Below are 56,091 nucleotides of genomic sequence, written 5' to 3'. Positions count from 1 at the left end.
CGCGGTTCCATGCTGAGCGCCTTGCGCATGGGCTTCGGGGCCTCGCGCTTGCCGATGATCCTGCAGACCGAGGCGGCGGAGTGCGGTCTCGCTTGCCTCGCGATGGTGGCCTCGCACCACGGCCACCGCAGCGACCTGCCGACCTTGCGCCAGCGCTTCTCGCTGTCGCTGAAAGGCGTGACGCTGGCCGATCTGGTGGCCATGGCGGGGCAGTTGCGGCTCAACGCGCGGCCTCTGCGCGCAGAACTCGAGCACCTGTCCCAGTTGCAGCTGCCCTGCATCCTGCACTGGGATCTGAATCACTTCGTGGTCCTGGCGAAAGTGAGGCGCGGGGTCGCGGTCATCCACGACCCCGCGCACGGCGTGCGGCGCCTGTCGCTGGCCGAAGTGTCGCGCCACTTCACGGGCGTGGTGCTCGAACTGATGCCCGGCACCGGCTTCGAGCCCCGGACCGAACGCCAGCACGTGAGCCTGCGCCAGTTGCTGGGACCCGTCAGGGGCCTGAAGCGCTCGCTGGCGCAGATCTTCGCGCTCGCGCTCGCGCTCGAAGTCTTCATGCTGCTGGCGCCGTTCTTCCTGCAGTGGGTGGTGGATGGTGCGCTGCTCAGCTCGGACCGCGATCTGCTGCTCACGCTGGTGATCGGCTTCGGCCTGCTGGTTCTCCTGCAGGTCGCCACCGGCGCCCTGCGCTCCTGGGCCGTGCTCTACCTGTCGAGCACGCTCAACCTGCAGTGGCTGGGCAATGTGTTCGCACACCTGATGCGCCTGCCGGTCGAGTGGTTCGAGAAGCGTCACGCGGGCGACGTCATGTCACGCTTCGGGGCGATCCAGAAAATCCAGCAGACGCTGACCACCAGCTTCATCGAGGCCGTGCTCGACGGGCTGCTGGTGGTCGCGACGCTGGCGATGATGTGGATCTACAGCGGCACGCTCACGGCGATCGCTCTCGGCGCGGTGACCCTCTATGCGCTGCTGCGCTGGGCGTTCTTCACGCCACTGCGCGACGCGACCGAAGAGGCGATCGTGCACGACGCGAAGCGCTCCACGCACTTCCTCGAATCGCTGCGAGGCGTGCAGGCCATCAAGCTGTTCAACCGTCAGGACGAGCGCCGCGCGCGCTTCATGAATCTGGTGGTCGATGCGATGAACGCCGACATCGCGATCAAGAAGCTCGAGCTCGCCTTCGGTGTGCTCAACAAGCTGGTGTTCGGACTGGAACGCATTGCGGTCGTCGGTGTCGGGGCCTTGCTGGTGATGGACCAGCACTTCACGGTCGGCATGCTGTTCGCGTTCCTGGCGTTCAAGGAGCAGTTCGCCCAACGCGTCAGTGCACTGATCGACAAGGCGATCGAGTTGAAGATGCTGCGGCTGCAGGGCGAGCGGCTGGCCGACATCGTGCTTGCCACGCCGGAGGCCCAGGGCGAAGGGCTGCACATGGCGCGCGACATCGCGCCGCGGATCGAACTGCGCGACGTGAGCTTTCGCTATGCCGACACCGAGCCGGAGGTGCTCAAGGCGTGCAGCCTGAGCGTCGAGCCGGGCGAGTCGGTCGCGATCGTCGGGCCTTCGGGCTGCGGCAAGACCACCTTGCTCAAGCTCATGCTCGGCATCCACGCGCCCGAGACCGGCGAGATCAGTGTCGGTGGTCTGCCGCTGGTGCAACTGGGGCTGACGCGCTGGCGCAGCATGATCGGTACCGTGATGCAGGACGACCAACTGTTCGCTGGCTCGATTGCCGACAACATCGCCTTCTTCGACGCGCAGGCCGATGCCTCCTGGGTCGAGGAGTGTGCTCGGCTGGCCTGCGTGAACGACGAGATCGAGGCGCTGCCGATGGGCTATCACACGCTGATCGGCGACATGGGCGCGAGCCTGTCGGGCGGGCAACGGCAGCGCGTCCTGCTGGCGCGCGCGCTGTACAAGCGACCGCGCATCCTGTTCCTCGACGAGGCGACCAGCGCGCTCGACGTCGAGCGTGAGCGCCAAGTCAACCAGGCCATCCGTGGCCTGAACATCACGCGCGTGATCGTCGCGCACCGGCCCGAGACGATTGCCGCCGCTGCCCGCGTGATCGTGCTGCAGCAGGGCCGCGTCGCGCAGGACTTGCGCAGCGTGGCGAACACGGCGCAATCCGAGCCGGGAATCTGAGCGTACGCCGCAGGCCAGGCGCTCGCTGCCCCGCATGAATCGAAACCCGCAGCGGGGCGCTGCGGCTCTCGGGCACCTTGTGCGCCGGCCCTCGACGACTTTGTTAAGGTACCGGCTGTGATGGAAGACAGCCTGCGTCCCCCTGAGCTCGATCGGCGGTCGGCCCTGTTCCTTGATTTCGACGGTACGCTGGTGCCCATTGCACCCCGCCCCGATCGCATCGAAGTTGGAGCCTGGCTGGTGCCCACCCTGCAGCGCCTGCAAGACGCGCTCGATGGCGCGCTTGCACTCGTGAGCGGTCGTCCGCTGTCCGAACTCGATGCCTGGCTCGCGCCGCTGCGCTTGCCGGCAGCCGGCGTGCACGGCGTCGAGCGGCGCGATGCCGCCGGCCACACGCGCGTGCTCGCGGGCGCACTGCCGGCCGAGCTGGTTCACCGGGTCGAACGACTGGTCGCGCGTTCGCCCGATTTGCGGCTCGAGCACAAGCCGGCGGCGCTGGCATTGCACTACCGCGATGCGCCCCACCTGGGCGACATGTGCGCACGCATGATGCTGGCCGCGGCGCGTCCGCATGCCGACTGGACCGTGCTGATCGGCAAATGCGTCGTGGAGGTCAAGCCACGTGGCGCGACCAAGGCGGACGCGGTGCACGAGTTCCTGACGCATCCGGCTTTTGCGGGGCGCCGGCCGGTGTTCGTCGGTGATGATGCGACCGACGAAGACGGCTTCGCGGCGGTGCAGGCGGTCGGGGGTCTCGGCATCAAGATAGGCGCTGGGCCGAGCGGTGCGCAGTGCCGGCTGAGTGGTCCGGAGGCGGTGCGGGTCTGGCTGCAAGCCGCGCTGCAGCAGTGGTCGTGCCCGCTCCCTCCAACGGGGTGAAATCCCTTGAGCGGCGCGGCATCACTCGAACTGGGTCTGGTCGGCAACTGCGCGATCAGCGCCCTGATCGACCGCGAGGCGCGCATCGTCTGGTGCTGCCTGCCGCGCTTCGACGGCGACCCTGCATTCCACGCGCTGATCGACACACCGGGAGCCTGGCCGGCCGATGGCAGCTGGTGCATCGAGGTCGAGCACTTCGTGCGCAGTGAGCAAGCCTACGACGAGGGCACGGCGATCCTGCGCACACGCCTGTTCGGCGCTGATGGCGACGCGATCGAGATCACCGATTTCGCGCCGCGCTTCCTGAGCCGCGACCGCACATTCCGTCCCGCCATGCTGGTGCGCCGCGTGAGCCCCCTGCACGGTCATCCGCGGGTGCGCATCAGCCTGCGGCCGCGCGCCGACTGGGGACGGATCGCACCCCAGGTCGCGCGCGGCAGCCATCATCTGCGCTATGCCAGTCCGAGCGGTACGCTGAGGCTGACGACCGACGCGCCGATCACTTACATCGAGGACGAGACCTGGTTTTCGCTGGCGGCGCCCCTGAACCTGCTGCTGGGTCCGGACGAAACCCTGGAGCGCGGTGCCGCCGAAGTGGCGCGCGACTTCGAAGAGCAGACCTCGCTCTACTGGCGCACCTGGACCCGCCGGCTGGCCTTGCCGCTGGAGTGGCAGGCGGCCGTCATCCGTGCCGCGATCACGCTGAAACTGTGCCTGTTCGACGAGACCGGCGCGATCGTCGCGGCGATGACCACCAGCATTCCCGAGGCACCGGACAGCGGACGCAACTGGGACTACCGCTATTGCTGGCTGCGCGACGCCTTCTTCGTGGTGCGTGCGCTCAACAGCCTGTCCGAGCTGGAGACGATGGAGGACTATCTGCGCTGGCTGCACAACGTGGTGCGTGACGCACGCGGCGGCTTCATCCAGCCACTGTACGGCCTGGGCCTCGAGAAGGACTTGCCCGAGGAAGAGCTCCATCATCTGCGCGGCTACCGCGGCATGGGCCCGGTGCGCCGCGGCAACCAGGCGCACACGCATGCGCAGCACGATGTGTATGGCAATGTCCTGCTCGGCGCTTCGCAGTCCTTCCACGATTTGCGCCTGTTCCGGCGCGCCGATGCCGACGACTTCGCGCGGCTCGAGGCTGTTGGCGAGCAGGCTTGGCTCGTGCATGACCAGCCCGATGCGGGCATGTGGGAATTGCGCACGCGTGCGCGGGTGCACACTTCGTCGGCGCTGATGTGCTGGGCCGCCTGCGACCGGCTCGGCAAGATCGCCGTCAGTCTGGGTCTGCCCGAGCGCGAGACGCATTGGCGTGGTCGCGCCGAGGTGATCCGCGAGCGCGTGCTGCGTGAGGCGTGGAGCGAGAAGCGTCAGGCCTTCGCCGAAAGCCTGGGCGGCGAAGACCTCGACGCCAGCGTGCTGCTGATGGCCGAGGTGGGCTTCATCGATCCGCGCGATCCGCGTTTCGTCGCGACCGTCGATGCGCTCGAAGCGCACTTGTGCGACGGCCCCTACATGCGCCGCTACGAGGCGGCCGACGACTTCGGCAAACCAGAGACGGCCTTCAACATCTGCGCCTTCTGGCGCATCGATGCGCTGGTGCGCATCGGCCGGCGTGCCCAGGCGCGCGAGATCTTCGAGGCCATGCTGGCGTCGCGCAATGCGCTCGGGCTGCTGTCCGAAGATACCGACGTGAAAACGGGCGAACTGTGGGGCAACTTTCCGCAGACCTATTCGATGGTCGGCGTGATCAACGCCGCGATGCGGCTGTCGGTGCCCTGGGACACGGTGATCTGAGCGCGACCCGGGCACAGGCCATGACGTCGCGGCTGGTGGTGGTGTCCAACCGGATCGGTGATCCGCGCAAAGCCGCTGCCGGGGGTCTGGCGGTCGCGCTCGGCGACTCGCTCGCCGAGACCGGTGGCCTGTGGTTCGGCTGGAGCGGCAAGGTCGTCGAGGGCGGTGCGCGCGGGGAGGGCGAGCTGCACGTGCAGCAAGCAGGCAAGGTGACGCTCGCGACGCTGGACCTTTGCAGTGACGACCACGCGGCCTACTACGCCGGCTATTCGAACCGTGTGCTGTGGCCGGTGTTCCATTACCGGCTCGATCTGGCGCAGTTCGACGATGGCTACTTCGAGGGATACCAGCGCGTCAACCGCCTGTTCGCACACAAGCTGAGCAGCTTGCTGCGCCCGGACGACGTGATCTGGGTGCACGACTACCACCTGATCCCGCTGGCGGCGGAGTTGCGAGCGCTGGGCTGTGGTCAGCGCATCGGTTTCTTCCTGCACATCCCGATGCCGCCGCCGCTGGTGATGGCCGCGATCCCGGCGCACGACTCGCTGATACGCTCGCTGTTCGCGTACGACCTGATCGGGCTGCAGAGCGAGGCCGACGTGGCCCACTTCTCGCGCTATGTCGCCATCGAGGCCGGCGCCGAGCCGCTGGGCAAGGACCACTACCGTGCTTTCGGAAGGCAGGTCTGCGCGCGGGCCTTCCCGATCGGCATCGACGTCGATGAGTTCCTGGCGCTGGCTCAGACGCCGGAATCGATCGAGACGCGCGAGACGCTGCGCAGCCAATACCCTTTGCGACAGCTGTTGATCGGCGTGGACCGGTTGGACTACTCGAAAGGCCTGCCGCAGCGGCTGCGGGCTTTCCATCGATTGCTCGCCGACTACCCCGAGAACCGCAACAGCGCGACCCTGATCCAGGTGGCGACGCCGACGCGCGAAGGCGTGGAGAGCTATGCCGACATTCGCAGCGAACTCGAAGGCCTGTCGGGTCTGATCAATGGCGAGTACGGCGAGCTGGACTGGATGCCGGTGCGCTACATCCATCGCACGTTGGCGCGGCGGCGCCTGCCCGGCCTGTACCGGGCCGGGCGCGTCGCGCTGGTGACGCCCCTGCGTGACGGCATGAACCTGGTCGCCAAGGAGTTCGTCGCGGCGCAGGATCCGCAGGATCCCGGTGTGCTGGTGCTGTCGCGCTTTGCCGGCGCGGCCGAGCAGATGCACGAGGCGCTGCTGGTCAATCCGTACGACATCGGCGCCACGGCCGCGGCGGTGCAACGGGCGCTGCGCATGCCGCTGGCCGAGCGCATCGATCGCCATCAGGTCTTGCTGGCCGGCGTGCGGGAGTACGACGTGCACCGCTGGCGCCGCAACTTCCTGCAAGCGCTGGAGCAGGCCGAGCGCGCACCCGAGTGAGCGCTTGCGGCCGGTGACGCCGGCTGTCTTCGTGATCGATGCGGACGATGGAAGTAGGACCGCCTTCGGCGCACCCTTCCGCGATCGAGATGGCGCGAGTCCTCACCGGCAGACGGCCGGATGCGGGCTGCTTAAAATTGAGGCTTTGGTGGCCGGCTGCGGCCCAGAAAGCCTCCGATGCTTTATCCCCAAGAATTCGACGTGATCGTCGTCGGTGGCGGCCACGCCGGCACCGAGGCGGCGCTCGCCGCTGCGCGGATGGGGTGTGCGACGCTGCTGCTGACGCACAACATCGAGACCCTGGGGCAGATGAGCTGCAACCCATCGATCGGCGGCATCGGCAAAGGCCACCTGGTCAAGGAGATCGATGCGCTCGGCGGCGCCATGGCGCTCGCGACGGACGAGGCGGGCATCCAGTTCCGCATCTTGAACGGCTCCAAGGGCCCGGCCGTGCGTGCCACCCGCGCCCAGGCCGACCGGATCCTCTACAAGGCAGCGATCCGCCGGCGCCTGGAGAACCAGGAGAATCTCTGGTTGTTCCAGCAGGCCGTCGACGACTTGATGGTGGAGGGAGACCGTGTTGTCGGGGCTATAACGCAAGTGGGCGTTCGCTTTCGTAGCAAGACGGTGGTGCTCACGGCAGGAACCTTCCTCGATGGCAAGATCCACGTGGGCCTGCAGAACTACAGCGCCGGGCGCGCCGGCGATCCGCCGGCGCTGAGCCTGTCGGCGCGACTGAAGGAGCTGAAGTTGCCGCAGGGACGGCTGAAGACCGGGACGCCGCCGCGCATCGATGGGCGCACGATCGACTTCGGCCGGCTCGCAGAACAGCCGGGCGATCTGGATCCGGTGCCGGTGTTCAGTTTCATGGGTGATGCAGTGGGGCATCCGCGGCAGCTGCCGTGCTGGATCACGCACACGACCGAGCGCACGCACGAGATCATCCGCAGCGGCTTCGACCGCAGCCCGATGTTCACCGGCGTGATCGAAGGCGTGGGCCCGCGCTATTGCCCCAGCATCGAAGACAAGGTCAATCGTTTCGCCGACAAGGATTCGCACCAGATCTTTCTGGAGCCGGAAGGCCTGACGACCCACGAGTTCTACCCGAACGGCATTTCGACTTCCTTGCCGTTCGACATCCAGCTGGCCGCTTTGCACTCGATGCCGGGGCTGGAGCGCGCCCACATCCTGCGTCCCGGCTACGCGATCGAGTACGACTATTTCGATCCCCGCGGCTTGAGGTCGAGTTTCGAAACCCGGGAGATCGGCGGTCTGTTCTTCGCCGGACAGATCAACGGCACGACCGGCTACGAGGAGGCCGCCGCGCAGGGCCTGTTCGCCGGCGTGAACGCGGCGCGGCAGGTGCAGGGGCGAGACGCCTGGATGCCGAGGCGTGACCAAGCCTATCTGGGCGTGCTGGTCGATGACCTGATCACGAAAGGCGTGACCGAGCCCTACCGCATGTTCACCAGTCGCGCCGAGTTCCGCCTGCAGCTGCGCGAGGACAACGCCGACCTGCGGCTCACCGATACGGGGCGCGAGATGGGTCTGGTCGACGACGCGCGCTGGGATGCATTCAACCGCAAGCGTGATGCTGTTTCACGTGAAACAGGACGGCTCAGGTCGACCTGGGTGAATCCGTCCATCCTGCCGGCCCCGGATGCCGAGCGCCTGGTTGGCAAGGCGCTGGAGCATGAGTACGCGCTGGTCGATTTGCTGCGCCGGCCCGGTGTTGACTTCGATGCCGTGACAGAAGTGGCTCGGATCGCCGCCGATGTGCAGCGCAGCCTCGCGGTGGAGGACGACGCAGGGCCGGCAACGGTGGCCTGGTCGCGAGAGACCTTGCGGTGCGAGCTGGGTGTGGCATTGGCGGATGCCGTGATCCAGCAGCTGGAAATCGCAACGAAGTACGCGGGCTATATCGACAAGCAGAACGAGCAGGTCGAACGTGCGGCGCAGTACGAGGATCTGAGATTGCCCGAGTCCTTGGACTACCGGCAAGTTCCGGCTCTGAGTCACGAGGTGCGTCAGAAGCTGCAAGCGCAGCGTCCAGAGACGCTGGGCCAGGCCGCTCGGATATCGGGTGTGACGCCCGCTGCCATTTCCTTGTTGCTGATTCATCTGAAAAAGGGACGTCATAAAGGCTTCGGCACCGACGGGGCAGAACGAAGCAGTGCCGCGGCATGACGTCCGCACCGGCTGACGACGAGCGGCTGGCGGTCGGGCTGCGGGAAGGGGTTGACGTACTGGGCCTGGCACTGAGCAAGGATCAACAGCGCCAGCTGCTTCAGCACCTGGCGCTCATCGCCCGGTGGAACCGGGTCTACAACCTGACGGCAGTGCGGGATCCGGCTCAGATGTTGACCCAGCATCTGCTCGACAGTCTGGCGGTCGTCCAACCGTTGCGCCGCCACACCGGCGGCGGCGCCATCTCGCTCCTGGACGTGGGCAGTGGGGCCGGGCTGCCGGGAGTGGCAATTGCGGTTGCCTGCCCCGAGGTGGCGGTGAGCTGTGTCGATGCGGTGGCGAAGAAAGCCAGTTTCGTTCGACAGGTGGCGGCCGAGCTGGGGCTGCGAAGATTCTCGGCGCTGCATGCCCGGGTCGAATCGCTGACGGCGAAGAGCTATCAAGTTGTCACGTCGCGCGCTTTTGCGTCGCTCGCAGACTTCGTCGTGCTGACGGAATCCGTGCTGGCGCCCGGTGGGGTGTGGATGGCCATGAAGGGGCAGGTGCCGGACGACGAGATTGCCGCACTCCCGCCGGCGGTCGAGATGTTTCACGTGGAACCACTGCGCGTGCCCGGGCTAGACGCCGAGCGCTGCATCGTGTGGATGTGTCGAAAGGATGATTGATGTGCATGCTCTCCTCGGCCCGTCGGTCTGCTGATTCTCGGTCTTGCGATCACGGCTGCAGTTGGTGCCGTGGAGCGCGCTGCCAGAAAGCGCCGGCGAGCAGGATGTTGCGGTCGGTGGGACGATTTGCTGCCCAGTGACTCGGAATGAACTGCTTCCCGTCGGACAGTGGGTCGGCGACGCCAAGGCGCGTACTGCCCCTCCGAGGACGGTCGCATCGAGGTTCTGAGCTGGTGTCGATTGGGGGAAGCTGGAGGAGCTCCATGGTAGCGCGCATGCTGCATCCGGCTTGGCGATGACAAGCGCCAGCCGCGATCTCCAGTCACAAGCGGTCGTGCTCCCCGCCCGTGATCCGCGGCTTCTGGTTCGCTGGGTGACCGACGCAGACGAGGCGAGAGCCGCGCCGTGTTGGACGTTTCCGTTGTATTGCCGAAACCGTTACGCCGCCTGTGAGAGCCCTGTTCGAGGCAACGGCAGCCGAGAGTTCGCTGACCTTGACCTGAACGCTCACGCCACGGAAAATTCAACCAGTTGAAGAACTGGTTGAAATGGGTGCGAAATGTTGTCCACTGTTGTCGGAGCTTTCGAGGCAAAGACTCATTTGTCCGCTTTGCTCGAGCGCGTGGAGCGCGGTGAAGAAATCGTGATCACCCGTCACGGTCGGCCGGTTGCGCGTCTGATGCCGGTGGCACGGGTGTCCGATGCTCAGGCCGCCGTCGAGCGGTTGCTGCAGATCGGGCGGGACCAGGTGCTCGGGCTCGACTGGAAGGCCTTGCGTGACGAGGGGCGGCGTTGATTCCGGCCATCGTGCTCGACGCGTCGGCGACGCTGTCCTGGTTGTTTTCCGACGAACAGACCCAGGCCTCATGTGAACTGGCGCGTGACGTGGCGCGGCACGGTGCGGTGGTGCCGTCGATCTGGCATGCCGAGATCGCGCAACTGTTGCTGCTCGCAGAGCGACGTGGATGCACCACAATGGAGCGCGTGACGGAAATCGTGGCCTTGCTCGATGAACTGCCGATCGAGACCGAAGCCGACGTGCCGCCACGTGTGCGGCATGAGGTGCTCGAACTGGCGCGCGACCGCAGCCTCAGCACCTGCGACGCGCTCTACCTCGACCTCGCCCGGCGTCGCAGCCTGCCGCTCGCGACGCTGGATCCCGCCCTGAGCCGTGCCGCGCGCGCAATGGGTGTCCGCGTCGCCCTGGGCGACTGAGCCATGGCCAAGATCTTCTGCATCGCGAACCAAAAAGGGGGTGTCGGCAAGACCACCACCACCGTCAACCTGGCGGCCGGCCTGGCGCAGATCGGCCAGCGCACGCTCGTCGTCGATCTCGATCCCCAGGGCAACGCGACCATGGGCTCGGGCATCGACAAGCGCACGCTCGAGCTGTCGATCTACGATGTGTTGCTCGAATCGGCCTCGGTCGCCGAGGCGCGCCGGCGCTCGGAGAAAGGCGGCTACGACGTGCTCGGATCGAACCGCGAACTGGCCGGCGCCGAGGTCGAACTGGTCGCGCTCGAACGACGCGACCAGCGGCTCAAGACGGCATTGGCCGGTATCGACGGCGAATACGACTTCGTGCTGATCGACTGCCCGCCGTCCTTGAGCCTGCTCACGCTCAATGGCCTGTGCTCGGCGCACGGCGTGGTGGTGCCGATGCAGTGCGAGTACTTCGCGCTCGAGGGCCTGTCCGACCTGGTCAACACCATCAAGCAGGTGCACGCGAACCTCAACCCGGAGCTGCAGATCATCGGCCTGCTGCGCGTGATGTTCGATCCACGCATCACCTTGCAGCAGCAGGTCAGCGAGCAGCTCAAGGCGCACTTCGGCAACAAGGTGTTCGACACCGTGATCCCGCGCAACGTGCGCCTCGCCGAGGCACCGAGTTACGGACTGCCGGGCGTTGTGTTCGACCCGCAGTCGAAGGGCGCGCAGGCTTTCGTCCAGTTCGCGGGCGAGATGGTGGCGCGCATCGCGACCCTGCGCTGAGAGGTGCGGTGGGCGACCCCCTCACCACCCCGCCGCTCGCGCCGCAGGATGGTGGCGAGACTCCTGGCTTGTGCTCCCAGTTGCTGGCGCGCATCGAGGACGCCGGGCTCAACGCCTCTGCCCCGCCGCAGCAGCGGCTGCTGGGCGGGTGGGTGCTGAGGTTGTCGCCGGGCAAGGCCAAGCGTGCGCGCTGTGTCAATGCGCTGGGCGTCGGCCAGCTGCCGCTGGACGAACTGCTGCAGCGGGCTCAGGCCGCCTTCGAGGCCAGGGGCTTGCCCTTCATCGTGCGTATCACCCCATTCACCCAGCCGTCGACGCTCGACGGCGAACTCGAAGCGCGTGGCTTCGTGCGCTTCGATGACACCCAGGTGATGATACGAACGGCCTTGTCCGTGCCGCTGCTGCCTCCGCTGCCTGCCGGATGCAGGCTGGAGTTGCCCGGCCCTGCGGCTTTTGCCGACGCGGTGGGAGGACTGCGCGGCTCGCCGCTGGCGCAGCGACAAGCGCACGCGGACCGCCTGCACAGCGCGCCGGTGTCCTGCGTGGGCATGCTGCTGCGGCGCGATGGGGAGCTGCTGGCCTGTGGCCAGATCGCTCTCGAGGACGATCTGGTGGGGCTCTACGACGTGTTCACCGCGCCAGCCGGCCGACGGCAGGGGTTGGCGGGTCTGCTCTGCCGTCATCTGCTGGCGACGGCTTGCCGGCGTGGCGCGCGGACCGCCTACCTGCAGGTCGAGGCCGACAATGGACCGGCGCGTCGCGTGTACCGGCGACTCGGCTTCGTCGATGGCTACGCCTATCACTACCGCAGCCCGGGCCCGATCGTTGCGTGAGGGTGCTGCGCGGCGGCCGTTCGCGCAAGCCTCAGCTGCCACAGACCGCACTCCGTACAGCATGAATGACGCGCCGTCCCCCGTCCTGCTACTGCCAGGTTGGCAGAACTCCGGTGCATCGCATTGGCAGACGTTGTGGGAACAGCGCTATGGCTACATGCGGGTTGAACAGGACGACTGGCAGCGGCCACGGCGCGGTGACTGGATGGCGCGCCTGGAGGAGGTGCTGCTCGCTGCCGATCGGCCGTGTTGGCTGGTGGCGCACAGCCTGGGCTGCCAGCTCGTGGCCGCCTGGGCGGCGCACACCCGGCATGGCAGTCGCGTGCGCGGCGCGCTGATGGTGGCACCGCCCGACACGGAGCGCGAGGACATGCCACCGCAGCTGCACTCCTGGCGGCCCGTGCCTCGCCAGCACCTGCCGTTCCGTGCCACGATGGTGATCAGCGCCGACGACCCCTACTGCACGCTGCGGCGCGCCGGCACGATGGCGCAGGACTGGGGGGCGACCCTGGTGGTGGCCGGCGCGCTGGGGCACCTCAATGGCGAGTCGGGGCTGGGCAGCTGGGACGAGGGTCATCTGCTGCTGACGGCGCTGCGCTCGACCTGAGCGTACCGAAAGCCGCGCGCAGGCCATGATGTGCGGCGTCGGGTCGGGGAGAATGGGGCGCATGGTCACCAAAAAACCCAAAGGCCTCGGCCTCGGCCTTGAAGCGCTGCTCGGGCCCAAGGCGCAAGACGCACCGGTGCCGGGTAGCGGCGACGGCTTGCCCACGACCCTGAAGCTCACCCAGCTGCAGTCCGGCAAGTACCAGCCACGCACGCGCATGGACGAGGGTTCGCTGTACGAGCTGGCCGAAAGCATCAAGAGCCAGGGCGTGATGCAGCCGATCCTGGTGCGCCCCGTCGGTGACGCGAAACAGGGGCGCTACGAGATCATCGCTGGCGAGCGCCGCAGCCGTGCCGCCAAGCTGGCCGGCCTGAGCGAGGTGCCGGTGTTGGTGAAGAACGTGTCCGACGAGTCGGCCGCGGTCATGGCGCTGATCGAGAACATGCAGCGTGAAGACCTGAATCCGCTCGAGGAAGCGCAGGGCCTCAAGCGGCTGACGGACGAGTTCGGTCTGACGCACGAGCAGGCGGCGCAGGCGGTCGGACGCTCGCGCAGCGCCGCCAGCAACCTGCTGCGGCTGCTGAACCTGGCCGAGCCGGTGCAGCAGATGCTGATGGCCGGCGACCTCGACATGGGGCATGCGCGTGCCTTGCTGGTGCTCGAGCGGGCCCAGCAGATCACCGCGGCGCACGAGATCGCCGCGAAGAAGCTGACGGTGCGCGACGCCGAGAAGCTGGTGGCCCGCGCCACCGCTGGCGGGCGCCAGACCCAGCTACTGCGCGGCAAGCAGGCCAAGTCGCGCGATATCGTGCGCCTGGAGGAAGAGCTGGCCGATCGGCTGACGGCTGCGGTCGAGATCCGCGTCAAGAAGCGCAGCAAGCGCGGCGAGCAGGGCGAGGTCGCGATCGCTTTTGGCTCGCTCGACGAACTGTCGGGCTTGCTCGACAAGCTGCGTGGCTCAGCGGCCGGCTGACGCCGTCGCCGCTGCGCGCTACTGATGCCGCCACGCGCCGGACGGTGAACCGGCGCCGGGCTCGTGCGTTGAACGGTCATGCGCAATTGCTGGTCGAACGGGGAACCACATCCGGCTTGCAGGGCTCCCACGCGACGACTGGCGGATTGCGCCGGAAAGGGGCATGCTATTTGCAGAGCCGGTTGCAGGATGACATTCTTGCAATTGACCGGGAAAGCGCCCTGTATTGCTGGCGCCACGAACCGCGAGGATGCATGATCGTCGAGACCGCTTGATCGATAAACCGCAGGCAGCGCTGCACTGCACAGTGGCCAGACCTCGAACCCCGATGGCAGGCCGACCACGTGGCGACGCCGCCTCCTGAACATGGAACGGAGGATGTGATGGATGTGATCAGCAGCTTTGCGGCGCGCTACGAGCGCAGTCGCGAGGAAGAATTCACGCTCGAGGAGTACCTCGACATCTGCCGGCGCGAGCCGGTGGCTTACGCCACGGCGGCCGAGCGCATGCTCAAGGCCATTGGCGAACCCGAGCTGTTGGACACCCGCAACGACCCGCGCATGTCGCGGCTGTTCGCGAACAAGGTGATCAAGCGCTACCCGGCCTTCGCCGAGTTCTACGGCATGGAAGACGCGATCGAGCAGGTCGTGTCCTACTTCCGGCACGCCGCGCAGGGCCTAGAGGAGCGCAAGCAGATCCTCTACCTGCTCGGCCCGGTCGGCGGCGGCAAGAGCTCGATCGCCGAGCGGCTCAAGCAGCTGATGCAGGACGTGCCGTTCTACGCGATCAAGGGCTCCCCGGTGAACGAATCGCCGCTCGGCCTGTTCGATGCGGTGGAAGACGGCCCGATCCTCGAGAAGGAGTACGGGATCCCGGCGCGCTACCTGAACCGCATCCTCAGCCCCTGGGCGGTGAAGCGGCTCGACGAGTACGGTGGCGACATCCGCCAGTTCAAGGTCGTCAAGCGCCATCCGTCGATCCTGAAGCAGGTCGGCGTCAGCAAGACCGAGCCAGGCGACGAGAACAACCAGGACATCAGCTCGTTGGTCGGCAAGGTCGACATCCGCAAGCTCGAGACCTATGCCCAGGACGATCCTGACGCCTACAGCTACTCGGGCGGGCTGTGCCTGGCCAACCAAGGGCTGCTCGAATTCGTCGAGATGTTCAAGGCGCCGATCAAGGTGCTGCACCCGCTACTGACCGCGACCCAGGAAGGCAACTACAAGGGCACCGAAGGCTTCGGCGCGATCCCCTTCGACGGCATCATCCTCGCGCACAGCAACGAGAGCGAGTGGAAGACCTTCCGCAACAACAAGAACAACGAGGCCTTCCTCGACCGCATCTACATCGTCAAGGTGCCGTACTGCCTGCGCATCAGCGAAGAGGTGAAGATCTACGACAAGCTGATCCGCGGCTCGTCGCTGAGCGAAGCGAAGTGCGCGCCGGGGACGCTGAAGATGATGGCCCAGTTCGCGGTGCTGTCGCGGCTGAAGGAGCCCGAGAACTCGTCGCTGTTCAGCAAGGCCCTGGTCTACGACGGCGAGAGCCTGAAGGACACCGACCCCAAGGCCAAGAGCTATCAGGAGTACCGCGACTACGCCGGCGTCGACGAAGGCATGAGCGGCGTCTCGACACGCTTCGCGTTCAAGATCCTGTCGAAGGTCTTCAACTTCGACTCGAGCGAGATCGCCGCGAATCCGGTGCACCTGATGTACGTGCTCGAGCAGCAGATCGAGCGCGAGCAGTTCCCCACCGAGACCGAGCAGAAATACCTCGGTTTCATCAAGGAGTTCCTGGCGGCGCGCTACGCCGAATTCATCGGCAAGGAGATCCAGACGGCCTACCTGGAGAGCTATTCCGAGTACGGTCAGAACATCTTCGACCGCTACGTCACCTACGCCGACTACTGGATCCAGGACCAGGAGTACCGCGACACCGACACGGGCGAGGTGTTCGACCGTGGCTCGCTGAACGGCGAACTCGAGAAGATCGAGAAACCGGCCGGCATCTCGAACCCGAAGGACTTCCGCAACGAGATCGTCAATTTCGTGTTGCGCGCGCGTGCCAACAACGCAGGCAACAACCCGCTGTGGACGAGCTACGAGAAGCTGCGCACGGTGATCGAGAAGAAGATGTTCTCGAACACCGAGGAGTTGCTTCCGGTGATCAGCTTCAACGCCAAGGCCAGCGCCGACGAGGCGAAGAAGCACGAGGATTTCGTCAACCGCATGGTGCAGAAGGGCTACACGCCCAAGCAGGTGCGCCTGCTGTGCGAGTGGTACCTGCGCGTGAGAAAGAGTTCCTGATGATGGTCCCGAGACGCGTGCGGCGGCGCCCCGAGCGCTGACCGCGACCTTCACATCGAGCAACACGCATGGCGCTTCAGCAGATCATCGATCGCAGGCTCGCAGGCAAGAACAAGTCCATTGGCAACCGCGAGCGCTTCCTGCGCCGCCACAAGACGCAGATCCGCGAAGCCGTGCGCAAGGCGGTCAGCGGCCGGGGTGTCCGGGACATCGAGCAGGGCGAGGACATCACCCTGCCCAAGCGCGACGTCTCCGAGCCGCTGTTCGGGCACGGGTCCGGCGGCAAGCGCGAGATGGTGCACCCGGGCAACAAGGAGTACGTGCGCGGCGACCGCGTCAAGCGACCGGAAGGCGGTGGCGGGCAGGGCGGCGGCTCGCAGGCAAGCGATTCGGGTGAGGGGGACGACGATTTCGTCTTCCACCTCACCAAGGAAGAGTTCATGCAGGTCTTCTTCGACGACCTGGCGCTGCCCAACCTGGTGAAGACCCAGCTCGCCGAGACGCCCGAGTACAAGAGCCAGCGTGCCGGCTTCACCAGCGATGGCACGCAAAGCAACCTGCACGTGGTGCGCTCGATGCGCGGCGCGATCGGGCGGCGCATCGCGCTCGGTGCCGAGGCGCGGCGCGAGTTGCGCCACCTCGAGGCGCAACTCGCGAGTCTGAAGAAGCATGCCCGGCTCGACAGCGGCTGGGTCGACCTCGATCCCGGGTATGGGCTGCGCCAGCGAGAGATCAAGGACCTCGAGGCCCGCATCGAGTTGCTGCGCCAGAAGGTCGCGCGCATCCCCTATCTCGATCCGATCGACCTGCGCTACCGCAGCCGCATCAAGGTGCCGGTTCCGACCACCAAAGCCGTGATGTTCTGCTTGATGGACGTGTCGGGATCGATGGACGAAGCGCGCAAGGACCTCTCCAAGCGCTTCTTCATCCTGCTCTACCTGTTCCTGACGCGCCACTACGAGCGCATCGATCTGGTCTTCATCCGCCACCACACGCAGGCGCAGGAAGTCGACGAGGAGGGCTTCTTCCACTCCACCGAGACCGGCGGCACGGTGGTGTCGAGCGCGCTGGTGCTGATGGAGGAGATCATCCGGGCGCGCTACCCGACCAGCGAATGGAACATCTACGGTGCCCAGGCCAGCGACGGCGACAACTGGCATCACGACAGTGGGCGCTGCCGCGAGATCGTGTCCACGCAGCTCATGCCGCTGTGCCGCTACTTCGCCTATGTGCAGGTGGCCGAGCCGGAGCAGAACCTGTGGGAGGAGTACGCTCAGGTTGCCGAGGCGCACCCCCATTTTGCGATGCGCAAGGTGCTCGAACCGTCGCAGATTTATCCCGTCTTCCGTGAACTGTTCAAGAAGGAAGGCGCAACATGACTGGTCGGGAGCGCCGCGAACGGGCGCTGCGGCGGCGCAAGGAGTCGTCATGACACGCAAGCAAGAAGCCGCGTCGGCCGCGACGCCCGACCTTTTCACCGAAGCGGATGTCCCGGTGGTTCCCCGCGTGCGCGCCGCGAGCGATATGGTTGCGCGACCGCGTGCCACTGCGCGGCTGCCGAGTTCCAGCGACTGGACTTTCGAGCTGATCGACCAATACCACGACGTGATCCGCGAGACGGCCAGGAGCTACGGCCTGGACACCTATCCGAACCAGTTGGAGATCATCACCGCCGAGCAGATGATGGATGCCTACGCGTCGGTCGGCATGCCCGTGAACTACCGCCACTGGAGCTACGGCAAGGAGTTCATCGCCACCGAGAAGAACTACCGCCGCGGCCACATGGGCCTGGCCTATGAGATCGTCATCAACTCCAACCCCTGCATCAGCTACCTGATGGAGGAGAACTCGCTGGCGATGCAGGCGCTGGTGATCGCTCACGCGGCGTACGGGCACAACAGCTTCTTCAAGGGCAACTACCTGTTTCGCATGTGGACCGATGCGTCGTCGATCATCGACTACCTCGTCTATGCGAAGAACTACATCGCCGAATGCGAGGAGCGTCGCGGCCTCGACGCGGTGGAAGACCTGCTCGACAGCTGCCATGCGCTGATGAACCACGGCGTCGACCGCTACCGCCGCCCGACCAAGCTGTCGCTGGCCCAGGAGCAGACACGACGCACCGAACGGGAGGCCTACGCGCAACAGCAGGTCAACGACATGTGGCGCACGCTGCCGCGGCGTGCGGAGCCCGCCACCGAGGAATCCAATGCTCAGCGCTACCCGGCCGAGCCGCAGGAGAACCTGCTGTACTTCATCGAGAAGAACGCGCCGCTGCTCGAGCCCTGGCAGCGTGAGGTCGTGCGCATCGTGCGCAAGGTCGCGCAGTATTTCTATCCGCAGCGCCAGACCCAGGTCATGAACGAAGGGTGGGCCACCTTCTGGCACCACCGCCTGCTCAACACGATGTACGACAACGGTCACCTGGCCGACGGCATGATGGTCGAGTGGCTGAAGTCGCACACCAACGTGATCTACCAGCCGCCGGTCGGTCATCCGGCCTACAGCGGCATCAACCCCTATGCGCTGGGCTTCGCGATGTACACCGACATCAAGCGCATCTGCGAACAGCCGACCGAGGAAGACCGTCACTGGTTCCCGGAGATCGCGGGCGCCGACTGGCTCGTCACGCTCGATCACGCGATGCGCAATTTCAAGGACGAGAGCTTCGTCGGCCAGTACCTGTCGCCGCGTCTGATGCGCGAGCTGCGTTTGTTCGCGGTGGTCGACGATGAGCAGGAGTCCGAACTCGAGATCTCGGCGATCCACGACGAGTCCGGCTACCAGCGCTTGCGCGAGGCGCTGTCGCACCAGTACGACCTCGGGCAGCGCGAACCCAACATCCAGGTCTGGAACGTCAACCTTCGCGGTGACCGCTCCCTGGTGCTGCGACACACCCAGCACAACGACCGCCCCCTGAACGACCAGACGACCGAGGTGCTCAAGCACGTGGCCCGACTGTGGGGTTTCGACGTGCACCTCGAGAGTGCCGACAGCGCGGGCGAGGTCACCAGGAAGTGGACGGTGCCGGCGCCGCCGAACTGAGCGGCGCGACACACATTCACGCGGCGGGTCGTATCGAGTGATTCCGGGGTGACGCCGCGCGCAGTGCCGGCGTCGCGTGAAGGCAAGCTTGCCGACGTGGCAGCGCAAGCGCTTGGAGGAGACTGCTCATGACCGAGGTCCTCACTGAAACGGCTGCCGGGTCGCGGTGGTGCGCCACCATGCCGCTGGCCGAGGCGGAGTCGCAGCGTCTCGCCGCGCTGTACCGCTATGGTGTTCTGGAGACGGGCGCGGAGCCGGCCTTCGACGCGATCACCGAACTGGCCGCTTGCATCTGCGGTACCCAGGCGTCGCTGATCTCGCTGGTCGATCGCGATCGCCTGTGGTTCAAGGCGCGAACCGGCTTCGATGGTGATTGCGACTGCGACAGTGCGCCGCGCACCCATGCCCCCTGTGCGCAGGTGATCGAACTGGCGGGCGATCGCCCGCTGCAGGCCGACCCGGCCGGCGATCCGCGCTTCGCCGCGCACCCGGCGCTGGGCGCCGCCGGCGGCTGGCGCCTGTATGCCGGTGCGCCGCTGGTCACGCCGCAGGGCTGGGCCGTCGGCAGCCTGTGTGTGCTGGATCGCGCCTCGCGCAGCCTGTCGTCACGCCAGCAACAGGCGCTGCGCCTGTTGGCTGCTCAGGCGGTCGCCCAACTCGAACTGCGGCGTGCCAATGCCTTGCTGGACCTGCAGGGCAACACCGACGAGGTCACCGGACTGTGGAACCGCTCGGCTTTCGAGCGTCGGCTTGCTCAGGAATGGGCGCGCTGGAGCCGACATGGCGGCAGCCTGGCCTTGCTGGCCATCGATCTCGATCACTTCAAGCACTTCAACGATGTGCACGGCCACTCGCTTGGCGACGAGGCACTGCAGCAGGCGGCCCGTGGCCTCGAGGGGGAATTGCGCGGCCACGATGTGCTGGCGCATTGCGGTGCGGGCGAGTTCAGCGTGCTGATGCCGTCCACCGACCCGGGTGGCGCGCTGGCGGTGGCTGAGCGCATGCGCAGTGCGTTGGCTGCGCTGCCGTGGGCGGTCGAACCGCTGACCGCCAGCATCGGCGTCGCCGTGGCAGCGCATGGCGCCGATGTCGAGCCGAGTGCTCTCAGCCGGCGCGCCCACCGCGGCCTCACGCACGCCAAGGCCCAGGGCCGCAACTGCGTGGAGTTGTGTCTGGAGTGAGCCAGGAGAGCGGCTGGACGAGTGCAGCGTCAGAGCCGGTCCATCCGAGCACGCTCAGACCGGTGCGAGGGGTGGCTGCCGCAGCCGGGGTTACCTAGTCTGCCGCGCTGCGCAGCACCCAGACACCGGCCGGCGGCAGGTTGCGCCATACCACTTCGCGCAGCGACCAGCGCAGCGGGCAGTGCGCTGGCAACTCGAAGGGCGCGCGCGGCTGGTAGGTGTACTGCACCAGGCGGCGCTTCGGGTGCGTTTCGATGAAGTGAAGCAGCGCCCTCAATGTCGTGCTGCGCAGGGGTTCGGGCAGACTGCGAAACGGCAGTGAAGAGACCAGCACCGTGTCGGCGGGCGCCTGCGGGTGCTGGGCCAGCACCTCGTGGGCGGCTGCGCAGGCCACCTCGACGTCGGGAAAGCGCTGCTGAAGGCCCGCCGCGAGATTGGCTTGCAGTTCGACGGCGAGCAGTGGCGTCGTGGGAGCAGCGTGCCGCAGCGCCGAGGTCACGGCGCCGGTGCCGGCGCCGAGCTCGATCAGCGCATCGGCTTCGCCGACCTGCGCCGCCATGGCGCGCGCCAGGCGGCGAGACGACGGCGCTACGGCGCCGACGAGTCCGGGACGAGCCAGTGCCAGCGCGACGAAGGCCGTGGTGTTCATGAGTCGGTGTACCTCAGCCGTTGGCGCGCAGGCGTGTGCCTTCGCAAGCAGGTGTCGTGGCCGGGCGCTTCACCATGTGAAGATCTTGCCCGGGTTCATGATGTTGTGCGGATCGAGAGCGTGCTTGATCTGGCGCATCAGTGCCACGCCGTTCGCGCCGGCCTCGTCGAGCAGGAAGCCCATCTTGTGCAGGCCGATGCCGTGCTCGCCGGTGCAGGTGCCCTCGAGCCGCAGCGCGCGGGCGACCAGTTGCCGGTTCAGGCGCTCGGCAGTGCCCCGTTCGTCCGGTGCGGTCGGATCGATCAGGTAGCCGACATGGAAGTTGCCGTCGCCGACGTGGCCGACGATGAAATAGGGAATCCCGCTCGCGTCGACCTCGGCCACGGTGTCGTTGATGCACTCCGCCAGGCGCGAGATCGGTACGCAGGTGTCGGTGGTCACGGCGCGGCAGCCGGGACGCGTTTGCAGGGCCGAGAAGTACGCGTGGTGGCGTGCCGTCCACAGCCGCGTGCGCTCCTCCGGGGTGGTGGCCCACTGGAAGCCTTCACCGCCCAGGTCGCTGGCGATCTGCTGCACCGTCTCGGCCTGTTCTTGCACACCGCTCGGACTGCCATGGAACTCCATCAGCAGCATCGGCGCTTCGCGCAGGCCGAGATGGTCGTGCGCGTTGACGGCCCGCACGGCATGGATGTCGAGCAGCTCGCAGCGCGCAATCGGCACGCCCATCTGGATGATCTGGATGGTGCTGCGCACCGCGGCATCGATGCTCGGGAAATGGCAGACCGCGGCGCTGACGGCTTCCGGCAACGGGTAGAGCCTGAGGGTGATCTCGGTCAGGATGCCGAGCGTCCCTTCGCTGCCGACGAACAGGCGCGTCAGGTCGTAGCCGGCCGAGGATTTGCGCGCCCGCGTGCCGGTGTGAACCAGCTCGCCGCTCGCGGTGACCACGGCCAGGCCGAGCACGTTCTCTCGCATCGTGCCGTAGCGCACCGCGTTCGTGCCGCTCGCGCGGGTGGCACTCATGCCGCCGAGCGTGGCGTCGGCACCGGGGTCGATCGGAAAGAACAGGCCCTCGTGGCGCAGCGCGTCGTTGAGCTGCCTGCGCGTCACGCCGGCCTGCACCGTGACGGTCAGGTCCTCGGGATGGAGGTGAAGAACCCGGTTCATGCGCGACAGGTCGATGCTCACACCGCCTTGCACGGCCAGCAGATGACCTTCGAGCGAGGAGCCGACGCCGAACGGGATCACGGGCACGCCGTGCGCCTGCGCCAGTGCAACGACGGCGACCACGTCCTCGTTGCTCGTCGCGTAGACGACGGCATCTGGCGCCGGCACGTCGAACGGCGATTCGTCGCGACCGTGCTGTTCGCGCACCGCGCGCGCCGTGGAGCAGCGCGTGCCGAAGTGCGCCTTCAGCGCTTCGAGCATGGCCGCTGGCAGCGGCCGTGGCGCAATCCGGGGCAGCAGTTCGACAGGGGCGTTCATCGCGTCTCCTCGCGGCGGCTCGAGCACCACGGCCCATTCTAGGAACAAGGCGGGCGTACCGGACCGGCTCCAGCCGCGGGGCCGGCGGGACTCCGCTAGCATCGCCACATGGGAAACCGACTGACACAGATTGCGACCCGCACCGGCGATGACGGCACGACGGGCCTGGGCGACGGCACCCGCGTGGCCAAGGACCATCTGCGCGTGCAGGCGATGGGCGACGTCGACGAACTCAACTCGCTGCTCGGCGTGCTGCTCTGCGAGCCGCTGCCCGAGGCGCTGCGTGCGCTGTTGGTGGCCGTCCAGCACGAGCTCTTCAACCTCGGGGGCGAGCTGTCCATTCCCGGCTACACCTTGCTCAAGGACGAGGCCGTGGCCGCACTTGACGATGCCCTGGCCGAGCACAACGCCGCGCTGCCGCGGCTGAAGGAATTCATCCTGCCGGCCGGCACGCGCAGTGCCGCGCTGGCCCACCTGGGCCGCACGGTGGCACGGCGGGCCGAGCGGGCGGTGGTCGCGCTGGCGAACGCCGAAGCGGGTGCGGTGCGCGCCGCGCCGCGCCAGTACCTGAATCGACTGAGCGACCTGCTGTTCGTGCTGGCACGCGTGCTCAACCGTGCCAACCTCGACGGCCTGGGCGGCGACGACGTCTATTGGCGCAGCCCGAAGCTCGCGGCTTCGGACTGACGCTGACCGTCAGGCGGCCCCGGCGGTCATTGCTCGGCCTTGGCGCTGGCCATGAACTCCTCTGCGCTGAGGAATCCGTCCTTGTCGGTATCGAGCGTCTTGAAACGCTGGGCGATGGCTGGCAGCTTCGCGGCTTCGGCCGGGCTCAGCTTGTTGTCGGCGTCGACATCGGCGCGCTTGAAGGCCGCCTGGGCGGTGGCATCGGCCGGCTTTGCCGTGGGTGTGGTCTGGGCCTGAGCCACGTTGACGACACCCACCGTGCCGGCAAGGGCCAGACTGGCCACGGTGATCTCGATGATCTGGCGGGCCTGGGCCTGCATGGAGCGGGTGGTGCGAGAGCGGTTCATCGATGTTCTCCTTCACAGGAAGTTCAAGGAATCTCCATTCAAGCGCGGCTCGTCAGGCAGGGCCAGCGTTCTTGCCAAGGCTTGCTCGCGTTACCCGAGGGCCGCAGCGCTTACTTGTGTTTGCATGCGCTCACTTTGTTTCTGTTCCCTGAAGAGAAAGGTCTGGCGCTCGGCTCCGTTCAATTGCGCCGTGCTTTCACCGCCGTGCTGAGCACTTCCAGCACATCCAGCGAGTCGTCCCAGCCGATGCAGGCGTCGGTGATGCTCTGGCCATAAGCGAGTTGCGCCGGATCGTCCCGGCCAGCGCTGAATTTCTGCGCGCCGGCATTCAGATGGCTTTCGACCATCACGCCGAAGATCTGGCGGCTGCCGCCGGCCAGCTGGTCGGCGATGTTGCGCGCCACGTCGAGTTGCTTCTGGTGTTGCTTGCTGCTGTTGGCGTGCGAACAGTCGACCATCAGCGAAGCCGGCAATCCGGCTTTGGCCAGCTCCGCGCAGGCCGCGCCGACGCTGGTGGCGTCGTAGTTCGGCGCCTTGCCGCCGCGCAGGATCACATGGCAGTCGGTGTTGCCGCGCGTCTCGACGATGGCAACCTGGCCGTTCTTGTGCACCGACAGGAAGTGGTGCGGCCGGCTGGCGGACTGGATGGCATCGGTGGCGATGCGGATGTTGCCGTCGGTGCCGTTCTTGAAGCCGATCGGCGCGCTGATGCCCGAGGCCAGCTCGCGATGCACCTGGCTTTCGGTGGTGCGTGCGCCGATCGCACCCCAGGAGATCAGGTCGCCGATGTACTGAGGCGAGATCACATCGAGGAACTCGCTGCCGGCCGGCAGCCCCAGGCGGCCGATCTCCAGCAGCAGCTGGCGCGCGATGCGCAGGCCTTCGTCGATGCGGAAGCTCTCGTCGAGGTAGGGATCGTTGATCAGGCCCTTCCAGCCGACCGTGGTGCGCGGCTTCTCGAAGTACACGCGCATCACGATCTCCAGCGTGTCGGCGTACTTGTCGCGCTGGGCCTTCAGCTTGCGCGCATAGTCGACCGCTGCCACCGGATCGTGGATCGAGCACGGCCCCATGATGACCAGCAGCCGATCATCGGTCCCGCGCATGATGTCGCGGATGCGGCGCCGGGTGCCGGCCACCAAGTCCTCGACGGCGGTGCCGCGTACCGGGAAGAAGCGGATCAGGTGTTCGGGCGGTGGCAGCGGCATCACGTCCTCGATCCGTTCATCGTCGGTCTGGCTGGTCTTGTCGGCGGGCGCAGCCCAACCTTCGGGAACGTTGGCGGACAGGGCATTCATCGATGTTTCTCCTGAGGCGGTCTGAACTGGTGTGTGCGGTGCGCGGTCAAAAAAAAACCGCCGGGTTGGGCCCGGCGGTTTGAGATTCGGCTTGCGCTACTTACATAGGTGCGCTGGCCTCTCCTCCGCCCAGGCGGTGCGAGAACCAAAAGTACGCAAAAAAGTAGGCGTTGAGGCGCATAGGGGCGAAATGTAGCACGGCTTGGCGGGAAGCGGCCTGCGGCCCGGCGAGTTCAGTAGGCCGTGGCCTCGAAGCCTTGCGCGAGCAGCGCGGCGATCACGGCGTCGATGTGTGCGTGGTTGCGCGTCTGCAGCACGAGCTCCACCTCGGCGTTCTGGGCCGACAAGGTGGTGAAGGCGCGCTGATGGTGCACCTCCTCGATGTTCGCGCCGGCCTCGGCCACCGTGGCGGTGATGCGCGCCAGCGCGCCGGGCGCATCGCGGGCGTCGACGCGCACGCGCGCCAGCCGGCCCGCGCGCACCATGCCGCGCTCGATGATTGCCGCCAGCAGCAGTGGATCGATGTTGCCGCCGCACAGCACCAGACCGACCCGCCGGCCGGCATAGCGCTCGGGCTCCTTCAGCAGCGCCGCGAGGCCGACGGCGCCGGCGCCCTCGACCAGCGTCTTCTCGATCTCCAGCAGCATCACCAGCGCGTGCTCGATATCGCCCTCGTCGACCAGCACCAGATCGTCGACCAGACGGCGCACCAGCTCGCGCGTGATCTGCCCCGGCTCGCCGACCGCGATGCCCTCGGCGATCGTGCTCGTGCCCTGCGCGTGGGCGGTGCCCTTGACGGCGTTGACCATGGCCGGGAAACGCACCGTCTGCACGCCGATGAGCTGCAGGTCGGGCTTCAGCGCGCGAGCCGCCGTCGCGATGCCGGAGATCAGTCCGCCGCCGCCGACCGCGACGACCAGCGTGTCGAGCGTGGGCTGGGCGCGCAGCATCTCCAGACCGATCGTGCCCTGGCCGGCGATCACGAGCGGGTCGTCGAAGGGGTGCACGAAGCTCAGGCCCTGCTCTGCGGCGACGCGCAAGGCGTGGACTCGCGCTTCGTCAAAGGTCTCGCCGTGCAGCAGCACTTCGGCGCCGAAGCCGCGGGTGCGCTCGACCTTGACAGTCGGCGTGTGCCGCGGCATCACGATCACGGCGCGCAAGCCGAGGCGCTGTGCATGGTGGGCCACGCCCTGGGCGTGATTGCCGGCCGATGCGGTGATCACGCCCTTCAGCGGCGCGGCGCCGGCATCGCGGGCCGCGACCAGCGCGAGCAATTTGTTCAACGCGCCGCGCTCCTTGAAGGAGGCGGTGAACTGCAGGTTCTCGAACTTCAGGAAGACCTGGGCACCGGTGATCTCGGACAGCGTCTTCGACTCGACGCAGGGCGTGTCGAGCACATGGCCGGCGAGCCGCTGCGCGGCGGCCTCGACATCGGCCAGGGTCACCGGGGCCGGTGACGCCGCTGCTGTCAAGCGGTGCCTCCGACGGTCAGCCCGTCGATCCGCAAGGTCGGCTGGCCGACACCGACCGGCACGCTCTGGCCTTCCTTGCCGCAGGTGCCGACACCGGTATCGAGCTGCAGGTCGTTGCCGATCATCTTCACGCGCGTCAGTGCGTCGGGGCCATTGCCGATGATGGTCGCGCCCTTGACCGGATACTGGACGCGGCCGTTCTCGACCCAGAAGGCTTCGCTGGCGGAAAACACGAACTTGCCGCTGGTGATGTCGACCTGGCCGCCGCCGAAGTTGGTGGCGTACAGGCCCTTCTTGATGCTCGCGACGATCTCGTCCTTGCTCTTGTCGCCGCCCAGCATGTAGGTGTTGGTCATGCGCGGCATCGGCACGTGGGCGTAGCTTTCGCGCCGGCCGTTGCCGGTCGGCTTGACCTTCATCAGCCGCGCGTTCATCGAATCCTGGATGTAGCCCTTCAGGATGCCGTCCTCGATCAGCACGTTGCGCTGGCTCGCGTTGCCCTCGTCGTCGACGTTCAGCGAGCCGCGCCGGTCGGGCAGGGTGCCGTCGTCGAGCACGGTCACGCCCCTGGCGGCGACGCGCTTGCCGATCTTGCCGCTGAACGCGCTGGAGCCCTTGCGGTTGAAGTCGCCTTCGAGGCCATGGCCGATGGCCTCGTGCAGCAGGATCCCGGGCCAGCCCGGACCGAGCACCACGGTCATCTCGCCGGCCGGTGCGGGACGGCTCTCGAGGTTCGTCAGCGCGGCGTTGACGGCCTGGTCCACGTAGCCGGCGATCACACCGTCTTGGAAGTAGCCCAGACCGAAGCGGCCGCCGCCGCCGCCCGAACCCATCTCGCGGCGGCCGTTCTGCTCGGCGATCACCGTGAGGCTCAGACGCACCAGCGGGCGCACGTCGGCGGCGAGCGTGCCGTCGGCGCGTGCCACCAGCACCACGTCGTACTCGCCGGCCAGGCCCGCCATCACCTGCACGACGCGGGGGTCCCGGGCGCGCGCCATTTTCTCGACCCGCTCCAGCAGTGCGACCTTCTGCGTGCTGTCGAGCGTGGCGATCGGGTCCATCGGCGTGTACAGCACGCGGCTGCGGGCGATCTTCGGCGCGCCGCCGACCTTGACCGAGCGGCTCGTGCCCGATGCGGCGATGGTGCGCACGGTGCGCGCCGCGTCGAGCAGCGCGGCTTCGGAGATGTCGTCGCTGTAGGCGAAGGCGGTCTTCTCGCCGGCCACGGCGCGCACCCCCACGCCCTGGTCGATACCGAAGCTGCCGCTCTTGACGATGCCTTCCTCGAGGCTCCAGCCCTCGCTGCGCGTGTACTGGAAATAGAGGTCGGCGTCGTCGATGCGGTGCTCGCCGATCACGCGCAGGGCGCTGGCGAGCTTGGCTTCGTCGAGACCGAAGGGTTCGAGCAACACCTGGCGGGCGACAGCCAGACGTTCGAGGGTGGGTTCACGCGAAATCATGTTTCGATTCTAGGCAGGAGGGGGTGTCACACGCTTCACCAATCTTTACCGATCCGTCGGGCCGGCGTGTGCACGACGACTCGGCCCCGGCGTTGCTAGGGTGTGGGCATCTTCCCACCTTTGCCTGAACGAGGAGCATCCACGATGAAAGCCGTCCCGATCCTGTTGAGCGCCGCCCTGTGGGCCGCCGCCGCTGCCAGCTTCGCCCAGGGCGCAACCGCCACGCCGCGCATCGATCAGCGCGAGCAGCGGCAGGAGCAACGTGTCCAGCAGGGCGTGGGCTCGGGCGCGCTGACACCCAAGGAGACCTACCGGCTCGAGAAGGAGCAGGCCCACATCGACAAGGCCGAAGCCAGCGCCAAGTCCGACGGGACGGTGACGGCATCCGAGCGCAAGCGCCTGATGAAGATGCAGAACCGCGCCAGCCACGACATCCGGCGCCAGAAGCATGACCGGCAGGTCGTTGCGCCCAAGACCTGACGCGACGCGGTGCTCCCGGCTGCGGCGCGCGGTGGAGCCCCGCGGGCGGGACCGACGCCTTGCCCGGGCCTACTCAGACCGGGGCGCCACCATCCTCCTCGTGGGCCTTCAACAGCAATGCGCGCTCGTAGAGCGCGTTGCGTGGGGCGCCGCTGGCCTCGGCGGTGAGCGCCACCGCCTGCTTCAGCGGCAGTGCCGCCAGCAAGGTGCGCAGCAGTCGGTCGCTGTCGGTCGCCACCGCGCTGCCGGTATCGATCGCCGCCGGCAGTGCGTGCAGCACCAGCACGAATTCACCGCGCATGCGGTGGGTGTCCGCGGCGAGCCAGTCCGGCAGGGCCGCAGCGCTCAGGTTCTCGATGTGCTCGAACTGCTTGGTCAGTTCGCGGCACAGGCTCAGTTGCCGGGCCGGCATGGCCTGGGCCATCGCGGTCGCCAGCGCAGCGATGCGATGCGGTGCTTCGAACAGCACGGTCGTCTCGGGTCGCTCGGCCAGCTCGCGCAGCTGGGCAGCCCGCTCGGCGGCCTTGCTGGACAGAAAGCCGACGAAGCGGAAGCCTTGACCCTGCGTGTCGCCGGCCGCGCTGAGCGCCGTGGTCACGCTGCTCGCGCCGGGCAGCGGCAGCACGCGGTGACCGGCCGTGCGCACGGCAGCGACCAGGCGCGCGCCGGGGTCGCTGACGGCCGGCGTGCCGGCGTCGCTGGCATAGGCGATGCGTTCGCCGCGCCCCAGCCGCTCGATCACGGACTGCGCCGCCTGCACCTCGTTGTGTTCGTGCAGCGCGATCAGCGGCTTGTCGAGCCCCAGGTGGCGCAGCAGCGGCGCGGTGACGCGTGTGTCCTCGCAGGCCACGGCGTCGGCCAGCGCCAGCGCATGGATCGCGCGCAGCGTCAGGTCGGCCAGATTGCCGATCGGCGTGGCCACGACATAGAGCGCGCCTTTGGGATACTGCTGGGCGCCGGCCGCGCTGGCGGCTGCTTGCTGGATCAACGGGGCGTCGATGGTCACGACCAAGGCGGTGGGAGACGAGGGCGAGGACCGGGCGCTGGCTTACCTGCTGCGCGCCGGCCTCAGGCTGGTGGAGCGCAATTATCGAGTCGCTCGCGGCCCGCGTGCACGCGGCGGCGAGATCGACCTCGTGCTGCGGGAGCGCGACGGCACGCTGGTGTTCGTCGAGGTGCGTGCGCGGGCGGCCCGCTCGCGCGCCGGGGCGGCGGCCACGGTGTCGAGTGCGAAGCGACAGCGGCTCGTGCTGGCCGCGCGGCACTACCTGATGCGCTTTGCGTCGCCGCCGCCCTGCCGTTTCGATGTGGTCGCGATCGACGGCGAGCGCCTCGAGTGGCTGCGCGCGGCCTTCGACGCCGCCTGATGCCGCCGACGATCAGGTGGCAAAGGCGCGGAACCCGAGTCCGCAAAACGGTGTCATATCATCATGGGCATGCTTGAACAACGTATCCAACGGCACTTTTTCGACAGTGCCGACCTGAAGAACCAGGCCGCCGAGGTGTTGAGCAAGCCGATCGCCGATGCCGTGCAGGCGGTGCTCGGCTGCATCACGGCCGGTGGCAAGGTGCTGGCTTGCGGCAACGGCGGCTCTGCCAGCGACGCCCAGCATTTCGCGGCCGAGTTCGTCGGCCGCTTCGAGCGCGAGCGGCCCGGGCTCGCCGCGATCTCGCTGAGCACCGACACCTCGATCCTCACCGCGCTCGGCAACGACTACGATTTCAATTCGATCTACGCCAAGCAGGTGCAGGCGCTGGGCAATCCCGGCGACGTGCTGCTCGCCATCACCACCAGCGGCAATTCGGCCAATATAGTGGCCGCGGTGGATGCGGCCCATGACAAGGACATGACCGTGATCGCGCTCACCGGCCGTGGCGGTGGCAAGCTCGGTGCGCGGCTGACCGAGACCGACGTTCACATCTGCGTACCTCACGAGCGCACCGCGCGCATCCAGGAGGTGCACATCCTCGCGATCCACTGTCTGTGCGACGCGGTCGATGTGCAATTGCTCGGCGAACAGGACCTCACATGACTTCACGACTCACGCCCTCTCCGTCCACCCGATCCATGGTGCTTCGCGTGGCGCTGGCTGCGCTGGTGGGCACCTCGCTCGCTGGCGCGCTGGGCGGCTGCGCGCTGCTGATCGGCGGTGCTGCGGTGGGCAGCGCGATGATGTACAGCGATCGCCGCACCTCCGGCACTCAGATTGAAGACCAGGGCATCGAACTGAAAGGTGCCACGCGCATCAAGGAGACCATCGGCGAACGCGGCCGCGTCAGCCTGACCAGCTTCAACCGCACCGTGCTGCTGACGGGTGATGTGCCCACCGAAGCGGACAAGACCGCTGTCGAGGCGGCGATCGCGCGGCTCGAGAACGTGCGGTCCACCCTCAACGAGCTGGTCGTTGGCCCGGCCCTGTCGCTGGGTGATCGCTCGAACGACGCGCTGATCACCAGCAAGGTCAAGGCGAGCTACGTCGATGCGCGCGACATCTTCGCCAATGCCTACAAGGTCGTCACCGACCGGGGTGTCGTCTACCTGATGGGCCGCGTCACCGACCGCGAGGCCGACCGCGGCGTGGCGATCGCCCGTGGCGTGTCGGGGGTCGTGAAGGTCGTCAAGGCCTTCGAGATCATCACCGAAGCCGAACTCGCGCAGACGGTGCCGAAAGAGGCGCCGAAGACGTCGCCGAGCCCGGCCCGGTGAGCCCCGGCTTGCGGCCGCTGCGCGGTACGCGTCCTCAGGGCCCGGTCGATCACTTGAGGCGCTCGATCAGGCTGGAGGTGTCGCGGCGCCCACCACCGGTTGCCTGCACGTCGGCGTAGAACTGGTCGATCAGGGCCGTGGCCGGCAGGCGGGCACCGTTGCGATGGGCCTCGTCCAGGCACAGGCCGAGGTCCTTGCGCATCCAGTCGACCGCGAAGCCGAAATCGAACTGGCCGTCGACCATCGTCGGCCCGCGGTTGTCCATCTGCCAGCTTTGCGCCGCGCCCTTGCCGATCACGCCGAGCACGGCCTTCATGTCCAGCCCGGCCTTCTGACCGAAGGCGATCGCTTCGCTCAGGCCCTGCAGCAAGCCGGCGATGGCGATTTGGTTCACCATCTTCGCGAGCTGGCCGGCACCGGTCTCACCGAGCAGGGTGACGGCCTTCGAGAAGGCCATCGCCACCGGCTGGATCTTCGCGAAAGCGGCCGCATCGCCGCCGCACATCACGGTCAGCGTGCCGTTGATCGCACCGAGATTGCCACCGGAGACCGGCGCGTCGATGAACTGCAGGCCGTGTTCGCGCGCCACCGCAGCCAGTTCGCGGGCGATGTCGGCCGACGCGGTGGTGTGGTCGACGAACACGGAGCCGGGCTTCATGGCCTGGAAGGCGCCGTCCGCGCCGGTCGTCACGGAGCGCAGGTCGGCGTCATTGCCGACGCAGGCGAACACGATGTCGGCGTCCTGCACGGCCGCCCTGGGCGTCGGGGCGGCGCTGCCGCCGTATTCGCTCGCCCAGGCCTGCGCCTTGGCCGCGGTGCGGTTGTACACGCACACCTTGTGTCCGGCGTGCGCCAGATGGCCGGCCATCGGGTGGCCCATCACTCCCAGGCCCAGGAAGGCAACGCGCTGCGAGGGGATCGGATCGTAGGTCTTGCTGGTCATGGGGCGACTCCGGAAAGGGGAACGGCCCCGAAACGAGGCCGTTCTGCGGAGCGATGATCGCTCAAACCGGGGCGGCCCACAGGGCCGCGGGGCTTCACACAATCGTCAGGTGCTCGGTGCCGGCCGCCAGGTCGGAATTGCGCGCACGGTTGCTGTTGAGCTTGATCTGCAGCCGCAGGTCGTTGACCGAATCGGCATTGCGCAACGCGTCCTCGTAGGTGACCAGCTGACCCTCATAGAGGTCGTACAGACTCTGGTCGAAGGTCTGCATGCCGAGCTCGCGGCTCTTCTTCATGAGCTCCTTGATCTCGGCCACCTCGCCCTTGAAGATCAGGTCGGAAATCAGCGGCGTGTTCAGCAGGACCTCGACCGCCGCAACCCGACCCCTGCCCTCCTGACGCGGCAGCAGCCGCTGCGAGACCAGCGCCTTCAGGTTCAGCGACAGGTCCATCAGCAACTGTGCACGCCGCTCTTCGGGAAAGAAGTTGATGATGCGGTCCAGCGCCTGGTTGGCGCTGTTCGCATGCAGCGTGGCCATGCAAAGGTGGCCGGTCTCGGCGAAGGCCACCGCGTGCTCCATGGTCTCGCGGTCGCGGATCTCGCCCATCAGGATCACGTCGGGCGCCTGGCGCAGCGAGTTCTTCAGCGCCGGGGCCCAGTCGTCCGTGTCGATGCCGACTTCGCGCTGCGTCACGATGCAGTTCTTGTGCGGATGCACGAACTCCACCGGGTCCTCGATGGTGATGATGTGGCCGTAGGAGTTCTCGTTGCGGTAGTCGACCATCGCCGCCAGCGAAGTGCTCTTGCCCGAGCCGGTCGCGCCGACGAAGATCACCAGCCCGCGCTTGGTCGCGGCCACGTCCTTGAGCACCTGCGGCAGACCCAGCGAGTCGATCGTCGGCAAGGTCTGCGGGATCGTCCGCAGCACCAGGCCCACGCAGCCCTGCTGCACGAAGGCATTCACCCGGAAGCGGCCGATGCCGGTCGGCGCGATCGCGAAATTGCACTCCTTGGTGCGCTCGAACTCGGCCGCCTGCTTGTCGTTCATGATCGCGCGTGCCAGCGCCATCGTGTGCTGGGGCGTCAGCGGCTGCGGCGACACCTTGGTGACGCGGCCGTCGACCTTGACCGCCGGCGGAAAGTCCGCCGTCAGGAAAAGATCGGAGCCATTGCGGGCGACCATCAGCCGCAACAGATCATTGACGAATTTCGACGCTTGATCGCGTTCCATGAGTTTCTCCCTTTCGGCTTACAACGGCCGCAGCGGTGGCTCAGCCACCGGACAACAAAGCGGAAAGCCTGGCGCTGACCTGGCGCAGGCGCAGCGACAGGCGCCGTGCCAGCGAGGCCAGCAGCGCCAGCGCGAGGCGGGGCTCGGTGCGCATCATTTCGTCGAGACGCTGTGCGTCGAGCACGGCCACGACGCAAGGTGTGAGCGTGATGCAGGCCGAAAAGCGCGAGCCGGCATCCAGCACCGACATCTCGCCGAGCATGTCACCGGCGCGCACCTCGGCCAGGCGCACCCGCCCGCCGCCAGGCTGCACCCGCTCGACGCCGATGCGGCCTTCGAGCACGATCAGCAGGTAGTTGCCCTGCTCGTCCTGGCCGATCACTTCCTGGTTCGCGGGCACTGCAAAGTAGCGCAGGTGCGCGCCGATGTGTGCCAGTTCCGCTGCGCCGAGGGCGACCACGTGCGTGTCGGCGAGCCACAGCTGCGTGAACAGCGCGCAGGCGCGGACTTCGTCATAGGCCTGCGCCCTCGCCGGCCCGGCGCGGGTGTCCCAGTCGACTGTCTGCGCGGCAGCTTCGTCACCGAGCGCGAGCGGCGTGGCGGCGCCTTCGGTCTCGCTCGCCGTGCCCACCCGTCGATCGAGCTGTTTTTTCACAGGGAACGCGCTGGCGGCCGCGGTATGGGAGCCCGGGCTCAGCCCGGGAAGTTCTCGGGTGACTTGGCCTTGCCACGTGCCTCGGCCGGCGTGATGAGATTGCGGCGCACCAGGTCCGTCAGGTTCTGGTCCAGCGTCTGCATGCCCATGCTGTTGCCGGTCTGGATCGAGCTGTACATCTGCGCGACCTTGGCCTCGCGGATCAGGTTGCGGATGGCCGGCGTGCCCAGCATGATCTCGTGCGCGGCGACCCGGCCCGAGCCGTCTTTCAACTTGCACAGCGTCTGCGAGATCACGCCGATCAGCGATTCCGACAGCATCGCGCGCACCATGTCCTTCTCGGCCGCCGGGAAGACGTCGATCACGCGGTCGATGGTCTTCGCGGCGCTGCTGGTGTGCAAGGTGCCGAACACCAAGTGGCCGGTCTCGGCAGCGGTCAGCGCGAGGCGGATGGTTTCGAGGTCGCGCATTTCGCCCACCAGGATCGCGTCCGGGTCCTCGCGCAGCGCTGAACGCAAGGCATTGCTGAAGCTCAGCGTGTGCGGCCCGACCTCGCGCTGGTTGATCAGGCAGCGCTTGGACTCGTGCACGAACTCGATCGGGTCCTCGACCGTCAGGACGTGGCCGTACTCGTTCTCGTTGAGGTGGTTGACCATGGCCGCCAGCGTCGTGCTCTTGCCCGAGCCGGTCGGTCCGGTCACCAGCACCAGGCCGCGCGGCTTCAGCGAGAGCTCGGCGAAGATCTTCGGCGTGTTCAGCTGTTCGAGCGTCAGGATCTTGCTCGGGATGGTGCGGAACACCGCGCCCGCGCCGCGGTTCTGGTTGAAGGCATTGACGCGAAAGCGCGCCAGACCCTGGATCTCGAACGAGAAGTCGCATTCCAGCGTCTCCTCGTAGGCCTTGCGCTGCGCATCGTTCATGATGTCGTACACCATGTCGTGCACGTTCTTGTGGTCCAGCGGGTCCACATTGATGCGCCGCACGTCGCCATGCACCCGGATCATCGGCGGCAGGCCTGCGGACAAGTGCAGGTCGGAGGCCTTGTTCTTGACCGAGAACGCCAGCAGTTGGGTGATGTCCATGGGTTGGGTGGCGAGCGCAGTGCGTGCGCCAGACGGCAGAGGTTCAGAGGATTATGGCGACGATCGCGAGCAAGATACAAGAAGTGAGCGGGCGCATCGCACAAGCGTGTGACGTGGCGCACCGTCCTGTGGCAAGCGTCACGCTGCTGGCGGTCAGCAAGACGTTTGGCGCCGACAGCGTGCGCGAGGCCCTGGCGGCCGGCCAGACGCGCTTCGGCGAGAACTACGTGCAGGAGGCCCTCGACAAGATCGCTGCGCTGGCCGATGTGCGAGCGCAGCTCGAGTGGCACCTGATCGGTCCTCTGCAGGGCAACAAGACCCGTGTCGTGGCCGAGGCCTTCGACTGGGTGCACTCGATCGACCGGCTGAAGATCGCCCAGCGCCTGTCGGAGCAGCGGCCGGCGAGGCTGGCGCCGCTGCAGGTCTGTCTGCAGGTCAACATCAGCGGTGAGGCCAGCAAGAGCGGGCTGGCGCCGGCCGAGGTCGAAGCGGCGGCGCGCGCGGTGGCAGCGTTGCCGCAGCTGCGGCTGCGCGGGCTGATGGCGATCCCGGAGCCGGCCGGCGACCTGGCGGCGCAGCGCCGGCCGCACCGTGCGTTGCGCGAGTTGCTCGAACGGCTCAATGGCGCCGGGCTTGCGCTCGACACCTTGTCGATGGGCATGACAGCCGACCTGGAGGCGGCGGTGCTCGAAGGCGCCACCATCGTACGGGTCGGCACCGCGATCTTCGGCGCCCGTCCGCCAGCCGCCCCGCGAACGGAGTGAGCGCGAGTGCGCGCCTTCCTCAGGTCTTGCGCCAGCGCGCCAGCAGCGCCCCCGCCTCGCCGACGAGCCCCCTGCGGAAGGCGAGCACACAGACGATGAAGATGAGCCCGGTGACGAGGGTGACCGACTCGCCCAGGCCGTTGAACCAGCCGATGCCGGTGAGCTCGGCCAGCACCCGGCCGACGTCGCCGATCTTGTTCTCCAGCGCCACGACCACCAGCGCGCCCACCATCGGCCCGACCATCGTGCCCATGCCGCCCACCAGCGTCATCAGGATCACCGCCCCCGAGGTCGTCCACACCGCGTCGGTGAGTGTCGCGAAGCCCAGCACCAGCGTCTTCGTCGCCCCCGCCAGCCCGGCCAGCGCCGCCGACAGCACGAAGGCCACCAGCTTGAAACGCTCCACGTCGTAGCCCAGCGACGTGGCCCGCGCCTCGTTCTCCCGGATCGAGGTCAGCACCTGCCCGAACGGCGAATGCACCGTGCGGTAGATCAGCCAGAACGCGGCGATGAAGATCGCCAGCACCACGTAGTACAGCGTCAGGTCGCTCGCCAGGTCCAGCCCCAGGAAGCGCCCGCGCGGCACCGACTGCAGCCCGTCCTCGCCGCCGGTGAAGGGCGCCTGCAGGAAGAAGAAGAACAGCATCTGCGACAGCGCCAGCGTGATCATCGAGAAATAGATCCCCGAGCGCCGGATCGCCAGCCAGCCGAACGCCAGCCCGGCCAGCGCCGCCACCGCCGCACCGAACAGCAGCCCGAGAGGCGCCGGAAAGCCCCAGACCTTGAGCGCATGGCCGGCACCGTAGGCCGCCGCCCCCAGGAAGGCCGCATGGCCGAAGGACAGCAGCCCGGTGAAGCCGATCAGCAGGTTGAAGGCGCAGGCGAAGAGCGCATAGCACAGCACCTTCATCACGAAGATCGGGTAGGCGCCCAGCGCCGGCAGCAGCGCGATGGCGATGAAGAGCGCGGCGTAGCCGAGCAGCGGGGATCGTTGGTTTGTCATCTCACGGACTCCGACGCGAAGGACGCGTGGTGCGAACGGAGCGTATCGAGCAGACGCCGCGGGTCCGGCTTCGCCGGCCCGCCAGCGTCGCCCCCTTCGAGGGGGAGCGGCGCAGCCGCAACGGGGGTGGTCGTCATTTTTCCTTCCCGAACAGGCCGGCCGGTCGGATCAGCAGCACGATGGCCATGATGACGAACACCACGGTGCTGGAGGCCTCGGGGTAGACCACCTTGGTGAGGCCCTCGACCAGCCCCAGGCCCAGGCCGGTGACGATGGAGCCCAGGATGGAGCCCATGCCGCCGATCACGACCACCGCGAAGACGGTGATGATGAGGTTCGAGCCCATCAGCGGCGAGACCTGGATGATGGGGGCGGCCAGCACGCCGGCGAAGGCCGCCAGTGCCACGCCGCCGGCGTAGGTGAGCGTGACCAGGCGTGGCACGTTGATGCCGAAGGCCTGCACCAGGCGCGGGTTCTCGGTGCCGGCGCGCAGCGTGGCGCCCAGCGAGGTCTTCTCGATCAGCGCCCACACCGCCAGGCACACCACCAGCGAGGCGGCGACGACCCAGGCGCGGTAGTTGGGCAGGATCATGAAGCCCAGGTTGGTGGCGCCCGACAGCGCCTCGGGCACCGGGTAGGGCTGGCCGGAGACGCCGTAGAAGGAGCGAAAGACGCCTTCGGCCACCAGGGTGATGCCGAAGGTCAGCAGCAGGCCGTAGAGGTGGTCGAGCCGGTAGAGCCACTGCAGCAGCAGCCGCTCGATCAGGATGCCCAGCACGCCCACCAGCAGCGGCGCGGCCAGCAGCATGACCCAGTAGTTCAGCCCCAGGTACTCCAGCCCCATCCAGGCCAGGAAGGCCCCCATCATGTACAGCGCCCCGTGGGCGAAGTTGATGATGTTGAGCATGCCGAAGATCACCGCCAGCCCCAGCGACAGGATCGCGTAGAACGAGCCGTTCACCAGCCCCAGCAGCAGCTGGCCCAGCAGCGCCGGCAGGGGTATGCCGAGAAAGTCGTTCATGCTGACGTCGTCCGTGTTGGCGGTTCTTCAGGCCCGCACCAGCGCGGCCCCGCAGCGGCGGCGAACGGGGACCGGTGTCACTTCTTGACCAGCGGGCACTTGCTGTCGGCCAGCTTCGTGAAGGCCTGGTCGCCGGGGATCTTCTCGACCACCTTGAAGTAATCCCAGGGTTCGATCGACTCCTTCTGCGACTTCACCTGCAGCAGGAACATGTCGTGCACTGCGCGGCCATCGGCGCGGATCGTGCCCTTGGCGTAGAAGTCGTTGATCGGCGTGGCCTTCATCTGCGCCATCACCTTCTCGCCGTCGTCGGTCTTGGCCGCCTCGACCGCTTTCAGGTAGTGCGCCGTGGCGGAGTAGTCGGCCGCCTGCAGCGACGAGGGCATGCGCTTCATCTTCTCGAAGAAGCGGCGGCTCCAGGCGCGCGCCTCCGGGCTCTGGTTCCAGTACCAGCTGTCCGTCATGTACATGCCCTGGGTCGCGTTCAGCCCGAGCGAATGGATGTCGTTGATGAACATCAGCAGGCCGGCGAGCTTCATGGTCTTGGTCACGCCGAACTCGTTGGCCGCCTTGATCGCATTGATGGTGTCGCCGCCGGCATTGGCCAGCCCCAGGATCTGCGCCTTGCTCGACTGCGCCTGCAGCAGGAAGGACGAGAAATCCGAGGCCGACAGCGGGTGCTTCACGCTGCCGAGCACCTGGCCGCCCGACTTGGTCACCACCGCCGTGGTGTCGTTCTGCAGCGACTGGCCGAAGGCGTAGTCGGCCGTCAGGAAATACCAGGTCTTGCCGCCCGCCTTCGTGACCGCCCCTCCCGTGCCGTTGGCCAGCGCCACCGTGTCGTAGGCATAGTGGATCGAGTACGGCGTGCAGTCCTCGTTGCTGACGCGCGCCGAGCCGGCGCCGATCACGATGTAGGGCTTCTTCTTCTCGGCCGCCACCTTCGCCATCGCCAGCGCGGCGCCGGAGTTGGTGCCGCCGATCAGCATGTCGACGCCCTGGGTGTCGAACCATTCGCGCGCCTTGCTGGCGGCGACATCGGCCTTGTTCTGGTGGTCCGCGTAGACCACCTCGATCTTCTTGCCTGCCACCATGCCTTTCATGTCGGCCACCGCCATCTTGATGGCTTCCACGCCGCCGGCGCCGTCGAGGTCGGCGTACAGGCCCGACATGTCGGTGATGATGCCGATCTTGACGATGTCTCCCGAAACCTGGGCCTGTGCCGAGCCGGCGCCGATGGTGAGGCCGCAGGCTGCACCGGCAGCCAGCGCGATGCGCGAGAGAGCGTGGGTCATGCAGATCTCCTTGGGGTGTGTTGTGATGAGAAGCGAAGCGCGCGGGGGTTCAGACGCTGAGCAGTTCATCGAGCTGAGCCTGTTTGGCGGCGAGCTCGGAGGCGGGGAAGGACAGCGCGACCAGGCCGTGCTCGACCACGTGGAAGTGATCGGCCAGCGGGGCGGCGAAGCGGAAGTTCTGCTCCACCATCACGATGGTGAAGCCCTGCGCCTTGAGCGCCCTGATCATGCGCGCCAGCGCCTGCACGATCACCGGCGCCAGGCCCTCGGAGATCTCGTCGAGCAGCAGGATGTCCGCCCCGATCCGCAGGATGCGGGCCACCGCCAGCATCTGCTGCTCGCCGCCCGACAACCGCGTGCCCGGGCTGGCGCGGCGCTCGGCCAGGTTGGGGAACATCGCGTAGATCTCGGCCTCGCCCATCGCCTTGCCGCGCCCGGCCTTCAGGCGTGGCGGCAGCTGCAGGTTCTCTTCGGTCGTGAGCGAGGCGAAGATGCCGCGCTCCTCCGGGCAGTAGCCGAGTCCCAGGTGGGCGATGCGGTGGGTGGGCAGCCCGATGGTTTCCTGCCCGTGCACCTTGATCGAGCCCTTGCGGCTGCCGGTCAGGCCCATGATGGCGCGCAGCGTGGTGGTGCGCCCGGCGCCGTTGCGCCCGAGCAGCGTGACCACCTGCCCGCGCGGCACCGCCAGCTCGATGCCGTGCAGGATGTGGCTCTCGCCGTACCAGGCGTGCAGGCCCTTGATCTCCAGCGCCAGGGGGCCGCTCATCCGTGGGCTCCCTGCAGCTCGGTGGCCTCGCTGCCCATGTAGGCTTCGAGCACCGCCGGGTGCCGGGAGACGCTGGCGTAGTCGCCCTCGGCGAGCACCGCGCCGCGCGCCAGCACGGTGAGGCGGTCGGCGATGGTGGCGACGACCTTCATGTTGTGTTCCACCATCAGCACGGTGCGGCCTTCGGCCACGCGCTTGATGAGGGCGGTGACGCGCTCGACGTCCTCGTGGCCCATGCCCTGGGTGGGCTCGTCGAGCAGCATGAGCTCGGGGCTCATGGCCATGGTGGTGGCGATCTCCAGCGCGCGCTTGCGGCCGTAGGGCAGGTCGGCGGCCTTCAGCGGGGCCATCTCGCGCAGATCGACCAGCTCCAGCAGTTCGAGCACGCGCGCGTCGAGCGCGCGCAGGCCCGAGAGGCTCTTCCAGAAATGGAAGGAGCTGCCGGTGAAGCGCTGCAGGCCGATGCGCACGTTCTCCAGCACGCTGAGGTGGGGGAACACGGCGGAGATCTGGAAGGAGCGGATCACGCCGCGCCGCGCGATCTGCGCGGATTTCTCGTGAGTGATGTCGTGGCCGTTGAAGTGGATCGTGCCGCGCGTGGGGGCGAGGAACTTGGTCAGCAGGTTGAAGCAGGTGGTCTTGCCGGCGCCGTTGGGCCCGATCAGCGCATGGATGTGGCCGCGCTGCACCTGCAGGTTCACGCGGTCCACGGCCGTGAAGCCCTTGAACTCCTTCGAGAGATCGCGTGTCTGGAGGATGTAGTCGCTCATGCAGAGGAAAGGGGCCGGCAGGGCCTTGCACTCTAAGGCAGCGCTGTTGCGCTGCAACAGGCGGGGTTCCCCTTACGTGGGTTTGCGCAACGGCGCGGACCCCGAGCCGTGCGAACGGGCCCCAAGGCGGTGCGCCGTCGCGATCTCGATCGGTGCTGCCGACGGCCTCTGCGCTACTGCTGGGCCGTCTCCAGGGTGCTGCCAGGGCATTGCCACCACCACATCCGAGAGCCGACGCGCAACAGCGCCCCGTGCATCTTCAGGTAGGCGTCCTGCACGTCGTAGGCCTGCTGTTCGGTCGCACGCGTGGCTTCGCAGGTCGCGTAGATGGCGGCGCCGCGCTGGGCATATTGCAGGGCGTGCACATACTCATGGACCACGAAGCTCTCCCATTCCACACCCCGCTGGCGGCCCCACTCGAGCACCAGGATCCGGTTGCTGTCGGTGTCGTACACCGCCTGCAAGCCATGGCAGGGCGCGCCTTCGTCCTTGCAGACGAGAGCCTGCAACTGCGGTTCCGTGACCGACCAGACCGCCGGCACGGTGCCGCGGGGCAAGGGAGGCAGGCCACTGAGACGCTCGGCCGTGGCCAGAAGCGGCGCGACCTCGCCGATCGGCACGGGCGTGTACGCAGATCGAGCAGGGACGGCAGCGACGTACTCACCGTGCTGCGCCAGTGAGTGCTCCGGTATCCCCGGCAGTGCCATGAACAGCCAGGCGGCCGTGGCAGGCACGAGGCGGTGCGTCGCTCTCTTCACCGTTCAACCTGTCCGCTGTCGAGGGCCGATCGAACGCCACGGCCCCCAGGGGCCGAAGCGGCCAGGGCGCAACGCCATCGTCGCGGATGCCACCACGGTGGGTGTGCCACGTTGCACAGCATGCCGTCAAATGAAGCGGGAACCGGGTGGGGCTGCCTGACAACCCTGTCCGCTTCTCCCCGATTCGAAAGCAAGAGTCGGGGTGTCTCGTCGGTTCACGACGCCTAAAGTTGTCGTATCGATGGACGGAAACGACAGCAGACCATGAACATGAACACCAAGACCGAACGGCTCGCCGCGGCAACCGTGAGCGATCCGCGCTGGGCGGCGGTGGTGGCCCGCGACCCGCAGGCCGACGGTCGGTTCTTCTATTCAGTCCGCTCGACCGGCGTGTACTGCCGGCCGAGCTGCCCGGCGCGAGCGGCCCGGCCCGAGAACGTGGCCTTCCATGCGACGGCGGCAGACGCGCAGCGCGCGGGCTTCCGTCCCTGCCTGCGCTGCAAGCCCGATCAGCTCTCGCTCGCGGCCCGGCAGGCGGCCAGGGTCGCCGAGTTGTGCCGCTTCATCGAAGCCGCGGAGCAGGCGCCGACACTCGAGGAGCTGGCACGGCACGCCGGCATGAGCGCCTACCACCTGCACCGCGTCTTCAAGGCCGCGACCGGCCTGACGCCCAGGGCCTATGCCGCCGCGCACCGCGCCCGGCGCCTGCGCGAAGCGCTCGGCCGCAGCGGCACGGTGACCGACGCGATCTATGGCGCCGGCTACAACTCCGGCGGCCGCTTCTACGAAGAGGCCGATCAGGTGCTCGGCATGACTGCCACGCGCTACCGCGCCGGCGGCGCCGACACCGCGATCCGCTTCGCCATCGGGCAATGCTCGCTCGGTGCCATCCTCGTCGCGCAAAGCGACCGCGGTGTCTGCGCGATCCTGATCGGCGACGACCCGGACACGCTGGCGCACGATCTGCAGGACCGCTTCCCGCAGGCGCAGCTGATCGGCGGCGAGGCGGCCTTCGAGCAGCTCGTTGCGCGGGTGGTCGGCTTCGTCGAGGCGCCGCGGCTCGGCCTCGACCTGCCGCTCGACGTGCGCGGCACCGCCTTCCAGCAGCGCGTCTGGCAGGCGCTGCGCGAGATCCCGGCCGGGCGGACCGCGAGCTACGCCGACATCGCGCAGCGCATCGGAAACCCGAAATCGGTGCGGGCCGTGGCGCAGGCCTGCGGCGCCAATGCGCTGGCCGTGGCGATTCCCTGCCACCGGGTCGTGCGCAGCGACGGCGCGCTGTCCGGCTATCGCTGGGGTGTCGAGCGCAAGCGCGCGCTGCTCGAAAGGGAAGCGAAGGCATGAACGCACGCGACAGGACGCGGCCTGAACCGGTGGCGGGCATGGCGGTGCGCTCGACGATGGACCTGTTCGCGGCCGCCGATGCGAGCCCGCCCACGCCGCCGTCGACCGAGCCGCTCGCGCCCGGCGCCATCGTGTGGCGCGGCGGGGCGGCGTCCTGCGCCGGCGCCTTGCTGGCCGACCTGCAAGGCGTGCTCGACGCAGCGCCCTTGCGGCACATGCTCACCCCCGGCGGCTTTCGCATGTCGGTGGCGATGACCAACTGCGGCGCGCTCGGCTGGGTCAGCGACGTCACGGGCTACCGCTACGACGCGGCGGATCCGGACAACGCCCGCCCCTGGCCGGCGATGCCGCGGTCCTTCCTCGACCTCGCGACGCGCGCCGCGGCGCAGGCCGGCTTCGACGGTTTCGCGCCCGACGCCTGCTTGGTCAATCGCTACGAGCCCGGAGCCCGGCTGAGCCTGCACCAAGACAGGAACGAACGCGACTTCCGCGCGCCGATCGTCTCGGTTTCGCTCGGCCTGCCCGCGGTCTTCCTGTTCGGCGGCACGAAGCGCAGCGACCGGGCCGCGAGGCTGCCGCTGGCGCACGGCGACGTGGTGGTGTGGGGTGGGCCCGCCCGGCTGCGCTACCACGGCGTGCTGGCGCTGAAGGAGGGGCAGCACGCGCTGACGGGCCGGCACCGCATCAACCTCACGTTCCGGCGGGCGGGCTGACGACGACAGTCCGCCTGGAGATAGTGTGTAGGTACCGCGCGTTGCTGCCGAGGGCGTCGGCCTTCCCGACAAGACACCGAACACCGCCACGAGCTCCTGCCCGAGCTCCAATCTGATGCGTTCGAACGCAACGCCGTATCAGTGGTCGCCGAACTCGTACCTCACGCCCACCCAGAAGGTGCGTGGGGCACCAGGAGCGTAGAAGGTGGCATGGCGCACCGGGCGGTCGCCATTGGCATCGGCCGGGAACGGGCGTGCCTCGAAGTTGCCGGCGTCGTTGAACCCGGTCGCGCCCAGCTGGGCGACGCTGCTGTACTTGCGGTCGAGCAGGTTGGTCACCTGGGCGAACAACTTCAGGCCGGCCGTGGGCCGGTAGTCGGTGTTCAGGTTCAGCACCGCGTAGCCGGGGTTGCGGCCCGAGCCGAGGTAGTAGACGCCGTCGGGCTGGTGCTGGCCGTTCTCGTTGCCGCGCGCCAGCGAACTGCCGATCGCGGTCAGGTCCAGGCCCACCGACCAGGACTCGCTCACCTGCACGTCGGTGAACAGCTTGAGGATGTGCCGCGGCACCAGCGGGATGCGGTCGCCCGGACGGATGTCGATCGTGCCTTCGACGCCGGGGAAGCCGTCTGCTGCGGAGCTGTTGCTGCTGTTGGACGAGCCATCGACCACCTCGCTGCTGCGGAAGGTCGCATCGAGGAAGGTGTAGTTGGCGCCGACCGTGAGGCCCTTGACCACCTGCGCGCTCGCTCCGAGTTCCACACCCTGGCGACGCGTCTTGCCGAAATTCTTGAAGTAGCCGAATCCGGCGGCATCGTCGGCGACGAACAGCAGGTCGTCCTTGTTGTCGGAGCGGAAGATGCCCACGTTCCAGGTGAACGCACCGGGTGCGCCGCCGCGCAGGCCGGCCTCGAAGGTGGTCGTCACCACCTGCTTGAGCGGCGGGTCGCCGGCGAAGGCGTTCGGCAGCTTGCAGGGATTGGCCGGGTCGGCGCAACCCAGCTCGATCGACGACGGCGCGCGGCTGCCCTGGTTCGCGCCGACGTAGGCGGTCAAGGTCTTGCTGGGGGAGAAGGTCAAGCCGATCGCCGGGTTGAGGCGGCTGTAGCGGTGGTCGCCGTCCAGTGAGCCCGGCCCGCCGCCGGGGGTGATCGCGTCGCGGTTCTTCACCGTGATGCGGTTGTAGCGCCCCGACAGCGTGAGGTGGGTGGCCGGGTTGAGCGCGAGCACGCTGCTGCCGTAGAGGCTGTAGGTGCGGGTGCGGCCAGAGAGGTCCACCCGGGTGTCGTAGGGCTCGCCGTCCGCATCGCCGCCATTGACGCCGTCGCCGATGGCGCCGACGCCGGTGATGGAGCGGTCGGGATTCAGGTAGCCGAGTTCGGAGCCCTGCGTGAACTCGCTGCGGCTGAAGTCGGCCGCGGCGCCCGCCACCAGCAGGTTGGGCAGCCCGAACAGCGTGCTGTCAAGGTTCAGCTGTCCGCCGAGACCGTAGTTGCTCTGGTCGGTGCGGGTCTGGTTGATCACGCCGTTGCACTTCTCGGCCGGCTCGTCGAGCAGCAGCGCATTGGCGATGCAGCGCCACTTGGGGAACGCGGTGTTGGCCGCGGTCTCGCCGGCGGTCGGGAAGCCGGTGTAGCCGGCGGCGGTGAGCGCCGTCTGCTCACCGGCGTTCGGCTGGTACAGCGCCTGGTCGAACGAGTCGTCGTTGATGTCGCCGTTGTAGGTCGAGGTCTTGATCTTGCGGTAGTAGACATTGCCGGAGAACGACAGCCCGTCGCTCAGGCCCTGGCTGAGCGCGAGGTTCAGCAGCCACGCCCGGTTCTTGGTGTTGTCGGGCTTGGTGTAGACGCTGGCGTAGTCGCGCTCCAGGAAGCGCTGTTCCTGCAGGCCGTTGCCGTTCAGGTCGGTGTCGGCGACCGCCGCGGTCAGCGAGACCGAGGTGTCGGCGGACTTGAAACCCAGCTTGCCGAACAGCTGCTTCACGTCGGAGGGCGAATCGTCGCGCCAGCCGTCTTCGCGGAACTTGTTGCCGGTGGCGAACCAGTTCAAGCCGCTGTCCTGGCTGCCGCCCGTTTCGAACTCCACCGCAGCCCGCTTGTGCGAGCCTGCCAGGAACTGCACCGAGCTGCCCGGGTTCTTCAGGCCGTCCTTGGTCTGCACCGACAGCGCACCGCCCAGCGTGTTGAGCCCGAACAGCGGGTTGGAGCCGGGCATCAGCGCGATCGAGGAGATCGCCGACTTGGGCACCAGGTCCCAGCTCACCACGTCGCCGAAGGGCTGGTTGAGCCTGACGCCGTCCAGGTAGACCGACAAGCCCTGCTGGGTCCCGAGCAGGGGGGACGCGGTGTAGCCGCGGAAGTTCACGTCCGGCTGGAAGGGGTTGTTCTGGACCTCGTTGACGTAGACGCTGCCCAGCCGGCGGTTGATGAAACTCGTCAGGTCGATCGCGTGGCTGCGCTCGAGGTCGGCCGAGGTCGCGGTCTGCACATTGGCCGGCACCTGGCCCTTCGGAACGCCGAGCCCCGGCAGCGGGGTGACGCCGATGACTTCGACGCGCTCGAGCTGGGCGGCCGGGGGGGACTCCTGGGCGACCACCGGGCCGGAACTGGCGAGACCCCATACGGATGCGGCAGCGACGGCGATGGCGTGGCGCCGGAAGGCGGGGTGGCGGGCGGACATGTCAACTCTCCTCTTGTCGATTTCTTGGTGTGGGTCGGTGTCTGCCGAACGGCACGGGCGAGCCGAACCACGCCGAGCCGCCGGCAGACACAAGTCGAATCATGGGTTTGCGCGGGCCCGGGTTCGTCGGGAAAAGCTCCCGACCTGACGCCGTCGGGGGTAAGACCGGAGGCCGTGCCGGCGGTCTCGGGTTTGCCCTGTGCGGGTTCGTCCCGGGTCGTGTGGGCGCTCAGATCGCCAGCGCCGTCGTGTTTTTCACTTCTTCCATCGCGGCATAGGTGCGCGTCTCGCGCACGCCGGGCAGCGCCCAGATCACGCTTCAGGCGCGCCTCGTAGCCGAGGATGTAGCCCTCGCGCGTGAGCCGCTTCACGCGCGTCACTGACCGCCGTACGCTAGCAGGAAAGGAACGGCGGCCAAGGTGGTGGCCGCGCCTGCTCCGCACGAGGTTCGTCATGCCGCTGCCCAGCCCCCCGCCCGAGTCCCGCCTGCCATCGCCGCTGCGCGACGAGGCCCCCGTCGTCGTCGCCCGGCTGGCGGCGCTGGCCGGTGCGCTGGACTGGGCCGCGGCGCAGGCGCAGGCGCGCCCCTGGGTGCAGGCGGTGCGCGACGAGCCGGCGCCGTTCTGGGCCATGGAGTCCTTGCTGCGCGAGTACCCGATCGCCAGCAGCGAGGGTCTGGCGCTGATGCGGCTGGCCGAGGCACTGCTGCGCGTGCCCGACGCCGCCACCGCCATCGTGCTGACGGCCGACCAGCTGGGCCGCGCCGACTTCGACGCCGCCGCCGAAGGCCCGCACAAGCTGCTGGCCAGCCTGTCGGCCAGCGCCATCGCGCTGTCGAAGAAGTTTCTGCCCGACAGCGACAACCCGCCCGGCCTGTTCAAGCGCCTGGGCGCGCAGACGGTCGTCGCCGCGACGGTGCGCGCCATCCAGTTGCTGGGCCGTCAGTTCGTGCTCGGCCAGTCGATCGCCGAGGCGCTGGTCGAGGCCCGCGGCCAGCGCACGGCCCAGCCGCAGCTGCGTTTCAGCTTCGACATGCTGGGCGAGGGCGCGCGCACCGAGCGCGACGCGCAGCGCTACCTGCGGTCCTACCGCGACGCGATCACGGCGATCGCCGCGGCGGTCGAACCCGGCGCCGGGCCCGAAACCAACGACGGCATTTCCATCAAGCTCTCGGCGCTGTTCCCGCGCTACGAAGATTCGCAGCGCGCACGCGTCGTCGCCGAGCTGCTGCCGCGCGTGCTGACGCTCGTCGACGATGCGGCGGCGGCCGACATCAACCTCACCGTCGATGCCGAGGAGAGTGACCGGCTCGAACTCTCGCTCGAGCTGATCGACGCCGCGGCCGCGCACATCGCGGTGCGGCATCCGCGCTGGCGTGGCTTCGGCCTGGCGATCCAGGCCTACCAGACGCGCGCCGAGGAGTGCGTGCACGAGGTCGCACGCATCGCCCGTGCTCACGGCCTGCGCTTCATGGTGCGGCTGGTCAAGGGCGCCTACTGGGACTTCGAGATCAAGCGCGCGCAGGAGCTGGGCCTGGCGGCCTACCCGGTGTTCACGCACAAGCACCACACCGACATCTCCTACCTCGCCTGCGCGAAGGCACTGCTCGACCACGCCGACGTCATCTACCCGCAGTTCGCCACCCACAACGCCGGCACCATCGCGGCCATCGCCCAGATGGCCCGGGTGCGCCGCGCACCGTTCGAGCTGCAGCGCCTGCATGGGATGGGCGAAGGGGTCTACCGCGAAGTGTCGCGGCAGCCCCCTGCGGGTGAACTGACGACCATGCCCCCCGCTCCCCCCGCTCGAGCGGGGGGGCTGCCGGCGCGGCTGCCGGTGCGCATCTACGCGCCGGTCGGCGAGCACCGCGACCTGCTGGCCTACCTGGTGCGCCGCCTGCTGGAGAACGGCGCCAACTCGTCCTTCGTGCACCAGCTCGCCGACCCGCAGGTCGATGTCGACGCGCTGCTCGCGTCGCCACTGCAGGCCGCGCCCGAGCCGGGCCAGCCGTCGCCGCTGCAGCTCTACGGCAGCGCGCGGCGCAATGCGCTGGGCGTCGACCTGAGCATCACTGCCGCGCGCGCGCCGCTGCTGGCCGCGGTGGCGGCCACCCGCGTGCCCGAGGTGCCCGAGACGCCCGCGCCCGAGATCGACGCGACGATGCGCCGCCTGCATGCCGGCCAAGTGGCCTGGAGCGACACGCCGCTGGCCGAGCGCGCTGCCGCGCTGCTGCGCGCCGCCGACCGGCTGGAGGCCGAGCTGCCGGCCTGGTGCGGGCTGCTGGTGAAGGAGGCGCACAAGACGCTCGGCGACTGCGTGGCCGAGCTGCGCGAGGCGGTCGACTTCTGCCGCTACTACGCGCAGCAGGCACAGGACCGCCTGGGCTCCCGCGAGCTGCCCGGGCCGACCGGCGAATCGAACACGCTGCACCTGCACGGCCGCGGTGTGTTCGTCTGCATCAGCCCGTGGAACTTCCCGCTCGCCATCTTCGCGGGCCAGGTGGTCGCCGCGCTGGTGGCCGGCAACAGCGTGGCCGCCAAGCCGGCCGAGCAGACGCCGGCCGTCGCGCAGCGTTTCGTCGAGTTGCTGCACGCCGCCGGCGTGCCGCGCGATGCGCTGGCGCTGCTGCACGGTCCGGGCGAGACGGTCGGTGCCGCGCTCGTGGCGCACCCGCTGGCGGCCGGCGTGTGCTTTACCGGTTCGACGCAGGTGGCCAAGATCATCCAGCGCACGCTGGCCGCGAAGGACGGACCGATCGTGCCGCTGATCGCCGAGACCGGCGGCCTCAACGCGATGGTGGTCGACAGCAGCGCGCTGCCCGAGCAGGTGGCGGACGCGGTGGTGCAGAGCGCCTTCCGCTCGACCGGTCAGCGCTGCTCGGCGCTGCGCCTGCTGTGCGTGCACCTGGCAATAGCCGACGGCGTGATCGCGATGATCGGCGGCGCGCTGCAGGAGCTGGCCGTCGGCGACCCGGCCGACGTCGCCACCGACGTCGGCCCGGTGATCGACGCCGAGGCGCACGCCGGCCTCGTGCGCCACGTCGAGCGGCTCGAACGCGACGCCAAGCGGCTGGCGCGCGGCACGCTGCCCGACGGCGTGCCGGGCCACTTCATCGCGCCGGCCGCCTACGAGATCGCGCGGGTGAGCGAGCTGCAGCACGAGGTGTTCGGCCCGCTGCTGCACATCGTGCGCTGGGGCCCGGGCACCGCCGCGCCGGACGTCGACGCGCTGGTCGCGCAGATCAATGCGCTGGGCTACGGCCTGACGCTCGGCGTGCAGACGCGCATCGACGCGCGTGCGCAGCGCATCGCGCACGCGGCGCGCGTCGGCAACGTCTACGTCAACCGCAACATGATCGGCGCGGTGGTCGGCGTGCAGCCCTTCGGCGGCGAAGGCCTCAGCGGCACCGGCCCGAAGGCCGGCGGGCCGCTCTACCTGTACCGCTTCTGCGCCGAGCAGGTGGTGACGGTCAACACCGCGGCGGCCGGCGGCAATGCCGCGCTGCTGGCGGGGGCGGGCGGGCCGGCGGAACACGGCGACGCTCGCTAGACTCGAAGCGCTTGAAGCGCCGGGCCCGGCAAGCGGTCGGGCCTCGTCCATCTTTGTCCTCAGGGAGTCCCGATGAACCACCTGTCCTCTCCCATCGCGTTCATCGGCGGCGGCAACATGGCCAGCGCGCTCATCGGCGGCCTGCTGCGCAGCGGCGTGCAGGCGCACGAGATCCTGGTCGTCGAGCCCTGGGCCGAGCAGCGCGAGCGGCTGAAAGACCTGTTCGGCATCCAGGCCACCGAGCAGGCGACCCCCGCGCTCGCCGACGCCGGCCTGGTGGTGTGGGCCGTCAAGCCGCAGCTCTTCAGGGAAGCCGCCGCGCCCTGCGCCGCGCACGTGGGCGAGGCGGCGCAACTGAGCGTCATGGCCGGCATCCGCACCGAGGCGATCGTGGCCGCCACCGGCAACCCCTGCGTGGTGCGGGCGATGCCCAACACGCCGGCGCTGATCGGCCAGGGCATCGCCGGGCTGTACGCGCGGCCCGAGGTCGACGCCGGCCAGCGCAGCAGTGTCGAGGCCGTGCTGGCACCGACCGGCGCCACGCTGTGGGTCGAGCGTGAAGCCGACCTCGACGCGGTGACCGCGCTGTCGGGCTCCGGCCCGGCCTACGTGTTCCTGTTCATCGAAGCGCTGATGGACGCCGCGCGCGACATGGGCCTGACGCCCGAGCAGGGCCGCGCGCTGGCGCTCGGCACCTTCTCCGGCGCCAGCGCGCTGGCCGCGCAGAGCCCGGAGCCGCCGTCGGTGCTGCGCGAGCGCGTCACCTCCAAGGGCGGCACCACCCACGCGGCGCTCGGCTCGATGCAGGCCGACGGCGTGCGCGAGGCGATCGTGCGCGCGGTGCGTGCGGCGCAGCAGCGCGCCGCCGAACTGGGCGACGAATTCGGCCGCTGAGCCGGCGGCACCCCGCGAGCCGGCGTGCTCCCTCTCCACCGGCCGCCGGGGGAGAGGGCTGGGGTGAGGGGGCGGGTGCGCCGCGCCGATCGGCGGCACATCGAAGCCCGATGAGCGGCGCCTGCGACGGGCATGCAAACCCGGCATCAACCCGGTAGGCGCGCCGGCGTGTCGGCGCCTACAGTCTCGTGGCCGTGCCACGAACGCGGCTTCATCCAGACCCCACAAGGACACCGCATGAGCGCCAAGACCGATCCCACGCAGCTGAGCTCCTACCTTTCCTACGTCACGCCCTCGCCCACCAGCCCCTGGGGCACCTATTTGTCTCAGGTCGACCGCGTGATTCCCTATCTCGGCCCGCTCGGCAAGTGGGCCGAGACGCTGAAGCGACCCAAGCGCGCGCTGATCGTCGACGTGCCGATCGAGATGGACAACGGCGTGGTGCGCCACTTCGAGGGCTTTCGCGTGCAGCACAACCTGAGCCGCGGCCCCGGCAAGGGCGGCGTGCGCTACCACCCCGACGTGACGCTCGAAGAGGTGATGGCGCTGGCCGCCTGGATGACGGTGAAGTGCGCCGCGGTGAACCTGCCCTACGGCGGCGCCAAGGGCGGCATCCGCGTCGACCCGAAGCAGCTTTCATTGAAGGAGCTGGAGAAGATGACGCGCCGCTACACCAGCGAGATCGGCATCATCATCGGCCCGCAGCGCGACATCCCGGCGCCCGACGTCAACACCAACGGCCAGATCATGGCCTGGATGATGGACACCTACTCGCAGAACACCGGCGCCACCGCGACCGGCGTCGTCACCGGCAAGCCCATCCACCTGGGCGGCTCGCTGGGCCGCGTGAAGGCCACCGGCCGCGGCGTGTTCGTCACCGGCCGCGAGGCGGCGCGCCGGCTCGGCCTGAAGCTCGACGGCGCGCGCGTGGCGGTGCAGGGCTTCGGCAACGTGGGCGGCTCCGCCGCGGAACTGTTCGCGCAAGCCGGCGCGAAGATCGTCGCGGCGCAGGACCACACCGGCACCATCTACAACGACAAGGGGCTCGACCTCGCCGAGCTGGTGCCCTACGTGAAGCAGGTCGGCGGCGTCGGCGGCTTCAAGGGCGCGGAGGCGATGGACGCCGAATCGTTCTGGGACGTGCAGGCCGAGATCCTGATCCCCGCCGCGCTGGAGGGCGTGATCAGCGCCGACCGCGCCCGGCGCATCAAGGCCAGGCTGGTGCTCGAAGGCGCCAACGGCCCCACGGTGCCCGAGGCCGACGACATCCTGCGCGAGCGCGACGTGCTGGTGGTGCCCGACGTGATCTGCAACGCCGGCGGCGTGACCGTCAGCTACTTCGAGTGGGTGCAGGACTTCTCGTCCTTCTTCTGGACCGAGGACGAGATCAACGTGCGGCTCGACAAGATCATGGTCGACGCGCTGCGGCGCATCTGGGACACCGCCGACCTGCACAAGATCACGCTGCGCACCGCGACCTTCGCGGTGGCCTGTGAGCGCATCCTCACGGCGCGCGAGGAGCGGGGGCTCTATCCCTGAGGTGGCGCACCGACCGTGAATCCTCCGCAGGTCAAACCTCAACGGCGGTCTTCAGGGCGATCAAGGCCTCATTGCAGGTAGTCGGCAACGAAGCCTTGAACTCCTTGGAGCATGTTCTCGACGTCGGACTTTGTGTAGGCGGCCCACTCGCCGTGTGCAGCTCGGTTCCGAATGGCGGCCCAGGCAGTGATTTGCTGCTGCTTCGTGACGTTGAAGACGCTGGCTTTGCAAAGTGCAACGTTCATCATGTCCAGTTTTCCAGCAGCTAAGCTGTGCTTTCCGGCTAGGTGCTTCAGTGTGACTTCCAGAGCGACACCGCAAAGGACGGCCGCGGCGTCCTTGTAGTCGGCGGAGAGGAGGGATGCAGCCTGCGAGATTGCATCGTCCATCGCTTCAGCCTTGGCGAGGCCTACGACTGAGAACAGATAGCCACCTTCATAGTCCTCCTTCGCTGCGCGAAGAACTGCGTGCAGACTACGAAACTCATGCTCGTAGCCGTTGAAGTTCTTGAGAAGATCTTTGAAACCTGCGAGGTGAAAGCTTGACTCACCGAACACGCGTTCGATGAGGGTCGCAACGCTCGACGCCCAACCGATGGCATCAGAGCGAAGTACGTGGTAGAGCGTCTTCTCACGAAAGGACGAAGTCGTCCTTGCGGCCAGAATTGCGTCAGCCCTTGCGTCGAGTTCGGCAAGACGACGCGAGATGAGAGGATCGAGGCGCATGGTCGCGGGTATGAGGCCTATCGTTTGACAGGAGAGGCGCTGGCCGGCTTGCCAGGCAGTGTCCTCTCGATGGAAGGTTTGGGCGTCACTAGCAGACTCGCTCACGCGACCGGCCGCCGAGCAACCTTCTTCGATTGCCGAAGCCCCTTGATGAAAGTGATTGATTCGTAATGATCGTCGAGAGCAATAAACACCCCGTTTGCCTTTGCCCATTCTTGAAGCCCGGTGTGGCAGGACTCCTTCCATGACAGAACTTCTACTTTCCAGCCTTTGCTGTGCATTCTTTTGAGATCTGCAAAGTAGCCCTTCCCAAGATGAGCACCCGCGCCGTCGCCGGTCAAGAGGACGGCTACGCCGGGAGGGCGATCAAGTACAGCGCGAAGCATATGGACTTGCAGAGCTTGATCAACCGCTTGTTCTTTACCTGTCTCCTCGCCTCTTTCGAAAAGCTAAAGTTCAACGCCAACTTCGCGCAGGCGCGCCCACAAGTCTTGCAGCTCAGGAGGCTGGGAGCCGACACAAACCCCGGCAACAATCTTCCTCCCGGCGCGCGCCAGTTCGTACAAATGATTGAATTGGATTCGTAGGTCTCTACCGACGGTTGCACCATCTCTCCCGCGTGCCACATCCTGAGCCGGGACGTAGATATTCGAGTTGTCCCAGAAAATGCAGACGTCTTGAACTGGTGTGGATTGCATAGTCGCTTGCTACCGCATTTGGATTTGCCAGTGGCAGACCATCGATGGTGGTCTGTGAAGCTCAACAAGGTTTGGAGATAGTGACGCTACCGGGCGCGTGTAGCCTAAGTCAATCTCTGGATTGCACAAATCCTGATGCCACGAGTACTTGCGATCTGAGGCCGCGGCAGGCGTTAGATCATCAAGTTCAACGCGTCACGCACGCCACGCCAGATCCACCACGATCCCCGCAAACACCGCGAACCCCACCCAGTGGTTCAACCGAAAGGCCTTGAAGCAGCCGTCGCGGCTGCGGTCCTTGATCAGCGTGTGGTGCCAGGCCACCTGCACCGCCGCCGCAGCCAGGCCGACGGCGAAGGGCACGCCGAGTCCCTGCCAGAAGCCGATGGCGCCCCAGACCAGCAGGTAGAGCTGGTAGAAGCTCATCACGGCCGCCACGTCGTGGCGGCCCAGCGTGATGGCGGAGGTCTTGATGCCGATGCGGAGGTCGTCGTCGCGGTCGACCATCGCATACTCGGTGTCGTAGGCCAGCACCCAGAACAGGTTGCCGATCAGCAGGCCCCAGGCCCACCACGGCACGGCGGCGTTCAGCGCGGTCAGGTCCCAGGCGCTGCCACCGCGCACCGCGCTGAAGGCCATCGGGATGCCGAAGCTGAAGGCCACGCCCAGCACCGCCTGCGGCATCGACACGAAGCGCTTTGCGTAGGGGTAGGCGAGCGTGATCGCCAGCGCCGCGAACGACAGTGCGATGGTCAGCGCATTGGTCGTCAGCACCAGCCCGAAGGCCGCCAGCGCCAGCACCGCACCGAGCGCCAGTGCCTCGCGCGCCGAGACCGCGCCGCGCGTCACCGGCCGCTGGGCGGTGCGCCTCACATGGCGGTCGAACTCGCGGTCGGCCACGTCGTTGACGCAGCAGCCGGCGCTGCGCATCAGCACCGTGCCGAGCGTGAACACCGCCAGCAGATGCCAGCCGGGGAAGCCGCCCGCGGCCAGCCACAGCGCGCCGAGCGTGGGCCACAGCAGCAGCAGCCAGCCGGCCGGCCGGTCCCAGCGGATCAGCTGCAGGTAGAGCGCCGGGCGCGACGGGCGAGATGTGTCGGGTTGGGCGGACATCGGGCGCGAGTGTAGGTGGCGGCATGGCGCTGTCGGCAAGGAGTCCACGCCGTCATGGACCCCTTGCCCGCTCCGTCGACTTTGCGCGCTTTCGTTCCCGATGGCCTTGGCGCCATTGCGGGAGCCGTGGCCGCCCCGTGGCTCATCGCCGCCGCCGATCGAGCCGCTGCCGCAGCGGCGGCTCGGCAGATCCGGCTCAGGCTTCCAGCAGCGAGCGCAGCATCCACGCCGACTGTTCGTGCACCGTGAGGCGCTGCGTCAGCAGGTCGGCGGTCGGTTCATCGGAGGCCTTGTCGGCCAGCGGGAACAGGTTGCGCGCGGTGCGGGCCACGGCCTCGTGGCCTTCGACGAGGATGCGCACCATCTCCAGCGCCTTGGGCGGCGAGGCCGGTGCGTCCTTCAGCGAGGTGAGGCTGCCGAACTGGCCGTAGGAGCCGGCGGCCGGGAAGCCCAGCGCACGGATGCGCTCGGCGATCGGGTCGACCGCGTTCCAGAGCTCGGTGTACTGCGTCATGAACATCAGGTGCAGCGTGTTGAACATCGGCCCGGTCACGTTCCAGTGGAAGTTGTGGGTCGTGAGGTAGAGCGTGTAGGTGTCGGCCAGCAGCGCGTTCAGGCCTTTGGCGATGGCGGCACGGTCCTTCTCCGAAATGCCGATGTTCACCGGCTGCGTGGCGTTCTTGGTCTTGGCCATCGTGTTCGCTCCTGGGTCAAATGGAATGGCTGGAACTGTAGCCGGGCCCGCTCAGGCGAGGTCGTAGCGGTCCAGGGTCATGACCTTGGTCCACGCGGCCACGAAGTCGTGCACGAACTTGGCGTGCGCGTCGGCGCTGGCGTACACCTCGACCAGCGCGCGCAGCACGGCGTTGGAGCCGAACACCAGGTCGACCCGCGTGCCGGTCCACTTCAGCTGGCCGGTCTGGCGGTCCTTGCCCTCGTACACGCCGTCGGCCGGCTTCCACGCCGTGCCCATGTCGAGCAGGTTGACGAAGAAGTCGGGGCTCAGCACGCCCGGCCGGTCGGTGAACACGCCGTGCTTGCTGCCGCCCGCGTTGGCGCCCAGCACGCGCAACCCGCCCACGAGCACGGTCATCTCGGGCGCCGTCAGTGTGAGCAGCTGCGCCTTGTCCACCAGCAGGTGCTCGACCGCAACGCCGGCCGGGCCCTTGAAGTGGTTGCGAAAGCCGTCGGCCACCGGCTCGAGCACCGCGAAGGACTCGACATCGGTCTGCTCCTGCGTGGCGTCGACGCGGCCGGGCGCGAACGGCACTTCGATGCCGACACCCGCCGCCTTGGCCGCCAGCTCCACGCCCACGCCGCCGGCCAGCACGATCACGTCGGCCAGCGAGAACCGGCCCGAGGCCTGCTGGATCGCCTCCAGCGTCGCCAGCACCTTGGCCAGTTCACCCGGGGTGTTGACCTCCCAGTCCTTCTGCGGCGCCAGGCGAAGGCGCGCGCCGTTGGCGCCGCCGCGCTTGTCGCCGCCGCGGAAGGTGGAGGCCGAGGCCCAGGCGGTGGCCACGAGCTGCGCGACCGTCAGGCTGGAGTTGCCAACTGCGGCGGCGATCTTCGCCTTCAGGTCGGCGATGTCGGCGGCATTCGGCGCCGGCAGCGTGGCCGGGGGCAGCGGGTCCTGCCAGATCAGCTCTTCCTTCGGCACCTCGGGGCCCAGGTAGCGCGCCTTCGGGCCCATGTCGCGGTGGGTGAGCTTGAACCAGGCGCGTGCGAAGGCCTCGGCAAAGGCCTGCGGGTTGCCCTGAAAGCGGCGCGAGATCTTCTCGAACGCGGGGTCGAGGCGCAGCGTGAGGTCGGTGGTCAGCATCGTCGGCTTGAGCTTCTTGCCGGGGACGTGCGCGTCGGGAATGATCTCCGGCGCATCCTTGGCCACCCACTGCTTCGCGCCGGCGGGCGACGCCGTCAGCTCCCACTCGAACTT

General features: G+C 68.1%; 50 protein-coding genes and 1 pseudogene (1 of these 51 running past the window's edge). 28 read left to right on the top strand and 23 right to left on the bottom strand.

The window, feature by feature from the left end; all coding sequences use genetic code 11:
• Window positions 1-9 precede the first annotated feature (9 nt).
• The 16 genes from ACQY9S_RS16310 to ACQY9S_RS16235 all read left to right on the top strand — a co-directional run bounded on the left by ACQY9S_RS16310 (window position 10) and on the right by ACQY9S_RS16235 (window position 20,031).
• Window positions 10-2,148, top strand: coding sequence for a peptidase domain-containing ABC transporter (locus tag ACQY9S_RS16310; RefSeq protein WP_428421048.1), 2,139 nt, complete (start codon window positions 10-12; stop codon window positions 2,146-2,148).
• 120 nt (window positions 2,149-2,268) lie between these two features.
• Window positions 2,269-3,027 carry a trehalose-phosphatase gene (otsB, locus tag ACQY9S_RS16305; RefSeq protein ID WP_428421047.1) on the top strand — a complete coding sequence of 253 codons (759 nt, stop codon included), beginning with the start codon at window positions 2,269-2,271 and terminating at the stop codon, window positions 3,025-3,027.
• 6 nt (window positions 3,028-3,033) lie between these two features.
• On the top strand, window positions 3,034-4,830 hold the full coding sequence (locus tag ACQY9S_RS16300; protein ID WP_428421045.1) for a glycoside hydrolase family 15 protein: 1,797 nt from the start codon (window positions 3,034-3,036) through the stop codon (window positions 4,828-4,830).
• Window positions 4,831-4,850: 20 nt separating this feature from the next.
• Entirely contained in the window at window positions 4,851-6,242 is a 1,392-nt protein-coding gene (locus ACQY9S_RS16295) for an alpha,alpha-trehalose-phosphate synthase (UDP-forming) (protein WP_428421044.1), read from the top strand.
• A 177-nt stretch (window positions 6,243-6,419) separates the two neighbouring features.
• Window positions 6,420-8,429 (top strand): tRNA uridine-5-carboxymethylaminomethyl(34) synthesis enzyme MnmG, encoded by a 2,010-nt coding sequence (gene mnmG / locus ACQY9S_RS16290; RefSeq protein WP_428421042.1) that lies wholly within the window; start codon window positions 6,420-6,422, stop codon window positions 8,427-8,429.
• Window positions 8,426-9,094 carry a 16S rRNA (guanine(527)-N(7))-methyltransferase RsmG gene (gene rsmG, locus ACQY9S_RS16285; RefSeq protein ID WP_428421041.1) on the top strand — a complete coding sequence of 223 codons (669 nt, stop codon included), beginning with the start codon at window positions 8,426-8,428 and terminating at the stop codon, window positions 9,092-9,094. The genes mnmG and rsmG overlap by 4 nt, the downstream gene beginning before the upstream one ends.
• Before the next feature lie 559 nt (window positions 9,095-9,653).
• Window positions 9,654-9,890: a type II toxin-antitoxin system Phd/YefM family antitoxin gene (locus ACQY9S_RS16280; RefSeq protein ID WP_428421039.1), complete on the top strand. Its 237-nt coding sequence runs from the start codon at window positions 9,654-9,656 to the stop codon at window positions 9,888-9,890.
• The gene (locus ACQY9S_RS16275) at window positions 9,887-10,309 is read left to right on the top strand and encodes a type II toxin-antitoxin system VapC family toxin (protein WP_428421037.1); all 423 of its coding nucleotides are present in this window, start codon (window positions 9,887-9,889) and stop codon (window positions 10,307-10,309) included. The genes ACQY9S_RS16280 and ACQY9S_RS16275 overlap by 4 nt, the downstream gene beginning before the upstream one ends.
• 3 nt (window positions 10,310-10,312) lie before the next feature.
• Window positions 10,313-11,086 carry a ParA family protein gene (locus ACQY9S_RS16270; RefSeq protein ID WP_428421035.1) on the top strand — a complete coding sequence of 258 codons (774 nt, stop codon included), beginning with the start codon at window positions 10,313-10,315 and terminating at the stop codon, window positions 11,084-11,086.
• Between the two features lie 8 nt (window positions 11,087-11,094).
• A complete protein-coding gene (locus tag ACQY9S_RS16265; protein ID WP_428421033.1) occupies window positions 11,095-11,919 on the top strand; it encodes a GNAT family N-acetyltransferase in 825 nt (274 codons plus the stop codon).
• A gap of 61 nt (window positions 11,920-11,980) precedes the next feature.
• Entirely contained in the window at window positions 11,981-12,526 is a 546-nt protein-coding gene (locus tag ACQY9S_RS16260) for an RBBP9/YdeN family alpha/beta hydrolase (RefSeq protein WP_428421032.1), read from the top strand.
• A 61-nt stretch (window positions 12,527-12,587) separates the two neighbouring features.
• On the top strand, window positions 12,588-13,499 hold the full coding sequence (locus ACQY9S_RS16255) for a ParB/RepB/Spo0J family partition protein (RefSeq protein WP_428421031.1): 912 nt from the start codon (window positions 12,588-12,590) through the stop codon (window positions 13,497-13,499).
• A gap of 383 nt (window positions 13,500-13,882) precedes the next feature.
• Window positions 13,883-15,805 carry a PrkA family serine protein kinase gene (locus ACQY9S_RS16250; protein ID WP_428421030.1) on the top strand — a complete coding sequence of 641 codons (1,923 nt, stop codon included), beginning with the start codon at window positions 13,883-13,885 and terminating at the stop codon, window positions 15,803-15,805.
• A gap of 68 nt (window positions 15,806-15,873) precedes the next feature.
• Entirely contained in the window at window positions 15,874-17,184 is a 1,311-nt protein-coding gene (locus tag ACQY9S_RS16245; protein ID WP_428421029.1) for a YeaH/YhbH family protein, read from the top strand.
• Window positions 17,185-17,329: 145 nt separating this feature from the next.
• Entirely contained in the window at window positions 17,330-18,850 is a 1,521-nt protein-coding gene (locus ACQY9S_RS16240; RefSeq protein WP_428425782.1) for a SpoVR family protein, read from the top strand.
• A gap of 128 nt (window positions 18,851-18,978) precedes the next feature.
• A complete protein-coding gene (locus ACQY9S_RS16235; protein WP_428421028.1) occupies window positions 18,979-20,031 on the top strand; it encodes a GGDEF domain-containing protein in 1,053 nt (350 codons plus the stop codon).
• Window positions 20,032-20,125: 94 nt separating this feature from the next.
• On the opposite strand, the gene ACQY9S_RS16230 is transcribed toward ACQY9S_RS16235, so the two are convergent.
• Complete coding sequence (locus ACQY9S_RS16230; RefSeq protein WP_428421026.1) at window positions 20,126-20,680, bottom strand: class I SAM-dependent methyltransferase; 555 nt, start codon at window positions 20,678-20,680, stop codon at window positions 20,126-20,128.
• A gap of 69 nt (window positions 20,681-20,749) precedes the next feature.
• Window positions 20,750-22,165: an FAD-binding oxidoreductase gene (locus ACQY9S_RS16225; protein ID WP_428421024.1), complete on the bottom strand. Its 1,416-nt coding sequence runs from the start codon at window positions 22,163-22,165 to the stop codon at window positions 20,750-20,752.
• 108 nt (window positions 22,166-22,273) lie between these two features.
• Here ACQY9S_RS16225 and ACQY9S_RS16220 point away from each other — a divergent pair, with 108 nt between their 5' ends.
• Window positions 22,274-22,852, top strand: coding sequence for a cob(I)yrinic acid a,c-diamide adenosyltransferase (locus ACQY9S_RS16220; protein ID WP_428421022.1), 579 nt, complete (start codon window positions 22,274-22,276; stop codon window positions 22,850-22,852).
• 26 nt (window positions 22,853-22,878) lie between these two features.
• On the opposite strand, the gene ACQY9S_RS16215 is transcribed toward ACQY9S_RS16220, so the two are convergent.
• The 4 genes from ACQY9S_RS16215 to tldD form a co-directional block, all read right to left on the bottom strand.
• Window positions 22,879-23,199, bottom strand: coding sequence for an EF-hand domain-containing protein (locus ACQY9S_RS16215; RefSeq protein ID WP_428421020.1), 321 nt, complete (start codon window positions 23,197-23,199; stop codon window positions 22,879-22,881).
• Between the two features lie 179 nt (window positions 23,200-23,378).
• Window positions 23,379-24,497 carry a 3-deoxy-7-phosphoheptulonate synthase gene (locus ACQY9S_RS16210; RefSeq protein WP_428421018.1) on the bottom strand — a complete coding sequence of 373 codons (1,119 nt, stop codon included), beginning with the start codon at window positions 24,495-24,497 and terminating at the stop codon, window positions 23,379-23,381.
• A 233-nt stretch (window positions 24,498-24,730) separates the two neighbouring features.
• Window positions 24,731-25,969: a threonine ammonia-lyase gene (locus tag ACQY9S_RS16205; RefSeq protein WP_428421016.1), complete on the bottom strand. Its 1,239-nt coding sequence runs from the start codon at window positions 25,967-25,969 to the stop codon at window positions 24,731-24,733.
• Complete coding sequence (gene tldD, locus ACQY9S_RS16200) at window positions 25,966-27,429, bottom strand: metalloprotease TldD (RefSeq protein ID WP_428421014.1); 1,464 nt, start codon at window positions 27,427-27,429, stop codon at window positions 25,966-25,968. Before tldD ends, ACQY9S_RS16205 begins: the two co-directional genes overlap by 4 nt.
• A gap of 144 nt (window positions 27,430-27,573) precedes the next feature.
• Between tldD and ACQY9S_RS16195 the strand changes: the two genes are divergently transcribed.
• Window positions 27,574-27,909 (top strand): hypothetical protein, encoded by a 336-nt coding sequence (locus tag ACQY9S_RS16195; RefSeq protein WP_428421013.1) that lies wholly within the window; start codon window positions 27,574-27,576, stop codon window positions 27,907-27,909.
• A gap of 73 nt (window positions 27,910-27,982) precedes the next feature.
• Here ACQY9S_RS16195 and rsmI read toward each other — a convergent pair whose 3' ends face one another.
• The gene (rsmI, locus tag ACQY9S_RS16190) at window positions 27,983-28,915 is read right to left on the bottom strand and encodes a 16S rRNA (cytidine(1402)-2'-O)-methyltransferase (protein WP_428421011.1); all 933 of its coding nucleotides are present in this window, start codon (window positions 28,913-28,915) and stop codon (window positions 27,983-27,985) included.
• On the opposite strand from rsmI, the gene ACQY9S_RS16185 reads away from it, so the two are divergent.
• From ACQY9S_RS16185 to ACQY9S_RS16175, 3 genes are all read left to right on the top strand, one after another.
• Window positions 28,908-29,276, top strand: coding sequence for a YraN family protein (locus tag ACQY9S_RS16185; protein ID WP_428421009.1), 369 nt, complete (start codon window positions 28,908-28,910; stop codon window positions 29,274-29,276). The two genes, rsmI and ACQY9S_RS16185, sit on opposite strands and share 8 nt — an antisense overlap.
• Window positions 29,277-29,345: 69 nt before the next feature.
• Window positions 29,346-29,942 (top strand): phosphoheptose isomerase, encoded by a 597-nt coding sequence (locus tag ACQY9S_RS16180; protein ID WP_428421007.1) that lies wholly within the window; start codon window positions 29,346-29,348, stop codon window positions 29,940-29,942.
• Window positions 29,939-30,616, top strand: coding sequence for a BON domain-containing protein (locus ACQY9S_RS16175; protein ID WP_428421005.1), 678 nt, complete (start codon window positions 29,939-29,941; stop codon window positions 30,614-30,616). The genes ACQY9S_RS16180 and ACQY9S_RS16175 overlap by 4 nt, the downstream gene beginning before the upstream one ends.
• Before the next feature lie 49 nt (window positions 30,617-30,665).
• On the opposite strand, the gene ACQY9S_RS16170 is transcribed toward ACQY9S_RS16175, so the two are convergent.
• From ACQY9S_RS16170 to ACQY9S_RS16155, 4 genes are all read right to left on the bottom strand, one after another.
• Window positions 30,666-31,559 carry an NAD(P)-dependent oxidoreductase gene (locus ACQY9S_RS16170; protein WP_428421003.1) on the bottom strand — a complete coding sequence of 298 codons (894 nt, stop codon included), beginning with the start codon at window positions 31,557-31,559 and terminating at the stop codon, window positions 30,666-30,668.
• 94 nt (window positions 31,560-31,653) lie between these two features.
• A complete protein-coding gene (locus ACQY9S_RS16165; protein WP_428421001.1) occupies window positions 31,654-32,790 on the bottom strand; it encodes a PilT/PilU family type 4a pilus ATPase in 1,137 nt (378 codons plus the stop codon).
• A 40-nt stretch (window positions 32,791-32,830) separates the two neighbouring features.
• The gene (locus ACQY9S_RS16160; protein ID WP_428421000.1) at window positions 32,831-33,445 is read right to left on the bottom strand and encodes a cyclic nucleotide-binding domain-containing protein; all 615 of its coding nucleotides are present in this window, start codon (window positions 33,443-33,445) and stop codon (window positions 32,831-32,833) included.
• A 38-nt stretch (window positions 33,446-33,483) separates the two neighbouring features.
• Window positions 33,484-34,527 (bottom strand): type IV pilus twitching motility protein PilT, encoded by a 1,044-nt coding sequence (locus ACQY9S_RS16155; protein WP_428420999.1) that lies wholly within the window; start codon window positions 34,525-34,527, stop codon window positions 33,484-33,486.
• 53 nt (window positions 34,528-34,580) lie between these two features.
• Here ACQY9S_RS16155 and ACQY9S_RS16150 point away from each other — a divergent pair, with 53 nt between their 5' ends.
• Window positions 34,581-35,291: a YggS family pyridoxal phosphate-dependent enzyme gene (locus tag ACQY9S_RS16150; protein ID WP_428420997.1), complete on the top strand. Its 711-nt coding sequence runs from the start codon at window positions 34,581-34,583 to the stop codon at window positions 35,289-35,291.
• A gap of 19 nt (window positions 35,292-35,310) precedes the next feature.
• On the opposite strand, the gene ACQY9S_RS16145 is transcribed toward ACQY9S_RS16150, so the two are convergent.
• The 6 genes from ACQY9S_RS16145 to ACQY9S_RS16120 form a co-directional block, all read right to left on the bottom strand.
• A complete protein-coding gene (locus ACQY9S_RS16145) occupies window positions 35,311-36,294 on the bottom strand; it encodes a branched-chain amino acid ABC transporter permease (RefSeq protein WP_428420995.1) in 984 nt (327 codons plus the stop codon).
• A 133-nt stretch (window positions 36,295-36,427) separates the two neighbouring features.
• Window positions 36,428-37,315, bottom strand: coding sequence for a branched-chain amino acid ABC transporter permease (locus ACQY9S_RS16140; RefSeq protein WP_428420993.1), 888 nt, complete (start codon window positions 37,313-37,315; stop codon window positions 36,428-36,430).
• Between the two features lie 77 nt (window positions 37,316-37,392).
• Complete coding sequence (locus ACQY9S_RS16135) at window positions 37,393-38,610, bottom strand: ABC transporter substrate-binding protein (RefSeq protein WP_428420991.1); 1,218 nt, start codon at window positions 38,608-38,610, stop codon at window positions 37,393-37,395.
• A 49-nt stretch (window positions 38,611-38,659) separates the two neighbouring features.
• Window positions 38,660-39,376, bottom strand: a complete 717-nt coding sequence (locus ACQY9S_RS16130) for an ABC transporter ATP-binding protein (RefSeq protein ID WP_428420989.1) — start codon at window positions 39,374-39,376, stop codon at window positions 38,660-38,662.
• A complete protein-coding gene (locus ACQY9S_RS16125) occupies window positions 39,373-40,146 on the bottom strand; it encodes an ABC transporter ATP-binding protein (protein WP_428420988.1) in 774 nt (257 codons plus the stop codon). The genes ACQY9S_RS16130 and ACQY9S_RS16125 overlap by 4 nt, the downstream gene beginning before the upstream one ends.
• A 173-nt stretch (window positions 40,147-40,319) precedes the next feature.
• The gene (locus tag ACQY9S_RS16120) at window positions 40,320-40,880 is read right to left on the bottom strand and encodes a hypothetical protein (protein WP_428420986.1); all 561 of its coding nucleotides are present in this window, start codon (window positions 40,878-40,880) and stop codon (window positions 40,320-40,322) included.
• Between the two features lie 288 nt (window positions 40,881-41,168).
• Here ACQY9S_RS16120 and ada point away from each other — a divergent pair, with 288 nt between their 5' ends.
• A complete protein-coding gene (gene ada, locus ACQY9S_RS16115; RefSeq protein ID WP_428420985.1) occupies window positions 41,169-42,248 on the top strand; it encodes a bifunctional DNA-binding transcriptional regulator/O6-methylguanine-DNA methyltransferase Ada in 1,080 nt (359 codons plus the stop codon).
• Window positions 42,245-42,961, top strand: coding sequence for a DNA oxidative demethylase AlkB (alkB, locus tag ACQY9S_RS16110; RefSeq protein WP_428420984.1), 717 nt, complete (start codon window positions 42,245-42,247; stop codon window positions 42,959-42,961). Before ada ends, alkB begins: the two co-directional genes overlap by 4 nt.
• Window positions 42,962-43,099: 138 nt before the next feature.
• Here the strand turns inward: alkB and ACQY9S_RS16105 are convergent, their stop codons facing one another.
• The gene (locus tag ACQY9S_RS16105; protein WP_428420983.1) at window positions 43,100-45,637 is read right to left on the bottom strand and encodes a TonB-dependent receptor; all 2,538 of its coding nucleotides are present in this window, start codon (window positions 45,635-45,637) and stop codon (window positions 43,100-43,102) included.
• 229 nt (window positions 45,638-45,866) lie between these two features.
• A pseudogene (locus ACQY9S_RS16100) lies at window positions 45,867-45,956 on the bottom strand (ArsR family transcriptional regulator); the annotation flags it as partial.
• 134 nt (window positions 45,957-46,090) lie between these two features.
• Between ACQY9S_RS16100 and ACQY9S_RS16095 the strand changes: the two are divergent.
• The 3 genes from ACQY9S_RS16095 (at window position 46,091) to ACQY9S_RS16085 (ending at window position 51,619) form a co-directional block, all read left to right on the top strand.
• On the top strand, window positions 46,091-49,186 hold the full coding sequence (locus ACQY9S_RS16095; RefSeq protein ID WP_428420982.1) for an L-glutamate gamma-semialdehyde dehydrogenase: 3,096 nt from the start codon (window positions 46,091-46,093) through the stop codon (window positions 49,184-49,186).
• Between the two features lie 72 nt (window positions 49,187-49,258).
• Window positions 49,259-50,080, top strand: coding sequence for a pyrroline-5-carboxylate reductase (proC, locus tag ACQY9S_RS16090; protein ID WP_428420980.1), 822 nt, complete (start codon window positions 49,259-49,261; stop codon window positions 50,078-50,080).
• A 237-nt stretch (window positions 50,081-50,317) separates the two neighbouring features.
• Window positions 50,318-51,619 carry a Glu/Leu/Phe/Val family dehydrogenase gene (locus ACQY9S_RS16085; RefSeq protein ID WP_428420978.1) on the top strand — a complete coding sequence of 434 codons (1,302 nt, stop codon included), beginning with the start codon at window positions 50,318-50,320 and terminating at the stop codon, window positions 51,617-51,619.
• A gap of 68 nt (window positions 51,620-51,687) precedes the next feature.
• Here the strand turns inward: ACQY9S_RS16085 and ACQY9S_RS16080 are convergent, their stop codons facing one another.
• Window positions 51,688-52,344: a DUF4145 domain-containing protein gene (locus ACQY9S_RS16080; protein ID WP_428420976.1), complete on the bottom strand. Its 657-nt coding sequence runs from the start codon at window positions 52,342-52,344 to the stop codon at window positions 51,688-51,690.
• A 314-nt stretch (window positions 52,345-52,658) separates the two neighbouring features.
• On the opposite strand from ACQY9S_RS16080, the gene ACQY9S_RS16075 reads away from it, so the two are divergent.
• Window positions 52,659-52,931 (top strand): hypothetical protein, encoded by a 273-nt coding sequence (locus tag ACQY9S_RS16075; RefSeq protein ID WP_428420974.1) that lies wholly within the window; start codon window positions 52,659-52,661, stop codon window positions 52,929-52,931.
• Window positions 52,932-53,237: 306 nt separating this feature from the next.
• Here the strand turns inward: ACQY9S_RS16075 and ubiA are convergent, their stop codons facing one another.
• From ubiA to katG, 3 genes are all read right to left on the bottom strand, one after another.
• Window positions 53,238-54,155: a 4-hydroxybenzoate octaprenyltransferase gene (gene ubiA / locus ACQY9S_RS16070; protein ID WP_428420973.1), complete on the bottom strand. Its 918-nt coding sequence runs from the start codon at window positions 54,153-54,155 to the stop codon at window positions 53,238-53,240.
• Window positions 54,156-54,351: 196 nt separating this feature from the next.
• Complete coding sequence (locus ACQY9S_RS16065; RefSeq protein ID WP_428420971.1) at window positions 54,352-54,849, bottom strand: Dps family protein; 498 nt, start codon at window positions 54,847-54,849, stop codon at window positions 54,352-54,354.
• Between the two features lie 51 nt (window positions 54,850-54,900).
• On the bottom strand, window positions 54,901-56,091 hold the 3' portion of the coding sequence (gene katG / locus ACQY9S_RS16060; protein WP_428420969.1) for a catalase/peroxidase HPI. Its footprint extends 969 nt past the window's final position; only the last 1,191 of its 2,160 coding nucleotides appear in the window; its start codon lies off the right edge, out of view; it ends in the stop codon at window positions 54,901-54,903.

Source organism: Methylibium sp. (assembly GCF_965279545.1).
GTDB lineage: Bacteria > Pseudomonadota > Gammaproteobacteria > Burkholderiales > Burkholderiaceae_C > Methylibium.
Note: the sequence above shows the minus strand (reverse complement) of the source record. Positions and strands in the feature narration are given on the sequence as shown.

Bases quoted from the DNA above. Each gene is read 5' to 3' on its own strand.
- ACQY9S_RS16260 (WP_428421032.1), top strand. From the start codon at position 11,981: ATGAATGACGCGCCGTCCCCCGTCCTGCTACTGCCAGGTTGGCAGAAC.
- ACQY9S_RS16225 (WP_428421024.1), bottom strand. From the start codon at position 22,165: ATGAACGCCCCTGTCGAACTGCTGCCCCGGATTGCGCCACGGCCGCTG.
- ACQY9S_RS16185 (WP_428421009.1), top strand. From the start codon at position 28,908: ATGGTCACGACCAAGGCGGTGGGAGACGAGGGCGAGGACCGGGCGCTG.
- ACQY9S_RS16280 (WP_428421039.1), top strand. From the start codon at position 9,654: ATGTTGTCCACTGTTGTCGGAGCTTTCGAGGCAAAGACTCATTTGTCC.
- ACQY9S_RS16075 (WP_428420974.1), top strand. From the start codon at position 52,659: ATGAGCACCCGCGCCGTCGCCGGTCAAGAGGACGGCTACGCCGGGAGG.
- ACQY9S_RS16175 (WP_428421005.1), top strand. From the start codon at position 29,939: ATGACTTCACGACTCACGCCCTCTCCGTCCACCCGATCCATGGTGCTT.
- ada (WP_428420985.1), top strand. From the start codon at position 41,169: ATGAACATGAACACCAAGACCGAACGGCTCGCCGCGGCAACCGTGAGC.
- ACQY9S_RS16085 (WP_428420978.1), top strand. From the start codon at position 50,318: ATGAGCGCCAAGACCGATCCCACGCAGCTGAGCTCCTACCTTTCCTAC.
- ACQY9S_RS16255 (WP_428421031.1), top strand. From the start codon at position 12,588: ATGGTCACCAAAAAACCCAAAGGCCTCGGCCTCGGCCTTGAAGCGCTG.
- ACQY9S_RS16250 (WP_428421030.1), top strand. From the start codon at position 13,883: ATGGATGTGATCAGCAGCTTTGCGGCGCGCTACGAGCGCAGTCGCGAG.
- ACQY9S_RS16145 (WP_428420995.1), bottom strand. From the start codon at position 36,294: ATGACAAACCAACGATCCCCGCTGCTCGGCTACGCCGCGCTCTTCATC.
- ACQY9S_RS16080 (WP_428420976.1), bottom strand. From the start codon at position 52,344: ATGCGCCTCGATCCTCTCATCTCGCGTCGTCTTGCCGAACTCGACGCA.
- ACQY9S_RS16310 (WP_428421048.1), top strand. From the start codon at position 10: ATGCTGAGCGCCTTGCGCATGGGCTTCGGGGCCTCGCGCTTGCCGATG.
- ACQY9S_RS16220 (WP_428421022.1), top strand. From the start codon at position 22,274: ATGGGAAACCGACTGACACAGATTGCGACCCGCACCGGCGATGACGGC.
- ACQY9S_RS16150 (WP_428420997.1), top strand. From the start codon at position 34,581: ATGGCGACGATCGCGAGCAAGATACAAGAAGTGAGCGGGCGCATCGCA.
- otsB (WP_428421047.1), top strand. From the start codon at position 2,269: ATGGAAGACAGCCTGCGTCCCCCTGAGCTCGATCGGCGGTCGGCCCTG.
- mnmG (WP_428421042.1), top strand. From the start codon at position 6,420: ATGCTTTATCCCCAAGAATTCGACGTGATCGTCGTCGGTGGCGGCCAC.
- ACQY9S_RS16270 (WP_428421035.1), top strand. From the start codon at position 10,313: ATGGCCAAGATCTTCTGCATCGCGAACCAAAAAGGGGGTGTCGGCAAG.
- ACQY9S_RS16215 (WP_428421020.1), bottom strand. From the start codon at position 23,199: ATGAACCGCTCTCGCACCACCCGCTCCATGCAGGCCCAGGCCCGCCAG.
- ACQY9S_RS16180 (WP_428421007.1), top strand. From the start codon at position 29,346: ATGCTTGAACAACGTATCCAACGGCACTTTTTCGACAGTGCCGACCTG.
- ACQY9S_RS16130 (WP_428420989.1), bottom strand. From the start codon at position 39,376: ATGAGCGGCCCCCTGGCGCTGGAGATCAAGGGCCTGCACGCCTGGTAC.
- ACQY9S_RS16165 (WP_428421001.1), bottom strand. From the start codon at position 32,790: ATGGAACGCGATCAAGCGTCGAAATTCGTCAATGATCTGTTGCGGCTG.
- ACQY9S_RS16135 (WP_428420991.1), bottom strand. From the start codon at position 38,610: ATGACCCACGCTCTCTCGCGCATCGCGCTGGCTGCCGGTGCAGCCTGC.
- tldD (WP_428421014.1), bottom strand. From the start codon at position 27,429: ATGATTTCGCGTGAACCCACCCTCGAACGTCTGGCTGTCGCCCGCCAG.
- ACQY9S_RS16065 (WP_428420971.1), bottom strand. From the start codon at position 54,849: ATGGCCAAGACCAAGAACGCCACGCAGCCGGTGAACATCGGCATTTCG.
- ACQY9S_RS16170 (WP_428421003.1), bottom strand. From the start codon at position 31,559: ATGACCAGCAAGACCTACGATCCGATCCCCTCGCAGCGCGTTGCCTTC.
- ACQY9S_RS16240 (WP_428425782.1), top strand. From the start codon at position 17,330: ATGGTTGCGCGACCGCGTGCCACTGCGCGGCTGCCGAGTTCCAGCGAC.
- alkB (WP_428420984.1), top strand. From the start codon at position 42,245: ATGAACGCACGCGACAGGACGCGGCCTGAACCGGTGGCGGGCATGGCG.
- ACQY9S_RS16195 (WP_428421013.1), top strand. From the start codon at position 27,574: ATGAAAGCCGTCCCGATCCTGTTGAGCGCCGCCCTGTGGGCCGCCGCC.
- ACQY9S_RS16235 (WP_428421028.1), top strand. From the start codon at position 18,979: ATGACCGAGGTCCTCACTGAAACGGCTGCCGGGTCGCGGTGGTGCGCC.
- proC (WP_428420980.1), top strand. From the start codon at position 49,259: ATGAACCACCTGTCCTCTCCCATCGCGTTCATCGGCGGCGGCAACATG.
- ACQY9S_RS16125 (WP_428420988.1), bottom strand. From the start codon at position 40,146: ATGAGCGACTACATCCTCCAGACACGCGATCTCTCGAAGGAGTTCAAG.
- ACQY9S_RS16210 (WP_428421018.1), bottom strand. From the start codon at position 24,497: ATGAATGCCCTGTCCGCCAACGTTCCCGAAGGTTGGGCTGCGCCCGCC.
- ACQY9S_RS16155 (WP_428420999.1), bottom strand. From the start codon at position 34,527: ATGGACATCACCCAACTGCTGGCGTTCTCGGTCAAGAACAAGGCCTCC.
- ACQY9S_RS16095 (WP_428420982.1), top strand. From the start codon at position 46,091: ATGCCGCTGCCCAGCCCCCCGCCCGAGTCCCGCCTGCCATCGCCGCTG.
- ACQY9S_RS16245 (WP_428421029.1), top strand. From the start codon at position 15,874: ATGGCGCTTCAGCAGATCATCGATCGCAGGCTCGCAGGCAAGAACAAG.
- ACQY9S_RS16295 (WP_428421044.1), top strand. From the start codon at position 4,851: ATGACGTCGCGGCTGGTGGTGGTGTCCAACCGGATCGGTGATCCGCGC.
- ACQY9S_RS16105 (WP_428420983.1), bottom strand. From the start codon at position 45,637: ATGTCCGCCCGCCACCCCGCCTTCCGGCGCCACGCCATCGCCGTCGCT.
- ACQY9S_RS16230 (WP_428421026.1), bottom strand. From the start codon at position 20,680: ATGAACACCACGGCCTTCGTCGCGCTGGCACTGGCTCGTCCCGGACTC.
- ACQY9S_RS16140 (WP_428420993.1), bottom strand. From the start codon at position 37,315: ATGAACGACTTTCTCGGCATACCCCTGCCGGCGCTGCTGGGCCAGCTG.
- rsmG (WP_428421041.1), top strand. From the start codon at position 8,426: ATGACGTCCGCACCGGCTGACGACGAGCGGCTGGCGGTCGGGCTGCGG.
- ubiA (WP_428420973.1), bottom strand. From the start codon at position 54,155: ATGTCCGCCCAACCCGACACATCTCGCCCGTCGCGCCCGGCGCTCTAC.